Below are 55,977 nucleotides of genomic sequence, written 5' to 3'. Positions count from 1 at the left end.
CGGGCCGTTCTCCGTCCGTGCCGGCCCGGTCGCCGTTACTCCGGAGCATGTGAAGCTCCAGGTGGCGTAGCGCGTCTTCGAGGTGACGGGCCAGGTCGAGCAGGCTCCCGGTCACGGAGGCGATTTCGCCGGGGCTTCCGTAGGCTTCGCGGGGGTCGGTGGTTGCTTCGGCGAGGTCGCGGATGAGTGCGGCGGCGGTGGCCGCGTGGGCCGGGTGATCGGTCATGGGGGTGAGCGTGCCCATCGGACGGCCCGCCGAAAGGCGTCGGCTGCCGGGACCGGGCGGCCGCCCCTCCCCGGTCACGCAGAACGAAACGTCCGACGTGGGGAAGCCCCAGGTCGGACGTTGTGCGGCAGACGAGCCGGCCTGTACGCCGGGTTCTGTCACCCGGTGACCTCGCGGTCGCCGGGGAGACGGCCATCCATCTAGGACCGGCGTTGCCGCCGGCCTCGTGCGGTCTACCCGCGAACTCGGGCGAGCAGCCCTCAAACGTCCGCGCAGACCCGTCCGAAGACGGATCCTCTTGACCTTGCTCCGGGTGGGGTTTACCTAGCCGCCTGAGTCACCTCAGGCGCTGGTGGTCTCTTACACCACCGTTTCACCCTTACCGAGGACCGAAGCCCCCGGCGGTCTGTTTTCTGTGGCACTGTCCCGCGGGTCACCCCGGGTGGGCGTTACCCACCACCCTGCCCTGTGGAGCCCGGACGTTCCTCGGCGGGATCCTCAGGATCCCGACGCGGCCGCCCGGCCGACTCGTCTGCCGTGGCGACCATGCTACCGGCTGTACCGTCACGGCTTGACCTTGATGCAGCGGCAGGGTTTCGACGCACCCGCGTACGCAGGCTCACCGCGCCTGGGCTGGGCCTCGGGGTACCTCCCGGCGGTAGCCGGGGCAGAGGCGCGCGGCATCTTCGCGGACGACGCCTGGCGCGTGCGGGGCGGGTCAGGCCGGGGCGAACAGGGCCTTCGCCGTGCCCGGGTCCGCCTCCGCGAGGAGGACCCGCAGGTGCTCGCCCAGTGGCAGCTCCCGCGAGGCGGACACGATGCGGCCGACCACCGCGGGGTCCGTCAGGTGGACCGTGCCGATCTTCGGCTCCCGGTCGTCGACGTCGATCACCATCGCCTCGAAGACCTCCCCGACGCGGTCCTTGAGCAGCGCGGCCCCGACCAGGTCCACGCACTCCCGCTCGGCCGTGTTGGCCAGACGCCCGCCGCCCGCCATCTCCTCCGGGAGCGAGTCCAGCGCCGCCACCGCCCACCGCGGGGGTTCGGCCCCCGCCACCGCCGCCAGGCACAGCTCGCCCGCGTACCGGTCGACCAGCCGGCGCAACGGCGCCGTGCAGTGGGCGTACGGGGCCGCGACCGCCGCGTGGAGCGCCGGATCCGGGGCCGCGCCCCCGGTGAAGACGGTGTAGCCGGCGCCGCGCAGCAGGGCCGTGCACTCCTGGAGGAAGGCCGCGTGGGCGGGGCGGTGCGGATCGAGGGAGCGCACGAGTCCGGCGTACGGGACGTGGTGCGGCCAGTCGATTCGCAGGGCCTTCGCCGCCCGCCGGAGCCTGCCGACGGCGCCGTCGGGCGCGGTGGGCAGCGTGCGCAGGATGCCGGTCCCGGCGGCCAGCATCAGGTCGGCGGCGGCGATGCCGGTCATGAGCGAGACCTGGGCGTTCCAGCCGTGCGCGGGGAGCGGGGCGCGGTAGGCCAGGGTGTACGAGCCCCCGTGCTCGGCGATCTCCTGTTCGGGCACGTTCAGCGAGATGCCGCCGCGCTCCGCTTCGAGGGCCTCGCGGAGCAGGCCGATGTCCTTCAGGAGGGCGAGGGGCTCCTCCGCCGTGCCGGTGTCGATGGCCTTCTGGGCACCGTCGTAGTCGAGCTCGGCCCGGCTGCGTACGAGGGCACGGCGCACGTCGGTGGTCTCCACCCGGCCCTCGGCGTCGAGGTCGAGCACCCACAGCAGCGCGGGGCGGGTCCGGCCGGGCAGCAGACCGGCCGCGTCCCGCGAGAGCACGGGCGGATGCAGCGGGACCTCCCCGTCGGGGAAGCAGAGGGTGGTGGCGCGGCGGTGGGCCTCGGCGTCCAGCGGGCCGCCCGGGGTGACGAAGGCGGCGACGTCGGCGATGGCGCAGTGGACCCGGAAGCCGCCGGCGGGCCGCTTCGCCAGGTGCACGGCCCGGTCCCGGTCGGCGCAGGACGGGGGGCCGATCGTGAAGAAGGGGATGTCGGTGGCGTCGGCCTCGGGCAGGCGGGGCTCCCGGGCCGCCCGTCCGGCCTCGGCCAGCACCTCGGCCGGGAACTCCACCGGCACGTCCAGTTTCGTCCGCAGTTCACGCAGCGCCACCCGCAGGGCAGCCCCGTCTGCGCCGGTCATGTGCATGGGACGGCGTGGCATGGATCGAGCCTATGGGCGGCGGGCGTGGACGGCATGGCGAGCCGTCTACCCTGGCTGCGGGGCCGCATCCCCTGCGCCGTGTCGTACTGAAGGAGAACCACCGTGCTCGTGCTGCTGCCGCCGTCCGAAGGAAAGGCCGCGGGCGGTTCCGGCGCACCGCTGAAGCCGCAGACGCTGTCCCTGCCCGGTCTGGCCCCGGCCCGTGCGGAGGTCCTGGACGAGCTGGTCGAGCTGTGCGCCGGCGACGAGCCGCGGGCGCGCGAGGTGCTGGGCCTGAGCGAGGGCCTGCGCGGCGAGGTGGCGAAGAACGTGGAGCTGCGCTCGGCCGCGGCCCGGCCGGCCGGGGAGGTCTACACCGGTGTGCTGTACGACGCCCTGGCGCTGGCCGACCTGACCCCGGCCGCGCGGAAGCTCGCCGAGGACGCGCTGCTCGTCTTCTCGGGGCTGTGGGGCGCGGTGCGGATCACCGACCGGATTCCCTCGTACCGCTGCTCGATGGGCGTGAAGCTGCCCGGGTGCGGCGCGCTCGGCGCGTACTGGCGGGGGCCGATGGCGGAGGTGCTGCCGGCCCATGCCGGGGAGGGGCTGGTGCTGGACCTCCGGTCGGCGGCGTACGCGACGGCGTGGAAGCCGAAGGGGGAGACGGCGGGGAGGACGGCGACCGTGCGGGTGCTGCACTCTCAGGTGGTGGACGGGGTGGAGAAGCGGTCGGTGGTGAGCCACTTCAACAAGGCGACGAAGGGTCGTATGGTCCGGGACCTGCTGCTGGCCGGTGCGGTCCCCTCGTCGCCCGCCGAGCTGGTCACGGCCCTGCGGGACCTGGGCTACGTGGTCGAGGCCGAGGCCCCTGCGAAGGCGGGCAAGGCCTGGTCCCTGGACGTGGTCGTCACCCAGATCCACCACTGACCCGCCGTCGCCGGGGTCGCCGTTGCCGGGGTCGCTGCCCCCGGCACCCGGCACCCGGCACCCGGGCTCAGCCCAGCCCCAGCCCAGCTCAGCTCAGCGAACCCAGTTCCGCCGGAGTGTGATGCGCGGGGGTCCGGGGCGCAGCGCCAGGAAGCCCGGGCGCGGCCCGGGGCCGATAACGCGCCTCAGCGGCCCAAGGGCCAGGCGACCGTCGCCGGGGTCTGGGGCGAGGTGCCGGCGTACGTGGCGCAGGCGTCCGTCAGGGTCTCCAGGAGGGTGAGGGGGTCCGGGAGGGGGTGTTCCATGCCGCGGATCCAGGTGACCGCCTGGTCACCGGGGAGCGCAGCCGGGGGGACCAGGACGTAGCTGCCCCGGCAGTGCCAGCGCAGGCCCGGGTGTTCGTCCATGGTCTCGGGGTGGCAGTCCAGTTCGCAGGGCCACCACTCGTCCTCGTCCTCCGGCGTGCCGCGGGTGGCGGTGAAGAAGAGCATCCGGGCCTGGTCGCCCGTGCCGCCCGACTCGGCGACCGGGCCGACCTCGATGCCCGCCTCCAGCAGGCGCGCGAGGGCGCCGGTGCCGGCTTCCAGCGGGACGTCGAGCACGTCGTGGACCATGCCGGTCGCGGTGATGAAGTTGGCCTGGGGCTGGTTGCGCGCCCACCGTTCGACCTGCGCGCGGTCCGTGGTCGACTGGGTCTGCCAGGCGAAGGAGAGAGGGTGCCGTGCGGGCGTCGGACAGCCGATCCGGTCGCACGAACACCGGTAACCGGCGGGATGGGCGGCGGGGGCGAGCGGCAGACCGGCCGCGGCGACGGCCAGGAGCAGCGCCTCGCGTTCTCGGCCGGGGTCCTCGGCGATGGGTTTCGGCCGCCGGCGCAGCCACTGGGAAATCCTGCTCTGCTCGCCGCGTTTGACGCGGCCGGACTCAGACCCCATCTATCCCCTCACCTCACCGTATCCCCGGCGGACCTTCACATGGTCCCACCATCCTGAGCCCCGGATGACCGGTCTCGGTGACCGGGGGGTTGGGGACGGGTAATCGGCCACCCCTGCATAAGCGTAGAATTCGGGCATATGTTCTCGATCGGCCCTCGGTTGCCGGGACGTTAACGGGCGGTGACGTTGGCCACCCCACCCATCACGCGGTCCACCAGCGCGTCGGTGTAGGCGTGCGTCAGCGGCGCCGTCCGCAGGAGCCAACGGTACGTCAGGGGGCCGAGCAGCATCTCCACCATCAGTCGCAGATCCGTGTCCGGCGCGAGCTGCCCGGCCTCCCGGGCCGTACGCAACCGCGCCTCGTACAGGGCGAGCTGCGGCTCCAGCAGCCGCTCGGTGAAGCGGGCGCCGAGCTCTGGATCGGTCGCCCCGGCCGCCGTCAGGGCGCGCGCGGGGGCCTCGTACTTCGCGTCGAGCAGCTCGTCCACCGTCGCCCGCAGGACGTACTTCAGGTCGGCCGCGAGGTCCCCGGTGTCGGGGAAGCCGGTCCAGTCGGCGGCCGCCTCCGCGTCCCCGGCGAGCGCCAGCGAGGCGTCCAGCAGCACGGCGGCCTTCGACGGCCACCAGCGGTAGATGGTCTGCTTGCCGACGCCCGCCCGGGCCGCGATGGCCTCGATGGTCAGCTTGTTGTAGCCGACCTCCCCGACCAGGGCGAGCGCCGCGTCGAGGATGGCCCGCCGGGAGCGGTCGCTGCGGCGGCTGGCGTCAGGGGTCTTGGTCATGTCCTGAAACTATCAACCGAGACGTCTCGTCTTCCTCTTGCCCGCTAAACCACCCAATCAGTTCACTGCGGTGTCCCGCTTGAGGAGAGACGATTCTCTCCACACTCGTCGTGCGACGTGCACGTCGCGTGCAAGTCGTGAGGAGCCTTCTTTGCGCAGAGACGCCACACCCCGGCGCTACCTGATGTGCCCACCCGCACACTTCAAGGTCACGTACTCCATCAATCCGTGGATGGACCCCACGAAACCGGTGGACCTGCCCCTCGCACACGCCCAATGGGAAGACCTGAGGGACCGCTACCGCGCCCTCGGCCACACCGTCGAGACCCTCGTACCCGACCCCGAACTGCCCGACATGGTCTTCGCGGCGAACGGCGCCCTCGTCGTCGACGGCCGGGTGCTCGGCGCCCGCTTCGCCCATCCGGAACGGGCCGCCGAGGCCGGGATCCACCTGGACTGGTTCCGCGGCCAGGGCTACCAGGACGTCCGCGAGCCGTCCCACGTCAACGAGGGCGAGGGCGACTTCGCCGTCACCGCCACCTACATCCTGGCCGGCCGGGGCTTCCGCTCCAGCCCGCTCTCGCACGACGAGGCCCAGGAGTTCTTCGGCCGGCCCGTCATCGGCCTGGACCTGGTGGATCCGCGCTACTACCACCTGGACACCGCGCTGTGCGTCCTGGACGGGGACGAGGTCATGTACTACCCGGCCGCGTTCTCGCCGGGCAGCCGGGCCGTGCTCAAACGCCTCTTCCCGGACGCGCTGCTCGCCGACGGCCACGACGCGGCCGCCCTCGGCCTCAACGCGGTCTCGGACGGCCGGCACGTCCTGCTGCCCCAGGCGGCGACCGGCCTGCTGGCGCCCCTTCGGGACCGGGGGTTCGAGCCGGTCCCGATGGACCTGGGGGAGCTGCTCAAGGGCGGCGGCAGCGTGAAGTGCTGCACGCAGGAGCTGCGGCCCTGACCCGCCCCTGACCCTCCCGGCGCGGCCCCGACCGCAGGCCTAGCGCCCCTGCGACGGCGGCCAGTCCTGGCCCCAGTCGGCGTCCCGCGCCGCCTTGTACAGGTCGCCGTGGCGCTTGGTCACGTTGACCCGGGTCAGGCCCGCCGAGTCACCGCTCTCCGGGCCGCACAGCTCCAACAGCACGAGCCCCTTCCGGATCTGCGGCTTCCGCGTGATCCGGAAGGCGGCGGGCCCGGTCGGGAAACGGGTCGCGGCGACGTAGCTGAACTTCTCGTCCTCGTACGGGAGGGAGCCGCCCTTGACCCGCCGGTGCAGCGAGGACCGGCTGACCCGCGCCGAGAAGTGGCACCAGTCCTGGCCGACCTCGATCGGGCAGGTCCCGTCGTGCGGGCAGGGCGCGGCGACCCGCAGCCCCGCCGCGATCAGCTGGTCGCGGGCCTCGCGGATGCGGAGGTAGCCCTCGGGCGTGCCCGGCTCGACGAGCACCACGGCCTGGCCGGCCCGCGCCGCCTCGGCGACGACGGCCGTCCGCGCCTGCGGGGTCAGCTCGCCCAGCACGTACGAGACGGTCACCAGGTCGGCGTCGGGCAGGGCCAGCCCGGAGCCGATGACGGCCCGCTGCCACGCCGCCCCGCGCAGGACCTCCGAGCCGGACGCCGCCAGCTCCTTGCCGAGGGCCAGCGCCGGCTCCGCCCAGTCGAGCACCGTGGTCTCCCGCGGGCCGTCCCAGGTGGCGTCCACCGCCCAGGTCGCCGCGCCGGTGCCGCCGCCCACGTCCACGTGGGAGCCCGGCGACCAGCCGGGCGCCGCCTCCGCGAGCCCGTCCAGGGCGGCCCGGACGGCCTCGAAGGTGGCGGGCATCCGGTACGCCGCGTACGCCGCCACGTCGGAGCGGTCGCGCAGCACGGGCGCGTCGGTCGGGGTCTGCCCCCGGTAGCTGGCGATGAGCCGCTCTACGGCGGCCGAGGCCTGCTTGGGCGGGAGCCCGTCGAGCAGCCTGCCGAGCGCGCTGCGGAGGGTGTCGGTGGTGGTGGGGGCGGAGGCGTTCACCCGCAGAGTTTACCGGCGCCGGGCGGCGTGGCCCCGTCCGGGGACGGACGGGAACGGCCAGGGCCGCCGGGGCCGGGGCCGAGCGGGCCTCCGGGGCCGAGGGCGTCCGAGCTGCGTCCGAGCGGCGGCGCCTTGGCCGCGCCCAAGCGGCGGACGGACGGGACGGCCGGGGCCGAGCGGGCCTCGGGCTTCCGGGGCCGAGCCGCGGCGCCTTGGCCGTCCTAAGCGGCGGACGGCAGCGGGTCGCGGTTCTGCCAGGGCCGGCACAGGCCCAGGAAGCAGCCCGCCGACACCAGCGCGCACACCAGCTGGACCAGCGCCATCGGCACCGCCGTGTCCTCGCCCGCGATCCCGACCAGCGGCGAGGCGACCGCACCGACCAGGAACGACGAGGTGCCGAGGAGCGCGGAGGCCGATCCCGCCGCGTGCGGGGTCCGCATCAGGGCCTGCGCGTTGGTGTTCGGCAGCACCACGCCCATCGCCGACATCAGCACGAACAGCGCGGCGGCGATCGGGGCCAGCCCCACCTCGCCGAACACCCCGGTCGACATCAGCAGCAGCGCCACCGCCGCCGCCGTGATGATCGCGAGCCCGACGCACAGGGCCTTGTCCAGGCTGACCCGGCCGACCAGCAGCTTGCCGTTGATCTGGCCGACGACGATCAGGCCGACGGAATTGGCGCCGAAGAGCAGGGCGAAGGCCTGGGGCGAAGCACCGTAGATCTCCTGCACTACGAAGGGCGAGGCGGAGATGTACGAGAAGAGCACCGCGAAGGCGAAGCCGCCGGTCAGCGTGTAGCCGGCGAAGACGCGGTCGCCGAGCAGCCCGCGCATGGTCCGCAGCGCGGCGCCCACGCCGCCCGTCTGCCGCCGCTCGGGCGGCAGGGTCTCGCCGAGGCTGCGCCAGACCGTCAGCGTGAGCACGAGGCCGACCCCGGTGAGGACGACGAAGACCCCGCGCCAGTCGGCGAAGCGGAGCACCTGGCCGCCGATGAGCGGGGCGATGATCGGGGCGGACCCGGATATGAGCATCAGGGTGGAGAAGAACCGGGCCATCTCGACCCCGTCGTACAGGTCGCGCACGACGGCCCGGGCGATGACGATCGCGGCCGCGCCGGCCAGCCCCTGGAGCAGGCGGAAGCCGATCAGCATCTCGGTGGTCGGCGCGAGGGCGCACAGCGCGGTGGCCAGCACGTACATGGTCATGCCGGTGAGCAGGGGCCGGCGACGGCCCCACTTGTCGCTCATCGGGCCGATGACGAGCTGGCCCAGCGCCATCCCGGCGAGGCAGGCGGTGAGGGTGAGCTGGACGGTCGCCGCCGGGCTGTGCAGGACGCTGGTGACCTGCGGCAGGGCCGGGAGGTACATGTCCATGGACAGCGGGGGCAGGGCGGTGAGCCCGCCGAGCACGAAGGTGACGAGCAGCCCCGTGCGGCGTGCGGCCGTCAGGGGTGCGGTTGCGGTGTGTGTGGAGGGCGATTCGGGTGACGGCTCGGGTGTGGGGGCCGCCGCGGGGGCTCTCTCCGACATGCGGGACTCCAGTCCTCTTATCTGCTCATGCACCCCTGACCGACCCATGTTCTCAGCTATCGGAACGTCCGGGAGCCGCAGCCCTGTGTGACGTAGCCTGCGGCCCCATGAGCGAAAGTGCCGAGAAGACCGCCGTGGTGACCGGGGCCGGCTCCGGGATCGGCCGTTCCGTGGCCCTGGCCCTGGCCGCGGCCGGCTGGGCCGTGACCGTGGCGGGCCGCCGGACCGGCCCCCTGGAGGAGACGGCCGCCGCCGCCGGGGCGGACGCCGACATCCTGTGCGTCCGGACGGACGTCAGCGATCCGGACGACGTCAATGCTCTGTTCGAGGCAGTTCGCGAGCGGTACGGGCGCCTCGACCTGCTCTTCAACAACGCGGGCACCTTCGGCCCGGGCGGTGTCCCGCTGGAGGACATCGGCTACGAGGCCTGGCGCTCGGTGGTGGACGTCAACCTGACCGGCGCGTTCCTGTGCGCCCAGGCCGCCTTCCGGCAGATGAAGCGGCAGGACCCGCAGGGCGGCCGCATCATCAACAACGGCTCCATCTCGGCGCACGTGCCGCGCCCGCACTCCGTCGCCTACACCGCGACCAAGCACGCGGTGACCGGCCTGACCAAGTCCCTGTCGCTGGACGGGCGCCCGTACCGGATCGCCTGCGGTCAGATCGACATCGGCAACGCGGCGACCGAGATGACCGAGCGGATGCAGAGCGGCATCCTCCAGGCCAACGGGCAGCTGGCCGTCGAACCGGTGATGGACGCCGCGGACGTGGCCAGCACGGTGCTGCACATGGCGGAGCTCCCGCTGGAGGCGAACGTGCAGTTCGCGACGGTGATGGCGACGGCCATGCCGTACATCGGGCGCGGCTGAGCAACCCCGTTGCCAGGGCGTGCCGACGGCGCCGATCATGACCGCATGACCGATACCGAAGTGCTGCGCTACACCGCCTTCTCCGAGGATCCGCAGGGCGGCAACCCCGCCGGCGTCGTGCTGGACGCCTCCGGGCTGGACGACGCCGCGATGCTGGAGATCGCCGCCGGGCTGGGGTACAGCGAGACGGCCTTCCTGACCGGCCCGGCGGGGCCGGTGTGGCCCGAGGAAGCGGCCCCGGAGGCCGGCCGCGGCTTCACCGTGCGCTACTTCAGCCCGAAGGCGGAGGTGCCGTTCTGCGGGCACGCCACCGTGGCCGCCGCCGTGGCGCTGGCCGAGCGGATCGGGCCCGGTGAGCTGCTGTTCACGACCCGCGCGGGAGACGTACCCGTGTCCGTCACCGCCGAAGAGGGGCACGTGCGCGCCACCCTGACGAGCGTCGTTCCGGAGGTCGACGACATCTCCCCGGCCGACCTCGCCGAGGCGCTGGCCGCGCTGGACTGGCCGGAGGCGGACCTGGACCCGGCGTTCCCGCCCAGGATCGCCTATGCCGGCGCCCGCCACCTGGTGCTCGGCGCCGGTACCCGGGCCCGGCTCGCGGACCTCGCGTACGACTTCGCCCGGCTGGAGGCCCTGATGCGGCGCCTCGACCTCACCACCGTGCAGCTGGTGCACCGGGCCGGCCCGGCGGAGTTCCACGTACGGGACCCCTTCCCGGTCGGCGGAGTCGTGGAGGACCCCGCGACCGGGGCCGCCGCGGCCGCCTTCGGCGCGTACGCGCGCGAGCTCGGGCTGGTCCCCGAGGACGCGGTGCTCACCCTCCACCAGGGCGCGGACATGGGCCGGCCGGGGGTCCTCACGGTGGAACTGCGCGCCGGGGACCCGCGGGTCCGCGTCGGCGGCACGGGCGTGCGGATCCCCTGATGAAGGTGCTGGTGTACGAGGCCGCCGCGCTCCCGGCGGAGCTCGGCGGCCAGGTCGAGGCCCTGGAGGCGGCGGCCTGGCCCGGCGCCTCACCCGGGCACGATCCGGCCCTGGCGCCGCGCGCCCTGCTGCTCGTGGACGGTGACGGCACGGTGGCCGCCTCGCTGGCGCTGCTGTACAAGGAGATCGAGGTCGCGGGCCGCAGGTACCGGGCGGCCGGGCTGAGCGCGGTCGTGACGCGGGCCGCGCTGCGCGGCCGCGGGCTCGGGGGCCGGCTGGTGGCGGCGGCCCGCGCCGAACTGGCGGCGGACCCGGCCGTGGACGTGGCGCTCTTCAGTTGCGACCGGCCGTTGGCGCCGTTCTACGAGGCGGCCGGCTTCGCGCGGCTGCCGGGCACGGTCCTGGTCGGCGGCACCCCCGCCGAGCCGCTGGCCACCGACGGCCCGGGCTTCGAGAAGGAGGTGGTGGCGGCCTTCTTCACGGACACCCCGGAGCGGGACCGGGCCGCCTTCAGCGGCGTCCGCGTCCCGCTGTACCCCGGAAACACCGACAGGCTGTGGTGACCGGCGTGCGAGCCCGTCACCACAGCCTGTCGGCCGGTCACCCGGTCATCCGGTCATCCGGTCAGCCGGCCTGCGCGGTGTCCGAGGGCTGTGCCTTCGGAGCCGCCGGGCGGCCGCGGTCCGCGAAGAACAGCACCAGCACGGGGATCAGGTACAGCGCCCACACCGAGAGCTGAAGGACGGTGGGGTCCGGCTGGAAGTTGAAGACGCCCTTGAGCAGCGTCCCGTACCAGCTGTCCGGCGGGATGGTGGCGCTGATGTCGAAGGCCTTGTTCCCGAGCCCGCCCAGGAACCGGGCCTCCTGGAGGTCGTGGACCCCGTACGCGAGCACGCCCGCGGCCACGACGACCAGCATGGCGCCGGTCCACTTGAAGAACTTCGCCAGATTGATCTTCAGGGCGCCCCGGTAGAACAGGTAGCCCAGCACGATCGCCGTCGCGATGCCCAGCAGCACACCGATGAGCGGCGCCGAGGAGCCCTCGCCGCTGGCCCGTACCGACGCCCACACGAACAGCGCGGTCTCCAGGCCCTCGCGGCCGACGGCCAGGAAGGCGGTGGCGACCAGCGCGCCGGTGCCCATGGCGAGTGCCGTGTCGAGCTTGCCGTGCAGCTCGGCCTTCAGATGCCGCGCGGTGCGCTTCATCCAGAAGACCATCCACGTCACCAGGCCCACCGAGATGATGGAAAGGGTGCCGCCGAGCAGCTCCTGCGCCTCGAAGGTCAGCTCCTGGGTGCCGAATTCGAGCATCGCGCCGAAGGTGAGCGAGAGCGCGCAGGCGATCCCGATGCCGAGCCACACGGGACGCAGGGCGTCCCGGCGGTCGGTCTTCACCAGGTACGCGACGAGGATGCAGACGACCAGGCTGGCCTCCAGCCCCTCGCGCAGGCCGATCAGATAATTGCCGAACACGGCGGTTCCTTCTCTCCGACTGGCTTACGCGAACAGCGTCCGGCCCCACCAGTCGTCCTTGTCGCGGACGCCCGGCGGGACGGCGAAGATCGCCGAACCCACGTGCTGGATGTATTCGTTGAGGACGTCGGCCTTCGCCAGCTGGCGCTGGATCGGGATGAAGCCCTTGCGGACGTCGCGCTGGAAGGCGAGGAAGAACAGGCCCGCGTCGAGGCGGCCCAGACCGTCCGTGCCGTCGGTGAAGGAGTAGCCGCGGCGCAGGATCGTCGCACCGTTGTTGGTGTCCGGGTGCGCGAGGCGGACGTGCGCCTCCGGCTTCATCGCCTTCAGGAACGGCTCGTCGCGCTCCTTGGACTTGCCGACCGGGGCGCCCTCGCCCTTGTCGCGGCCGAAGATGTCCTCCTGCTCCTGCAGGGGGGTGCGGTCCCAGATCTCGATGTTCATCCGGATCCGGCGGGCCACCAGGTACGAGCCGCCGGTCATCCACTCGCTGCCGTCGCTCGCGCCCACCCACACGTGCTTGTCCAGGGCCGCCTTGTCGGTGCCCGAGATGTTCCGGGTGCCGTCCTTGAAGCCCATCATGTTGCGCGGGGTCTGCTCTTCGGGCGTGGTCGACGAGGTCTTGCCGAAGCCCAGCTGCGACCAGCGCACCGCCGTCTTGCCGAAGCCGATGCGGGCCAGCTGACGGATCGCGTGCACGGCGACCTGCGGGTCGTCGGCGCAGGCCTGGACGCAGAGGTCGCCGCCGGAGCGGGCCGGGTCCAGGTTGTCGCCCGGGAACAGCTCCAGGTCGACCAGGGCTCCGGGCCGCTTGTCCTCCAGGCCGAACCGGTCCTTGGCGAACAGGCCCGGCCCGAAACCGATGGTCAGGGTCAGACGGGAGGCCTTCAGGCCGAGCGCCTCGCCGGTGTCGTCCGGGGGCGCCTCGGGGAGACCGCCGAAACCGCCCTCGCCGACCGGCAGGCCGGCCGTCATGCGGCGGGCCGCCTCGGTCCACTCCTTGAGGAGCTTGATCAGCTCCTCGCGGCTCTTCGTCTTCACGTCGAAGGCCGCGAAGTGCAGACGGTCCTGCACGGCGCTGGCGATACCGGCCTGGTGCTCACCGTGGAACGGCACGGCCGCTCCGGCGGCGGACGCCGAGACCATGTCCGACCCGCCGCCGAAGGCGGCCACCGCTCCGCCGGCCGCGGCCGCGCCGAGCGCGAGCCCGGCACCGCCCCAGCCCAGTACGGCCCGCCGCGAGGGCGCGGCCGCGGACTCGCCGCCGTCCTGCTGATCTGCCTGCGGCTGCGCCGCCGATTCCGACTCGGACATCGTGTTCTCCCGCCTCCTTCGTCGCTGACCGTTACTTCGTGACCGCGGCGGCGAGCTTGGAGAGCGGCTCGCCGAGGGCGCTGACGCCGTCCGAGAGCTCCTTGCGCTCCGCCTCGGCGACCTTGTCGTACGAGGTGAAGTCGTAGGAGGTCTTGTCGGCGCGGTACTTGTCCAGCAGCGTGTTCATCGCGGCGAACTGGGTGTCCAGCTGCTTGACGAGCTCCGGGTCGTTCGCTGCGGCGATCGTCTTCAGGACCTCGTACGCCTTCTCCGCGCCCTCGACGTTGGCCTTGAAGTCGACCAGGTCGGTGTGGGAGTAGCGCTCTTCCTCGCCCGTGACCTTGCCGCTGGCGACCTCGTCGAGGAGCTCCTTGGCGCCGTTGGCGATCGAGGAGGGGGTGATCTCCGCCTGGCCGACCTTCTTCTGCCAGTCGGTCAGGTCCGCCATCAGGGTGTCGGCGAGCTTCTTGTCAGCGTCGTCGATCTTGTTGTCGGCCCACAGGGACTTCTCCAGGCGGTGCCAGCCCGTCCAGTCCTTCGCCGGGTCCTGGCCGGCCTCCAGGCCGTCCTCGCGGACGTCGACCTTCGGGTCGATGTCACCGAAGGACTCGGCGACCGGCTCGGTGCGCTCCCAGCCGATGCGGGAGGGCGCGTATGCCTTCTTCGCCGCCTCGACGTCGCCGGCCTTGACCGCGTCCGCGAAGGCCTGCGCCTTGGGGAGGGTCTCCTCGGCCTGCGCGACCACGTACGCGCGGTAGGCGGCGACCGCGGCGTCGGCCTCGGGGCTGCGCTTCTCCGCGGCGGCGCCCTTGCCGGTGGCCTTGACCTTCTTGCTGATGCCGTCGCCCTTCATGCCGGGCTTGCAGACGATCTCGTATTCGCCCGGCTTGATCTCAGCGGTGATGGAGGCCTTGGTGCCGGGGCCGATGTTCTCGCGCTCGGTCACGATGCGGGCGTCCGGGAAGAGGACGTACACCTCGGTGACCTTGGAGCCCTTGTTCTCGACGTCGATCTGGACCTTGCCCGCCGGGAACTCCGTCTTCGACACCTCGCAGGCGCTGTCGGAGGCCGCCACCTTGATCGCGCCGTCGCCACCCGCGTCGCTCTTCTGGGAGCAGCCGGTGACGGCGGTCAGGGCTGCCGCCACGGAGGCGGCGGCGATGACGGTGAGGCGGGCGGGGCGCATAGGAGGCTCCTGGGCGTCGGACGTGTGGGCCGTCCCAAGGGGGAGAGGCCGGTGAGGCGGACCTAACTTAACCGAGGCTTACCTGACCCATACCCACTCGTGCAGTGATTCAGCTCTCACCTTCCGGCGGCGGACACGGGGCCGTCACGGACGCTTCACGGCAGCCCCAAGAGCGGGTCAAGCGGAGGTAAAAACGGAGTGGTCGTTCCGCGCTGCCGTGCGCTCTGCCGCCTCGCGTACGGGCACCACCGGCGGGATCCCGGTGCGCGGAAGCGGAAGGATCTCCGCCGGCTGCTGAGGGGGGTGCGGCCGAGCGGTCCGCCCTCGAAGCCGTGCGGGACGGCGGCCCGGTCCGCGCCGACGGCGGCCGGTCACGGGTCGCGCGGTGCGCCGAGCGCGCGCCCCGGCGGCGGCCCGCTCCCGGCGGATCTGCGGTTCGGGATCCGGGTGGCGCGGGCCGAGGGCCACGGCCGGTTCGCCGAGCGGCTGCAGCGGGGCGTGCTGGGCCGGTACGCGGGGCGGCGCGAAGCCTCGGTGACCTCGGCTTCTCTGTGGCTGTGGCTGTGGCCGTGGCGTCGTGGCCGTGGCTGTGGTCGTGGCGTCGCGGCCGTGGGCAAGGAAGCCGCGCTCCCTGTGGCGGCGCCGGTGGCGCCGGCGGTCCGGGCGCTCCGGGCGGTCCGGGCCTCACGCGCCGCCACCGTCGGCGGCAGCCTCGCCGCCTCCGGCGCGGAGATCCCGGCCCCGGCCCCGGCTCCCGCCTGGTGCCTCCGGCGCGGCGGGCGCGGTCCACCCGCGCTCAGATGGCGTACGGACCTGCAGCGAGCCGTGCTTGAATGCCCGCGTGAACGATCTCGACGTGTTGAAGGTCTTCTGCGCGGGTGACGGCCGGCACGGCAACCTGCTCGGTGTCGTCAGGGACGGCCGGGCCTGCCCCGACGACGCGTCGCGGCAGGCGCTGGCCGCCGAACTCGGCTACAGCGAGACGGTGTTCGTCGACGACCCCGAGCGCGGCGTCGTCGACATCCGCACCCCCGGCACGCGGATGTCCTTCGCGGGCCATCCCCTGGTCGGCGTCGCGTGGCTGCTGGACATCGAGGAGCTCCAGCCGCCGGCCGGATCCGTATGGGCGCGTGATGACGGGGAGTTCACCTGGATCACGGCCCGCCCCGAGTGGGTCGAGGGCAAGCGCACCGAGCAGTACGCCAGCCCCGCCGAGGTCGACGCGCTGCCGGCGCCACCGCCGGGCGAGGGCTGGCTGTACGCGTGGGCCTGGGAGGACGAGTCCGCGGGACGGGTACGGGCCCGCGGCTTTCCGCGCCGGGCCGACGGGGTCATCACCGAGGACGAGGCCACCGGCTCGGCGGCGATCCTGCTGACGGCCCAGCTGAACCGCGCCCTGAACATCACCCAGGGCGCCGGCTCCCAGATCCTCACCGCCCCCGGTCCCGACGGAACGGTCGAGATCGGCGGCCGCGTCCGCTTCGCCCCGGGCGGCATCGGCGGCAGCGGTGGTGGCTTCGGCAGCGGCGACGCCTAGTGCGGTGACCGGCAGGGTCCACCGGGTCGCGGCCCCTGGCACGGCACCTCGCCGCGTTGCCGGACCGCGCCGGTACGTCCCGTACGGCCGCGGCCCTCCGCCTTGCGGTGCACCGCACCTGGGGGCCCCTCCCCGCGGTAGCCGGGGGGACGCCGCGACCCGGCAGACCTCCCGGCCGCAGCACTAGGCCGAGATCGGGAACCGCTCGCCCAGCTCGCGGAAGACCGCGCCGTTGAAGTCGAAGGCGCGCCTGCACTCGTCGACGATGCGCTGCTTCTCCAGGTCGTCCGCGGCGATCGCGTCCAGCAGCTCGCGGTAGGTCCGCTTGAAGGCCGCCGGGTTGGAGATGTCCGCGAAGACGTAGAAGCGGACGCCGTCCCCCTTGCGCGTGAAGCCCCAGGTGCGCTCCGCCTTGTCGCGGATGATCTGGCCGCCGGAGAGGTCGCCGAGATAGCGGGTGTAGTGGTGGGCGACGTAGCCGCCCGGCCAGTCGGCCGCGCACTCGGTCACCCGGGCGGCGTACGCCTCGGTCGCGGGCAGCGCCGCAACGCTCTCCCGCCAGCCGGGCCCCAGGAGGTGCGCGAGGTCGCGTTCGATCTCGGCGACGCGCATCAGCTCGGGCCGGATGAAGGGGCCGGCCACCGGGTCGTCCCGGAGGGAGTCGGCCGCGTCCTCCAGGGCCCGGTACACGAACCACAGCTGCTCGGTGTACCGCGTGTACGCGTCCACCCCGAGCCGCCCGCCCAGCAGGTCACTCATGAAGGCCGACGTCTCGGCCTCGGTGTGCTGCTCGTGCGAAGCGACGCGGATGACCGTAGAGAAGGCGTCCAAGGCGGACCTCCAGGGAAGGAAAAAGACGTGACGGCACGGCCGCCACGTCCGATCCTGCTACTTAGGTATGCCTAAGTCAATGGGTTCCCGACGCCCTGTCGGTAAAAAGTCACCTGCCCCAGCGCCACGACGGGACTCACGGCAGGGTGAGGATCTCCGTGCCGGTGTCGGTCACCACCAGCGTGTGCTCGAACTGCGCGGTGCGCTTGCGGTCCTTCGTGACGACCGTCCAGCCGTCCTCCCACATGTCGTACTCGTGGGTGCCCAGGGTCAGCATCGGCTCGATGGTGAAGGTCATCCCGGGCTCGATGACGGTGGTCGCGTGCGGGCTGTCGTAGTGCGGGATGATCAGGCCGGAGTGGAAGGACGAGTTGATGCCGTGGCCGGTGAAGTCCCGGACCACGCCGTAGCCGAAGCGCTTCGCGTACGACTCGATGACCCGGCCGATGACGTTGATCTGGCGGCCCGGCTTGACGGCCTTGATGGCCCGGTTCAGGGCCTCGCGGGTGCGCTCCACCAGCAGCCGCGACTCCTCGTCCACCTCCCCGCACAGGTAGGTGGCGTTGTTGTCGCCGTGCACCCCGCCGATGTACGCGGTGACGTCGAGGTTCACGATGTCGCCGTCGCGCAGGACGGTGGAGTCGGGGATGCCGTGGCAGATGACCTCGTTGACCGAGGAACACAGCGACTTCGGGAAGCCCCGGTAGCCGAGCGTCGAGGGGTAGGCGCCGTGGTCGCACATGTACGCGTGGGCGACCCGGTCGAGCTCGTCGGTGGTCACCCCCGGGGCGATCAGCTTGGCGGCCTCTTCCATCGCCTGGGCGGCGATCCGGCCGGCGATGCGCATGGCCTCGATGGTCTCGGCCGACTGCACCTCCGGTCCGGTGTACGGAGTGGGCGCGGGCCTGCCCACGTACTCGGGCCGGCGGATGTTTCCGGGAACGGAACGGACGGGGGAAAGCTCGCCTGGTACGAGCAGCGACTGGCCGGACATGCAAGCGAGTGTATCCAGCGGGGATGGGGCAGCATGGCGGCAGAGAGCGGCATCGAGAGGAGCCCGACAGCGATGGCCCTGTTCAAGAAGCGCCAGGTGGGCAAACCGGGCGAGTGGTACTACTGCCTGGTCCACAAGAAGGTCGAAGAAGGCCCCGAGTGCCCCGCCAAGGACCGGTTCGGTCCGTACGGGACCCCCGAGGAGGCGGCCCACGCCATGGAGACGGCCGAGGAACGCAACCTCGAATGGCAGACGGACCCCAAGTGGAACGACAAGACCCGCGAGGACGACGAGGGCACGACCGCGTAGGCCACGTCCGCCACCACGGGCCTCGGGGCTCCTACCAGCGGCTGGGCGGCGGGGCGGTCAGCTGATCGGCCAGCCGCGCCAGCCGGTCCCGCAAGCGCCGCGGCCGGCGCTGCTGAGGCGGGCCGTTCTCCCCGGCCGCCGCGCTGACCAGGTGCTGCACGGTGTCCAGATCGAGCTCCGCGGAGCCCTCCGTCACCGAGAGGGCGTCGTGCGCGAGCGTGCCCAGCTCCGGGTCCCCGCCGTCCAGGGACAGTACGGTCGCCCCCGCGCGCCGGGCGTCGTGCACCCGCTCCAGCAGCTCCTCGCCCGGCTCCTCCGGCGCCACCACCAGCAGCGTGTGCCCGCGCCGGGCCGCCTCCAGCCGGCTCAGACCCACCGACAGGTGCGCCGGCTGCCCGGCAGGCACACGGTGGCGCACGAGGGTGGGCGCCAGCTCGGGCAGCCCGGACCAGGCGGCCTCGTCCACCAGGTGCGCCGCCAGGTGCCAGGGCTCGTACTGCTCGGTCCCCACCAGCAGCAGGTTCCCGGCGCCCGGTACGACCGAGCGCCGCAGCGAGCCGGCGAAGCGGCGCGCGGCGCCCGGCCACTGCGTACCGGCGAGGACCTCGCGCAGCAGCGCGACTCTCACGGCATCCATGACGGGCATCCTGCACCACGCACGGGACACGGGGGAGCACTTCACTCTCCTTCGGCTCTGCGGTACTCGGCAGTACGCTCGCCCCCATGACTTCCTCAGACAGCACGCAGAAGCCGCCGGCCAAGGACCCCTGGGACCTCCCGGACGTCTCCGGCCTCGTCGTCGGCGTCCTCGGCGGCACCGGCGACCAGGGCCGGGGCCTGGCCTACCGGCTCGCCCGGGCCGGCCAGAAGGTGATCATCGGCTCCCGCGCTGCCGAGCGCGCGCACACCGCCGCGGAGGAACTGGGCCTCGGCGTGGAGGGCGCGGACAACGCCGAGTGCGCGCGGCGCAGCGACATCGTGATCATCGCCGTGCCGTGGGAGGGTCACGCCAAGACCCTCGAAGCACTCCGCGAGGACCTCGCGGGCAAGCTCGTGGTGGACTGCGTCAACCCGCTGGGCTTCGACAAGCAGGGCGCCTACGCCCTCCAGGTCGAGGAGGGCAGCGCGGCCCAGCAGGCCGCGGCCCTGCTCCCGGACTCCCGCGTCACGGCCGCGTTCCACCACCTCTCGGCGGTCCTCCTCCAGGACGAGTCGATCGACGAGATCGACACCGACGTGATGGTCCTCGGCGAATCCCGCGCCGACACGGACACCGTCCAGGCCCTGGCCGCCCGCATCCCGGGCATGCGGGGCGTCTTCGCGGGCCGACTGCGGGGCGCCCACCAGGTCGAATCCCTGGTGGCCAACCTGATCTCGACCAACCGCCGCTACAAGGCCCACGCGGGCCTGCGCGTCACGGACGTCTGAGCGGCGACGTCCGGCCGTCCTTACGGGACCACTGCGGGGCATGGGGGACACTGGAGGGGCTCGACCCCGTTCAGTGTCCCCGAGGAGCCCTTCCCATGCCCCGCCTTGCCGTCTTCGCCGTTGTCGTCTGCGTCCTTGCGGTGGCCGCGGCCGTCGTCGCCTTCGTGGAGGGCAGCTACCTCGGGATCGTCTGGGTGCTGCTGGCCGGCCTCACGTCCAACATGGCCTGGTACTACATCCGCAAGGCGAAGGCCGAGAAGGCCGCCGCCGCGCGCAGCGCGAACTAGCGGGAACCAGCGCGAACTAGGAGGGGACCTCGCAGAAGCCGTCGGTCTCCACCCAGAAGCGGTAGAGGTCGCGGCCGCAGTACGTGTCCAGGTCCGACACGCCGAGCCCCGACAGCACACCGCTCACCGTGTCGAAGAAGAACGCGTTGACCTCCGGGATCCACAGCAGCGCGAAGACCGCGATCAGGCCGAACGGCGCCAGCGGCGCCGCCTCGCGGCGCACCCGGTACGACAGCCACGGCTCGATCACCCCGTAGCCGTCGAGGCCCGGCACCGGCAGGAAGTTCAGGATCGCCGCCGACACCTGGAGCAGGGCGAGGAAGGCGAGCGCGAAGCGGAAGGCCGGCGGGACGCCGTCGAGGGCGTCCAGCCAGAACGGGGCCGTGCACACCACGGCGAAGGCCACGTTGGTCAGCGGGCCCGCCGCCGAGATCAGGCTGTGCTTCCAGCGCCCCTGGATGCGGTCGCGCTCGATGTACACCGCGCCGCCGGGCAGGCCCAGACCGCCCAGGATCACGAAGAGCACCGGCAGGACGATGCTGAGCAGCGCGTGCGTGTACTTCAGGGGGTTCAGCGTCAGGTAGCCCTTGGCGCCCACCGTCAGGTCGCCGCCGTGCAGCGCGGTCCGGGCGTGCGCGTACTCGTGCAGGCACAGGGAGACCACCCACGCCGAGGTCACGAAGAGGAACACGGCGAGCCCGGTGCTCGTCGAGTACCCCGTCCACACGGCCCAGCCCGTGACCGCCATGACGGCGGCGATGCCGAGGAAAACCGAACTGATGCGCCGCTCGCCGCGGCTGCCCTGATGACCCATGCGGCGAAACCTATCCCGGGGCCCGGACCGAAATAGGGTCGGGGCCGGGCAAGGATCCGGCGACAATGGGCCGGTGCGTTACGCGATTCTCGGCACGACCCAGGCCATACGCGACGACGGGACCCCCGTCGCGGTCGGAGGCGCGCGCCTGCGGGCGCTGCTGACCGGGCTCGCACTGCGCCCCGGGCGGGCGGTCCCGGCGCACCTGCTGGTCGCCGAGGTGTGGGACGGCGATCCGCCGGCCGACGCGGTGGCCGCCCTGCAGGCGCTGGTCGCGCGGCTGCGGCGGGCGCTGGGGCACGAGGCCGTGCGTTCCGCCGGGGGCGGCTACCTGCTCGTCGCCGACCGCGAGGACATCGACCTGTACCGCTTCGAGCGGCTGGCCCGCGCCGGGCGCGAGGCCCTGGAGGGAGGCGAGGCGGCCAAGGCCGCGGCCCTGTACGACGAGGCCCTCGCCCTGTGGCGCGGACCCGCCCTGGCGGACCTCCCCGACCCGGCCGCGGAGTCCGCGCGCTGGGACGCCGTACGGGGCGACGCGCGCCGGGGCCGGCTCGCCGCGGCCCTGGCCCTGGGCGGGGCGGAGCAGGCGCTGCCGGAGCTGACCGCGCTGTGCGCCCGGCAGCCACTGGACGAGCCGCTGCAGGCCCTGCGCATCCGGGCACTGCGCGACGCGGGCCGCCCGGCGGAGGCCCTGGCCGCGTACGACACCGTCCGCCGGGATCTCGCCGCCCGCCTGGGCACCGGCCCGGGCCCGGCCCTGCGCGCCCTGCACGCCGAGCTCCTGAACCCCGCACCCGGAGCCGGATCCGGAACAGCGCACGCACCCGGAGCCGGAGCCTCAGCCGAGGCCGAGGCCGAGGCCCGACCCGGACCCGCAGCCGCGGCCGGAACAGCGCCCGGACCCGCGCCCGCACCCGCGGCCGCGCTCGGACCCGCCGCCTCCCGGCCGGATGCACGGCCCCGGCCCGCGGCTCCGGCGCAGCCCGGGCAGGGCAACCTGCGGGCCCGGCTCACCACCTTCGTCGGGCGCGAGGACGACATCCGCGCCATCGGCGCCGACCTCGTCCGGGCCCGGCTCGTCACGCTGCTCGGCCCCGGCGGAGCCGGCAAGACCCGGCTGTCCCAGGAGGCCGCCGAGGCCGAGGACGCGGGCGACTGGCCCGACGGCGTGTGGCTCGTCGAACTCGCCCCCGTCGACGACCCCGAGGACGTCGCCGAGGCCGCGCTCGCCGCGCTCGGCGCGCGCGAGACCAAGCTGCGCGGCGCCGCCGCCGAGGAAATGCGGGCGCTGACCGACCGCCACGGCGACGACCCCCTCGACCGCCTCGCCGAACACTGCGCCCGGCGCAGGCTGTTGCTGCTGCTCGACAACTGCGAGCACGTCATCGGCGCCGCGGCCGAACTCGCCGAACGGCTCCTCACCCACTGCCCCGGCATCCGGATCCTGGCCACCAGCCGCGAACCCCTGGGCGTACCGGGGGAGACGCTGCGCCCGGTGGAGCCGCTGCCCGACCCGGTCGCGCTGCGGCTGCTCGACGACCGCGGCGCGGCCGCGCGCGCCGGTTTCACCGTGGCCGAGGACCCGGCGGCGGCCGCCGAGATCTGCCGCCGCCTGGACGGGATGCCGCTGGCCATCGAGCTGGCCGCCGCCCGCCTGCGCCTCCTCACCCCGCGTCAGATCGCCGATCGCCTCGACGACCGCTTTCGCCTCCTGACCAGCGGAAGCCGCACCCTGCTGCCCCGCCAGCAGACCCTGCGGGCCGTCGTCGACTGGTCCTGGGACCTGCTCGACGAGCCCGAACGCGCCGTCCTGCGCCGGCTGTCCGTCTTCGCGGGCGGCTGCGACCTCGCCGCCGCCGAGACGGTGTGCGCCGAAGGCGGCCTCGACGTCGCCGACACGCTCGGCTCCCTCGTCGACAAGTCCCTCGTCGTGGCCGCCCCCGGACCCGACGGCTCCGGCATGCGCTACCGCCTCCTGGAGACGGTCGGCGAGTACGCCGCCGAGCGCCTCTCCGAGGCCGGCGGCGACCGGGAGGCCACCGAGCGCCGCCACCTGGTCCACTACCGCGAACTCGCCCGCACCACGGAGCCGCTGCTCCGCGGCCACGGCCAGCGCGCCGCCGCCGACCGGCTCGCCACCGAGTACGAGAACCTCCGGACCGCCCTGCGCCACGCGGTGGCCGCCCGCGACGTCGACGAACTGCTGTGCCTGATCCACTCCCTGGGCTGGTACTGGCACATGCACGACCAGCGCGCCGAGTCCCGGCACTGGGCCGACGCGGCCGCGGCCCTCGGGCCCCATCCCTTCCTGCCGCCCCTGGTCCCCGCGGAACCGGTGTACGAGCAGCTCGTCGGCTCGCCCCCGCCGTACTCCGGCGAGGTGCTCGCCGAGGCCTGGCGCGCGGTCCACCTGGTCCAGCTGGCCTCCCGGGACCAGACCAGCGAGACCTGGAACACCCCGGAGGTCCGTGCTCTGATCGACGGGGTGCTCGCCACCTACCGGCCCGGTCTTCCGCAGACCTGCCGGACCCCCGCCTCCTTGTGGATCTACGCCGTCATGATCGCGGGCGACCCCGGACTGCTCCAGCAGGTCATCGACGCGACCGTCGACACCGCCCGCGCGCTGAGCTACCGCTGGGAACTGGCCTCCGCGCTCCAGCTGCGCGCCAACATCCTCGCCAACCGTGCCGACTGGGCGGGGGACGCCTCCCGCGACGCCGACGAGAGCCTGGCCCTCTTCCGCGAGCTCGGCGACGCCTGGGGCTGCGCCGAGGCGCTCTCCGCCCGCGCCGAGTCCCGCGAGAAGCGCGGCGAGTACGGCCCGGCGGCCCGGGACTACCGTGAGGCCATCGCGTACGCCGAACGCCTCGGCGCCAAGGCCCAGGTGACGGTCCTGCGGGTACGGATGGCCGGGACGCTCGCCGAGGACGGCCGGATGGAGGAGGCCGAGCAGATCCTCACCGAGGTCGCCGCCGCGGCGCACCGGTTCGGCAACGAGGCCATGCCCGCCGCCCGGATGTTCCTCGCGGGAATCCTCGGCCGCACCGGCCGGATCCTCGAGGCGCGCGACCAGCTCCAGCTCCTGCGTGACGAGTTCGCCTTCGGCGCGTTCGCCGTCTTCGACGGGTTCCTGCTCGGCACGATGGCCTGGCTGGACAACCAGGAGGGCGCGTACGAGGAGGCCCGCGCACGGCTGCGCCAGGCCATGGGCGCCGTCCAGGACCCGGTGGCGCGGATCATGGCCCCGCAGATGCCGGCGGTCTACCTGATGACCGCGGCCCTCTCGCTGGTCTCCCTCGGCGGCCCGCGGCGGGCGTACGACGCCGCCCGGCTGCTCGGCGCCTACCGCGCCCACCTGCCGCCCGGCCATTTCCCCGTCTCCACGGAACGCGAGGACCACGCCCGCGCCGAGGAGCTGGCGCGGGCGGCGCTCGGCGACGCCGCGTACGGGGCGGCGTACGCCGAGGGCGGCGGCCTCACCCTGGAGGAGGCCACCGCCCTCATCTGACCCGGCCCCCGGCCGGAGCCCGTCCGGGACGCGATCCGGAACGGACCGGTCCGCGGGTCAGGCCTTCTGGCGGAACTTGCGCACCGCGAGGGGCATGGTGACCGCCGTGATGGCGAGCGACCAGGCCAGGGTCATCCACACCGAGTCGCCGAGCGGCATCCCGTTGATCAGGGCGCGTGCCGCGTCGGCCAGGTTGGACAGCGGGTTGTAGTCGGTGAAGGTCTGCAGCCAGCCCGGCATCGTGGACGTCGGGGCGAAGATCGAGCTGCCGAACTGCAGCGGCATCAGGACCATCATCGCCATGCCCTGGACGGCCTGCGCGGTCGGCAGCGTGAGGCCGAGCAGGATGAAGATCCACATCAGCGAGGCGCCGAAGACCGCGGACAGCCCGATGGCGAGGAACAGGTCCAGCACCGAGCCCTTGATCGACAGGCCCAGCAGGAAGCCCATGCCGAGCAGGAGCGCGATGGCGACCATCATGCGGCCGAGCTCGACGACGATCTTGGCGATGAGCACCGAGGACCGGGCGATCGGCATGGACCGGAAGCGGTCCATCACGCCTTTCTTGAAGTCGTCGTTGACCCCGGTGCCCACCCCCATCGAGATGTTCATGCCCATCATGGCCATCAGGCCGGGGACGACGTAGTTGACGTAGTCACCCTGGTTGCCCTTGCCGGAGATCGCGCCGCCGAAGACGAACACGAACAGCAGCACGAAGATGATCGGCATGAACACGACGTCGAACATCGACTCGGGGTCCTGCTTGATCTGCAGGGCGTTGCGGCGCACCAGGGCGCCGATGTGCCGCAGGTTGGCCCGCAGGCCGATCCTGCCCTCGCCGGCCGGGGCGGCTGCGGCGGCCGGGGCGGACGCGGTGGGGGAGGGCTTCGTCGTGGTTACGGTGCTCATGCCGCGACCTCCTCGGTCTTCTCGGTGGGGACGGAGTCCTCGATGACGGTGGGCTTCTGGCCGGTGATGGACAGGAACACCTCGTCGAGGCTGGGCAGGTAGGTGCCGAGGTCGGCGATCGCGTACCCGCGGGCGGCCAGCAGGCCGACCACGGCGGTCAGCTGCTCGTCGGTCAGGATCGGGACCAGCAGCACACCCTCGTCGGGCACGGCCTGGGAGCCGGCCACGCCGTCCAGCCCGGCCTCCGACAGCGCACGGGCCATGCCCGGCAGGTCCGAGGGGTCCACGGGGCGGATCTTCAGGGTGCGGCCGCCGACGCGGGCCTTCAGCTCGTCGACCTTGCCGTTGGCGATGACCTTGCCGCGGTCGATGACCGTCAGCTCGTTGGCGAGCTGCTCGGCCTCCTCCATGTACTGGGTGGTGAGCAGGACGGTGGCCCCCTCGGCGACCAGCCGCTGGACCTCGTCCCACACCTCGTTGCGGGTACGGGGGTCCAGGCCGGTCGTCGGCTCGTCCAGGTAGAGCACGGCCGGGTTGCCGATCAGCGAGGCGGCGAGGTCGAGCCGGCGCCGCATGCCGCCGGAGTAGTTCATGGCGGCCTTCTTCGCCGCGTCGGTCAGGGAGAACCGTTCCAGCATCTCGTCCGCGCGGCGGCGGGCGTCCTTGCGGGACAGGTCGAGCAGCCGCCCGATCATGTAGAGGTTTTCCCAGCCGGAGAGCTTCTCGTCGACCGAGGCGTACTGGCCGGTCAGCCCGATGGTGCGGCGCAGCTGGCGCGGCTGGCGGACCACGTCGTAGCCCGCGACGACCGCGGTCCCGGAGTCCGGGACGATCAGGGTGGAGAGGCAGCGCACCAGGGTGGTCTTGCCGGCGCCGTTGGGCCCGAGGACCCCGAGGACGGTGCCCTCGCGGACGTCCAGGTCGACACCGTCGAGGGCCTTGGTCTCGCCGTAGTGCTTGACCAGCCCCCGTACTTCCACGGCGTGAGGGTTGTTGTCGTTTCGCGTCATGCCCACCATGGGACCAGCCGCCACTGACAAACCACCGACAGCCGACCGACAGACAGCCGACAGCCCGCCGGCATCGTGTCGGCGGGCTGTCGGAACTGCTGATCACCTACGTGCCGGCGGCCTCAGTGGAACGCGTGCTCCGGCTGCGGGAAGGCTCCGCCGACCACGTCCTCGGCGAAGGCCTTCGCCGCGTCGTTCATGGTCTGGCGCAGGTTCGCGTACTGCTTCACGAACTTGGGCATCTTCCCGCCGGTCAGCCCCATCATGTCGGTCCACACCAGCACCTGCGCGTCGCACTCCGCGCCCGCGCCGATGCCGACCGTCGGGATGTGCAGGGACCGGGTGACCTCGGCCGCCAGCTCGGCCGGGACCAGCTCCAGCACCACCGCGAAGGCGCCGGCGTCCTGCGCGGCCTTGGCGTCGCGGAGCAGCTGGTGCGCGGCCTCGTCGCCGCGGCCCTGCACCCGGTAGCCCATGGCGTTGACGGACTGCGGGGTCAGGCCCAGGTGGGACATGACCGGGATGCCGGACTGGACGATCAGCTCGGTCTGGTGCAGCGAGCGCTCGCCGCCTTCCAGCTTCACCGCTCCCACGCCGGCTTCCTTGACGAGGCGGGTGGCGCTGCGCAGGGCCTGCACGGCGCCTTCCTGGTACGACCCGAACGGCATGTCGCCGATGACGAGCGCCCGGCTGGTGCCCCGCACGACGGCCGCCGACAGCATGGTCATCTGGTCCATCGTCACGGGGACGGTGGAGTCGTAGCCGAGGTGGCAGTTGCCCATCGAGTCGCCGACGAGGATGACCGGGATGCCGGCCTCGTCGAAGACGGACGCGGTCATCGCGTCGTAGGCGGTGAGCATGGGCCACTTCTCGCCGCGTTCCTTGGCGAGGGTCAGGTCGCGGACGGTGATGCGCCGGGTGCCCGTGCCTCCGTACAGGGTGGGGGAGGCCGATGCGGGTTCGCGGGCAGGCGAAACGGCATGCGTCATTGCAACTGCTCCTTGTGTCATCTCGAGGCGCCCTCACGGCGTCCCCGGACTCACCCACCATGGTGGCATCCACGTGGCCCGCGACGGAAGTGCCGGGGAGAGCGCGCCCGGCGCGCGCGGCCGAATGTGCGCGTTTCGTGACAAGCGGAACCCGTGGCGCACGGCCGTTCGTCCTCCCGGACGTACGACCGCAACAGGAGACGGTCGGTGACGCAGGACACGTAAGGCTTCGGACATCGCCTAGGGTCAAGGGGCGGAGACGGAGCGCGAGCACGGCAGTGAGGGCAGGGGCATGGCACAGGCGTACATGACGGAAAAGGGGAACGGCGGCTCGGAGCCCGAGCCCTCCCGGTCCCGCTTCCGGCGCCGGCTGGCCGAACTGCGCGGGGACCGGGGCATCTGGCGGCGCGGGCTGGTACTGACCGGGATCGCCGTCCTGATCTCGCTGATCATGATCTTCCACGCGGAGCTGCCCAACGACGTGGGCAACCTCGGCAGCCTCACGGAGACCTTCCTGCCCTGGCTGGGCCTGGCCGTCCCGGTCCTGCTGGCAGTCGCCGTGTACCGCCGCTCCGCGACCGCACTCATCGCGGTACTGCTTACCGCCGGGGTCTGGGTGAACCTGTTCGGCGGCCTGGTCACCGACAAATCCGGCGCCGGCGGCAACCTCACGGTCGCCACCCACAACGTGGACGCCGACAACCCCGACCCGCGGGGGACCGCCGAGTCCGTGGCGAAGTCCGGCGCCGACGTGCTGGCCCTGACCGAGCTCAAGGGGAGCGCCGTCCCCGTCTACCAGAAGGCCCTGGCGGGCACCTACAAGTACCACTCGGTCGAGGGCACGGTCGGCGTGTGGAGCAAGTTCCCGCTGAGCGCCAGCCGGGCGGTCGACATCAGGATGGGCTGGACCCGGGCCATGCGCGCCACGGTGGACACCCCGTACGGGCCGGTCGCCGCGTACGTCGCCCACCTTCCCTCGGTCCGGGTCAAGCTGAACGCCGGCTTCACCGCCAACCAGCGCGACAACAGCGCCGACGCGCTGGGCGCCGCCCTCGCCGGCGAACCCCTGAAGAAGGTCATCCTGCTCGGCGACCTCAACGGCACCATGAACGACCGCGCCCTGTCCGAGGTCACCTCGCAGATGCGCTCCACGCAGGGCGCGGCGGGCGACGGCTTCGGCTTCAGCTGGCCGGCCCAGTTCCCGATGGCCCGGATCGACCAGATCATGGTCCGCGGGATCACCCCGGAGGCCTCCTGGACCCTCCCGCGCACCAGCAGCGACCACCTCCCGGTCGCGGCCCGGGTCACGGTCAAGCCGTAGGCCGCGCGGGTCGCGCGGGATTCCGGTGCGTACACCAGGGCCGAGGCCCCGGCGTACGCACCGGCGGCGGGCCGGGCGTACGCACCGGCCGCCTCCCCGGCGTACGCACCGGCGCGTTACGCCTGCTCGCGCCAGCCGTTGGTGATGGGCAGCCGGCGGTCCTTGCCGAAGCCCTTCGCGGAGATCTTCGTGCCCGGCGGGTACTGGCGGCGCTTGTACTCCGCCGTGTCCACCATCCGCAGGGTCCTGGCCACCAGTTCGCGGTCGAAGCCGGTTTCGACGATCGCCTCCATGCCCTGGTCGCGGTCCACGTACAGCGCGAGGATCGCGTCGAGCACCGGGTAGTCCGGCAGCGAGTCCGTGTCCACCTGGCCGGGGCGCAGCTCGGCGCTCGGCGGCTTGAGAATCGAGTTCTCCGGGATCGGCGGGACCTCGCCGCGCTCGGCCGCCGCCCGGTTGCGGTACCGGGCGAGGCGGAAGACGTCCGTCTTGTAGACGTCCTTGATCGGGCCGTACGCGCCCACCGAGTCGCCGTACAGGGTGGAGTAGCCGACGGCCAGCTCCGACTTGTTCCCCGGGGCCAGCACGATGTGGCCCTCCTGGTTGGAGACCGCCATCAGCATGGTGCCGCGCAGCCGGGACTGGAGGTTCTCCTCGGCGAGCCCGGTGAGGCCCAGCGATCCCATGTACGCGTCGAACATCGGCTCGATCGGCACGGTCCGGAAGTTCAGGCCGGTCCGCTCGGCGAGATCGGCCGCGTCGCCCTTGGAGTGGTCCGAGGAGTACTTCGAGGGCATCGCGATGCCGTGGACGTTCTGCGCGCCGACCGCGTCGCAGGCGATCGCGGCGACCAGTGCGGAGTCGATGCCGCCGGAGAGCCCGATCAGGACGGAGCGGAAACCGTTCTTCCTGACGTACGCGCGCAGGCCCACGACCAGCGCGTCGTAGATCTCCTCGTCGTCGTCGAGGCGTTCGGCGTAGCCGCCGGTGACGACCGGGTCGTACGGCTCGACGGGGTCCTCGGAGAGGATCACGCGGTCGATGCGCAGCCCGTCGTCCACGACGCCCTCCGGCGCGTCGGCCCGTGCGGCCGGCAGGTCGAGGTCCACGAGGACACAGCCCTCGGAGAACTGCGGGGCGCGGGCGATGACCTCGCCGTCGGCGCCGACGACGATCGAGTCGCCGTCGAAGACCAGCTCGTCCTGGCCGCCGATCATGGCCAGGTAGGCGAGGGTGCAGCCGGCCTCCTGGGCCCGCTTGCGCACCAGTTCGAGGCGCAGGTCGTCCTTGTTGCGCTCGTACGGGGAGGCGTTGATCGAGATCAGCAGTCCGGCCCCGGCGGAGCGGGTCGCCGGGACCCGGCCTCCCTCCTGCCAGAGGTCCTCGCAGATGGCCAGGGCCACGTCGACGCCGCGCACCCGGATCACCGGCTGGGTGTTGCCCGGCACGAAGTACCGGAACTCGTCGAACACGCCGTAGTTGGGGAGGTGGTGCTTGGCGAAGCGCAGCACGACCTCGCCCCGGTGCAGCACGGCGGCCGCGTTCTCCGGGGAGCCGGCCGGACGGCCGAGCCGGGGCGCCGCCTTCTCGGTGCGGTCGAGGTAGCCGACGACGACCGGCAGCTCGCCGAAGCCCTCGGCCGCCAGCCGCTGCGCGAGCTCGCGCAGCGCGGTGCGGGAGGCCTCGACGAAGGAGCCGCGCAGGGCGAGGTCCTCGACGGGGTAGCCGGTCAGCACCATCTCCGGGAACGCCACCAGGTGGGCGCCCTGCTCGGCGGAGTGCCGGGTCCAGTGGACGACCGAGTCGGCGTTGGCGGCGATGTTGCCGACGTGCGAGTCGATCTGATTCAGAGCGAGACGAAGTTGAGGCACGGGCTCAGTCTAATCGTCTTTCTGACGCGATGTCCTGGGTCCGGCCTGTTTCCGGGCCTTCCGGGCCCACCAGGGCCCCTAGAGCTGGTACCCGATGACCGTCATCATCCCGGACTCCGAGTGGTAGACGTTGTGGCAGTGCGTCATCCACAGGCCGGGGTTGTCCGCGTCGAAATCGGCCGTCAGCGTCCCGCCGGGCAGCAGGATCGCGGTGTCCTTGCGGGCCCCGCCCGCCGCACCGCCGAGGGCGAAGGTGTGCCCGTGCAGGTGCAGCGGATGCCACATCGGCGTCGCGTTCCTGAACTCCAGCCGGACCCGCTCGCCCGCCTTCACCGGGTGGCGCTGGCCGGGTGTGTAGGGCGTGCCGTCGAAGGCCCAGTTGTAGCGGGTCATGGAGCCGGTCAGCCTGATCCGGACCGTGCGGTCCGGCTCGCGGGCTGCCAGTGCGGCCGATTCGGCGGGCCTGAGCGCGTCCGCCGTCAGCGGGGGCCCGTCCAGCTCGGCCGGCCGCGTCGCGGCGGTGGGCGCCGTACCGCTGCCGGTGCGCAGTACCGCGAGCGCCGACTGCCCCTTGCCCTCGGCCAGCACGGTGAGCGGGAACACCCCGTCCCCGGCGGTGACCAGGACGTCGTACCGCTCGCCCATGGCCAGCAGCAGCGAGCCCGTCGTCGCGTGTTCGACCGGGAAGCCGTCCGCGTGGGTGACCGTCAGCTCGTGGCCGCCGAGGGCGAGCCGGAAGGCGGTGTCCCCGCCGGCGTTGATGATGCGCAGCCGGATCCGGTCGCCGGGGCGGGCGGTGAAGACCGACGGGTCGTCCGCGACCCTGCCGTTGACCAGGTAGTACGGATAGGCGACGTCGCCCGCTTCCTTGCCGAGGATGTCGCTGTCGGCGCCCACGAGAAGGTGCGGCGGCCCGCCGGTGGCACTCGGTCCGGCCGCCGGGGCGGCGGAACCGCCGGGGCCGCCCGGGGTACCGGGGGCGCCGGGGCCGGCGGGGGTGCCGGGGCCGCCCGGGGTACCGGGGGCGCCGGGGTCGGCGGGGGTGCCGGGGCCGGGGGCCCTGCCGTGGGCGTGGCCGCCGCCGGTCCGGCCCTTGCGGAGCTCGCCGAGGACGGTGTCCGGGGTGGCGCCGTCGACCCCGTCGATCCAGTCGTCCAGCACCACCACCCACTCCTTGTCGTAGGCGAGGGGCTCCTTCGGGTCCTCGACGATGAGCGGGGCGTACAGCCCGCGGTCCTGCTGCACACCGGAGTGGGGATGGAACCAGTACGTCCCCGGGTGCGTGACCGCGAAGCGGTACGCGAACGAGCCGCCCGGGGCGATGTCCCGCTGGGTCAGCCCGGGGACCCCGTCCATGTCGTTGCGCAGCGCGAGCCCGTGCCAGTGCAGGGAGGTGGCCTCGGGGAGGTTGTTGGCCAGCGTGAGGGCGAGGGTGCCGCCCGCGGTGACCCGCACCTCCTTGCCCGGCAGCCGGTCCCCGTACGCCCAGGAGCGGACGGTGCGGCCGCCGCCGAGGTCGAGCGTGCCGGCGGTGGCCGTGAGCCTGACCTCGGTGACCGGACCGCCGGCCTTGCGTGCGGCCTCGGCGGCCCGGACCTCGGGCCCGGCCGGATCCACGTACCCCTCGGGCCCGTCGGCGGCGGAGCCGTGGTGCGCGGACCCGTGGCCGCGGCCCGTACCGGTGCCGGGGCCGGGGCGCGGGCCCCGTCCGGAGGAACCCGCGCAGCCGGCGAGCAGCCCCGGACCGGCGGCGGCGACGGCGGCGGACGCGCCGAGCACGGCGCGACGGGTGGGAAGAGGACGCATGGCAGCACCTAACGGGTGGGGGAGGGCACGCGAGGGCCAGGGTCAGGGGCGGCCGGGCCAGCCGGGAGCAGTCGGGGGGAGCCGGGGGAGGCCCCGGTGCAGGGCCCGGTGCAGGGCCCGGTGCGGGCCAGGGCCGGCGCCGGGTCGCGGCCGGGCCGCTGCAGGCCCGCCTTCCGCGCCGGCTCCGGCCGGCACGGGTGCCGCACCCCCGAGCGGCGCGGCTCGCCGGTCACTGCCCGTCATGGCCGGGACGCTACCCGGGGCGGGTATCCGAGCGGGGGAACGACTCCGCGTCTGTCTAGGATTAGTCACACCATGTCCACCAATGGCCTCTCTCTGCGTTCCCCGCGGACCGCCTGGCCGGTCGCCGTCCTCATCGGCCTGGGCGCCGCCGCCTACACGGCGTGGGTGCTCGAAGTCGTCCTCTCCACCGGTCTCAACCCCATCGAGACGTACGTCAGCGAGCTCGCCGCCCAGAACCAGCCGCTGGGCGGGCTCTTCCGGGCCACCGACTTCACCGCCGGGCTGCTCGCCTTCACCGGCGGCCTGCTGGCCCTGCTCCGGCTGGTGCGGCACGCGGAGTCCCGCCGCCCCTGGGCGGTCACCGGCTGGGCCGGGGTCACCCTGTTCGGCGCGGCCACCGCGGCCGACGCCTGGCTGCCGCTGAGCTGCGCGCCCACCGTGGACCCCGTGTGCGCCGCCCGCGAGACCGCCGGGCTGGTTCCCGCCACCCATCAGGCCCATGCCGTCAGCAGCAGCCTCGCCATGACGGGCGCCCTCGTCGGTCTGGTGGCCCTCACGGTCGCCGCCCGCCGCTACGGATGGTTCGCCCCGCTCGCCCGCTACGGCCCCGCGCTCGTCGCCCTCGAACTGCTCGCCACGATCTGGACCCTGTCGGCCATCGCACTGTTCACCGCAGGCCACGGGACCTGGGCCCTGGGGGCCGGGCAGCGGCTGCAGGTCCTCATCGTGGCGCTGTGGCTGGGCCTGCTCGCGTACTCCGTCCACCGGGAGGGCCGTACATGAGCGCGCGGCGTACGGGAGAGGCGGGCGCGCGGCGTACGGGAGAGGCGGGCGCGCGGCGTACGGGAGAGGCGGGCGCGCGTCGTACGGGAGAGGCGGGCGCGCGTCGTACGGGGGACGCCGGCACGTTCGTCCGGGTGGACGGGGTCCCGCTGCACGTGACCGTCGAGGGCCGGGGCCCCGTGGCCGTGCTCGACGCCGGACTCGCCATGGCCTGGTTCGACTGGGATCCGGTCGCCGCCCTGCTGGTGGCCCAGGGCCGCACCGTCGTCCGCTTCGACCGGCCCGGACACGGCCTCAGCGGCCCGGCCGCCGCGCCGCCGACCACCGCCGGGGAGGCCCACCGGATCGCCGCAGTGCTGGACGCCGTCGGTCTCGGCGGCCCGGCCGCCGGACCCGTCACCGTCGTCGGGCACTCGATCGCCGGATTCCACGCCGAGGCCTTCGCCCGGCTCTACCCGGAGCGCACCGCGGCCCTGGTGCTCCTCGACTCCAGCGTGGAGGAGGCACCCCGTACGGTGCTGCCCGCCGCGCTGCGCACCGGCGCCGCCCGTGCGCTGGGCCGTGCGCTGACCGCCGCCGGACTGCCCGCCGCGCTGGGGCCGCTCGCCCGGCGGACGGCCGTACGGGCCTCACGCACGGGCGGCGGCGACCCGGCCGCGCGGGACCTCGTACGGCGCTGCTACCGCACCGGCCGCGTCTGGCGCGGCGTCCTGCTGGAGAACTCCCGTTATCCGGACATGGCCGCGGAGGTCCTGGCCCTGCGCCGGACGCACCCGCTGACCGCGCCCGCCACCGTCCTCGCGGGTCACGACGGCTCGTCCGGGCGTGGCGCCCTGCGCTGGCTCGCCCGCCAGGCGGACCTCGCGGACCGGCTCGGCGCCCGCTTCGAGGTCGCCGAGCCCGCCGGGCACCTGGTCATGCTGGACCGCCCGGACCAGGTGGCCCGGGCGGTCCGCACCGCGGCAGGTCAGCTCCGTGCGTAGACCATTTCCGCCCAGCCGGCTATCTGCTCCTCCGAGAGGTGCTTCGCGAGGTCGGACTCGCTGATCATGCCGACGAGCCTCTTGTTCCGGATGACCGGAAGCCGGCGGATCTGGTGGCTCTGCATCTCCTCCAGCACCTCGGAGACGTCCGCACCCGCGTCGATCCAGCGCGGCGTGCCCTTGGCCATGTCGCCGGCCGTCACCTTCGACGGGTTGTGCCCCTTGGCCACGCAGCCCACCACGATGTCGCGGTCGGTGAGGATGCCGCAGAGACGTTCCGTCTTGTCGCTGATGGGCAGCGCGCCCACATTGAGCCGGGCCATCAGCTGGGCGGCCCGGTCGAGGGTCTCGGTGGCGGGGATCCACTGGGCCCCGGCGTGCATGATCTCTCCAGCGGTGGTCATCGCGTAAACCTCCTGAGCGCCGTCCTCGGCGGACGCGGATGCGCCCGCCTCGGCGTCCTCGTCCTCATCCGGACGTTCGGCCCGGCGCGACAACAGACGCGGGGGGCGTACACGCCCGTACGGGTGAGAGGGCGTCCTCCCCCCACCGTACGAGCGTGTCGCGTCACCCGCGCGGTGCGGCTCCGCGCTTGCCCAGCATGTCCGCCATCAGGGTGAGCTCGGAACGCTGCGCGTCGACCATGCCCTGCGCCAGATCCCGCTCGACCGGGGTCCGGCACTGGCGCGCACAGCCCTCGGCCATCTCCACGCCGCCCTTGTGGTGGTCGGTCATCAGCTGGAGGTAGAGCACCTCCGCGTCCCGGCCGCTCGCCGAGGCCAGCTGCGCGAGCTCCTCCTTGGTGGCCATGCCGGACATCAGCGCGCCCGGCCCGGCCGCCGCGCCGTGGCCGGAGTGGCCGGAGTCTCCGGAGGTGCTGCTGTGGCTGCTGTGGCCGCTCTGGCCGCTCTGGCCGCTGTGGCCGCCGTGCTCGCCGCCCTCCTCGGCGGTGCCCATCCAGGACATCGGCGGCTCGCCGGCCACCACCTTCGGCAGCCCCCACAGGTCCAGCCAGCCGAGCATCATGCCCCGCTGGTTGGCCTGGGTGTTCGCGATGTCGTAGGCGAGACTGCGCACCGCCTCGTCCTGGGTGCGGTCCCGCACGATGAACGACATCTCCACCGCCTGCTGGTGGTGCACCGCCATGTCGCGCGCGAAGCCCGCGTCCGGCGAATGCAGCCCCGGCGTTCCGGCCGGAGTTCCGGAGTCGCCGGGCGCGGCGGCCACCGTGGCGGCCGCCGCGAAGAGCAGCGCCAGCAGCACGGCCGAGCCGGCGGCCCAGTACGTACGAGGGGTGCGGCTCACTTGCCCGCCACCCCGTTCGTGCAGGCAGCGCCCGGCTCGGGGGTCTGCGGGCCCTGCACGTACCGGGTGAAGAACTGCGCCACGCGCGGGTCGTCCGCCTTCTCCACCGTCAGCTGCTTGCCCCAGGCGCTGAGCATGATCGAGCCGGCCTGCTCGTTGACCGGGCTCATCAGCGTGTAGGGCGTCTTGCCCACCGTCTCGGCGAGCTTGTCCAGGTCGCCCTTGCCGGCCTTCTCGTTGTACGTCACCCAGACCGCGCCGTGCTCCAGCGAGTGCACGGCGTTCACCTCGGGCACCGGGCTCTTGTAGATGTCGCCGTTGCAGTTCATCCAGCGGGGGTGGTGGTCACCGCCGACGGGCGGATTCATCTCGTACTTCACCGGGGTCTCGACGTGGTTGCGGCCGAACTTCGCCGCGTCCCAGCTCTGCTCGCCGTCGACCGGCGTCTTGCGGGCCAGTTCCGCGGCGTCCCTCTTGCGCTGCTCGGTCTGCTTCTGGTCGATCATCACCCACGCGCCGAAACCGACCAGACCGGCGACGACGACCGCGGAGGTCGTGATCGCGATGGCCTTGTTGCGGCGGTCGCGCGCCTTGTCGGCCCGGCGCATCTGGGCTATGCGCGCCTGGCGGGAGTGCTGGTCTGTGGTGTTTCCGGACTTGCTGGCCATGGTGCCCTGGTTCCTTCTGCTGAGGGGGGTGGATGGACGCGAAACCGGACCCGTCAGGTCCGCAGCACCTGGAGGGCATGCAGGTCGGGGGCGCGCGCGAGCGGCGCGGGAGGCCGGATCCGCGTCACTCCGCCGGTCACGGCGGCGGGCGGCGGATCCCCGCCGGCGACGGTCACGGCGGGCGGCGGTACAGGCAGCACACCCGGGATCACGTGCGCGAGCGGAGAGCAGCCGGGCAGGTCGTCGGGGGACACGCAGACGGCGTGCGCCGCGCCGCGCGCCGCCGTGTACTCCGTCTGGGCCTGGTGTTCACCTGGCCGCGCACACAGGAGGAGCACCCCGGCCAGCACCCCGAAGGCCGTCAGGAGCACGGCGCGCAGCAGCGCGGGACGTGTGTGACGCCCCCGTCGCGTGTACTGCCGGCCCCCCATGGGCGCAGATGGTAATGCTCATGACGGGTCCGAGGTCAGTGCGGGGGTGCCGCGAGCTTTGCCGGGTGCGTAATCTGGCGGAAACCACCGCTGGCGATACTGGGCCGGCCCGACTGTGCCCAGGCCCTCGCGGTGGTGGTGCACAGGCCGTCTGAACTGCGAGGATGAAGGCATGGACAAGCAGCAGGAATTCGTCCTCCGGACGCTTGAGGAGCGCGACATCCGCTTCGTGCGCCTCTGGTTCACCGACGTACTGGGCTTCCTCAAGTCCGTCGCGGTCGCCCCCGCGGAGCTGGAGCAGGCCTTCGACGAGGGCATCGGCTTCGACGGCTCCGCGATCGAGGGCTTCGCACGGGTCTACGAGTCCGACATGATCGCCCGGCCGGACCCGAGCACCTTCCAGATACTGCCGTGGCGCGCCGAGGCCCCCGGGACCGCTCGGATGTTCTGCGACATCCTGATGCCGGACGGCTCCCCGTCCTTCGCGGACCCGCGCTACGTCCTCAAGCGCATCCTGGCCAAGACCTCCGACCTGGGCTTCACCTTCTACACCCACCCGGAGATCGAGTTCTTCCTGCTGAAGGACAAGCCGCTCGACGGCACCCGGCCCACGCCCGCGGACAACTCCGGCTACTTCGACCACACTCCGCAGAACGTGGGCATGGACTTCCGCCGCCAGGCGATCACCATGCTCGAATCGATGGGCATCTCGGTCGAGTTCAGCCACCACGAGGGGGCCCCGGGCCAGCAGGAGATCGACCTCCGCTACGCCGACGCGCTCTCCACGGCCGACAACATCATGACCTTCCGCCTGGTGATGAAGCAGGTCGCCCTGGAGCAGGGCGTGCAGGCCACCTTCATGCCGAAGCCCTTCTCGGAGTTCCCCGGCTCGGGCATGCACACCCACCTCTCCCTCTTCGAGGGCGACCGCAACGCCTTCTACGAGTCGGGTGCCGAGTACCAGCTCTCCAAGGTCGGCCGCTCCTTCATCGCGGGCCTGCTCAAGCACGCGGCGGAGACCGCGGCCGTCACCAACCAGTGGGTCAACTCCTACAAGCGCATCTGGGGCGGTTCCTCCCGCACCGCCGGCTCCGGCGGCGAGGCCCCCTCGTACATCTGCTGGGGCCACAACAACCGGTCGGCCCTGATCCGCGTCCCGATGTACAAGCCGGGCAAGACCGGCTCCTCGCGCGTCGAGGTCCGCTCGATCGACTCGGGCGCCAACCCGTACCTGACGTACGCCGTCCTCCTGGCCGCCGGCCTGAAGGGCATCGAGGAGGGCTACGAACTCCCGGCGGGCGCCGACGACGACGTCTGGGCCCTCTCCGACGCCGAACGCCGCGCGATGGGCATCGAGCCCCTCCCGCAGAACCTCGGCGAGGCCATCTCCCTGATGGAACGCAGCGAACTGGTCGCCGAAACCCTCGGCGAGCACGTCTTCGACTTCTTCCTCCGCAACAAGAAGCAGGAGTGGGAGGAGTACCGGAGCGAGGTCACCGCCTTCGAGCTCCGCAAGAACCTGCCGGTGCTGTAACCGCAGTTCAGCGCCCCTACGGGCCGTGCACGGCACTCCGGGCCGGTGGTCATCGACCACCGGCCCGGAGTCGTCTCACTGCCCCTGGGCCGACTGGGGGGCCTCCGCCGCGGAACCCGAGGCTTCGTAGACCACGTCCACACAGGGCTCTCGGCGATGCCTTCCAAGACGGTCATGGCGTCCGCCAGCGCGGACTGACGGGCCACGTCGCCCTCGATGCTGCTGGGTCCAGCACGGCTCTTCTCTCCCGGCCGGAGGCTGGGAGGGACGGGAAGGAGCGGCCATGCCGCCCTCGCCACCGTTGGCTGGCACGCGGCTCGGGCGGCATGTGGGCGGGTTGAGTCGCGCTATGACTGCCCGTGCGCCAGTGGGTAGGGCAGCGCCGAGAGACCGCGCTCTCCCCGGAAGGCGGAGATGGTCGACCAAGCCATCCTCGGATTGACCGCAAAGTCGGAGCGGACCTGTGCCAGCCGGGCGAGACAGCCACCGCCGGCACTGAGGCGTTCCACCTCGGCCCGCAGGAGGGAATTGTCGAACGTCTCGATCAGCGTCGCGCAGAAATACATGTAGGCACCCATCTCCATGCGAAGCCGGCTCAGGGTGTCATGAGCAGACCGCGCGTGATCCGGGACGCTCGCCGACGTGGTCATACCCGAGGTCATCTCGTTCACCGCCGACAGCAGGGGCCGGGAGTCCGCCAGGACGTCGCGCAGCGTGCACACGAACTCCCCGACGTTCGGCTCAAGATCGACCTGCTGGGCGACGATCTCGGCCGCCCGTGCCTTGCGCAACAGGTCCGCGTGCACCATGGCCCGTGTGAGCGCGCCAAGCATGCGTTCGGCGCCCGTCTTTCCGCGTGCGAGCGAAACCAGTTCCCGTGCCGTGCGAATGAGGTCGCGGGGCAGACCGCCGGAGACCGCGTGACAGAGGCAGAGGAAGGATTCGGGCATACCGATGACCCGCCGTCGCATCAGTATTTTCGACATGGACAGGTCGGCCGGATGTAGGGCCACCACCGTGTCGAGGGAGGAGTCGAAGGCATCACGGATGGGCAGCCCGCGCCGCTCGAAGGAACTCATCGCATTGTCCGAGATGGATATCAGGTAGAAGCAGTCCTCTCTGCCGAAGAGGCCCTTGATGTCATTGATGAACTGATGGACCTTTTCGTCCGAGTCGATCTTGTCGAGTTCGTCGATGCCGATGAAAACGCGCCTGCTGACTGACAGCTTCCGCAGGAAGTCATTGAGGTTTCCTACGAGTTCGGGGAATCCCAGAGGCCGCTCAGTCATCGTGATGTTGGAGGAGGCTGATCCTTCGACGCCGACCGGGGTCTTCACGCCTGCCGACCAGGCTCGTGAGACCGACTGTTGATAGGCCAGCCCTCGGAGCAGCACGGAAGCTTCTGCCGCGTCCTGGCCGAACTGCGATTCCATCTCGCGAAACTCATCCCACCCGCGGGCGCCCGGCGGTCTCCTTCGGTGCAACCGCCAGGCGAGTAGCGCGATCCAGGGGATACAGATAAAGCTGACTGCCAGCCCCAGGTTCGGCGGAAGAGTCCACTCGTTCAGCCCACTCACCAGCAGGAATATTCCCCAGCCCATAGCCAGGACCAGGCCGCAGGTAACCGTGAGGTCAACTGTCCAGGCCTTACGTCCTTCTTCCAGTTCCCGGGGTCGGCCAACGCTCTCGTGCGCCACGGCGCCGCACACCTTGGAGAACAGCAACAGGACGAACTCCCGTGCGTCGTACTTCACGGGCGCGGAGAGCATGACGCGCAACGGAGGTTTCTCTTCGGCGAACTCCCCAGGCGGCGCATGCTCCTTTGAACAGAAGTGCCGCAGCAGGGTGGTCTTCCCGACCCCGCGCGGTCCGGAGATTCCGATGCTCCCACCCGGCATTGTGGAGATCAACTGTTCGATCTCGGATTCGGCTGGTACGGCGACGAGGAACTGGGGGTCCTCCAGTTCCGCCAGCCCCTTGGGCTCTCCTATGTGGAGGCTCACGGAGTACGACGGCAGCCGCCGATTGATCTCCTCGCGCATCAGCCCGGCGACCGCCCGTGTGCGGAGCGCCCATCGCCACTCCTCCCGGGCCGCACCGAGCCGGCCTTCCAGGACCGGCGAGTCGACGCCGTAGGCCAGCCAGCCGCGGTAGGGTTCGCGGCGATTTTGAGCCGCTGTCACAGCCGCGGCGGTGACGAACAGGAAGGCGAATCCGCCCAGTATCCATGCGCCGAAAGTCGCGAAGGTGGACAAGTAGGTAACGCTGACTGTGAAGCCGCCGACGAGTAGTCCCGCACCAAGGAGATACTGCGAGATCCTGCGTCTCCTGGCTTTGGCGTAATCGCGCAGCATGGAATAGTTGTATTCGAGATTTCGGAAGTGGGTGAACTCGGACGAGACTGCGGCATCCATGTCCGCCTTGCGCCTTTCGAGCTCCCTTTTCAGGTCTTCGGCCGACATTCCGGCTTCGCTCATACCTGAGATGATCTCCGGATCCTCAAGGACATCCGATATCGCACTATCGATCTCTGTTATGACTGGCTTCGATTCGAATACCATCGCCTGCCTCCCCCCGCACTAAGGGGCGTTCGGCGCTGCTCGCCACACCTCCAGCCTGGCCCCAGCGGAGGTGTCACGCCACCGGCAGGAGCGAGGCCAGGCGTGCACCGCGCCCCGGGCAGCAGTGAGACGGGTGATGAGCCGCTCGCCCCGTAACCTGATTCGCTCCGACTCTGATCCGGACGGTCCAGCAACTGATCCGCGTCAGGCGTCCACAGTCAGGACGGCGTGTTCGGAATCCGGGCGTAGCCGATCTGCATGGCGCCGCCGGTGGAGACCGGGGCCGTGAACTGGTAACCATCGGGCGTCCACGTGGTGATGTTCGGCGGCGACCCCCGGGGGGAAGATGACCTCCACCTTGAACTCGGCAGAATCCGCTTGATTGTTGAGGTCCGCCACAGCGAAGAGGTATTCATCCCCGCACGGCATGAAAATCAAAATGCTTTGGTACGGGGGGATGCAACCCTCATTCTGGAGGTAGACCACACGCCACATCCATCGAGACATGTCAGCTGGAGCGCGTTCTGTGTCAGATTGGTGAAGGTGAGGTTCCGAGAGCCGCAGTCACGGACGCCCGCTCCTGGCCCCGCCGTTTTCCACGCAGCGCCGGGGGAAGGCCTCAGCACGGTCCGGGACGAGCCCGGGACCTCGGTCCACCACACCTGGTCGACCGAGCCGCTGCCGAAGGACGAGACGGTACGGGCCCCGGCACGCGTGCAGGCGTACTTCCGGAGCGTGGGTCGAGGACCGCCGCCACGGAGGGAGGTCCGGTGCGTCAGGTGCCGGGGAGTTGCTCCTGCAGCCAGTCGAAGACGACGTCGCAGTGCTGCTGCGGGGCCATCGGGGAGCAGTGCAGCTGGGCGCCGGTGGCCGCGGTGAGCTTCAGGAAGTCCTTGTCGGGAGCCGTCAGTTTGTCGAACATCAGGCGCGGCTGGCCGGGATAGAACTGCTCGTAGTCGTAGTCGAGGACCAGCGTGGGCATCTTGATGCGGCCGACGACGTTCGTGATGTCCAGCGACTCGATGAGTCTGGCGGGGGTCCAGAAGTCGGTGAACATCTTGCCCTTGCGGGCGTCCAGCATCGCCGGGACCGAGAAGGGCTCGATGCGCTTCTTGATCGTCGCGGCCGCGTCCGGGGGCAGCCGGGGGACGACCTCCTTGTTCCAGATGGTGTTCGTCTCCTCCTTGTCCGGGGTCATGATCTTCCGGAGCTCCGGGGGAAAGCCGAGCCACGGCGACAGGCAGCCGGGCATCGCCACCAGAGCGGCGATCCTGTTCTCGAAGGCCGCGGCCCGGGGCGCCAGGTTCCCGCCCATGCTCAGCCCGGTCAGGGCGATCCTGTCCGTGTCCACGTCCGAGCGGGCGACCAGCCAGTCGACGAGCGGCGTCACGACGGTCTCCCAGCGCGGCGTGAAGACCACCTGGTCGACGAAGAGCAGCTGCCCCTGGCCCGGCCCGTCGTACACCAGGGCGTTCCAGCCGCGCGTCAGAGCGGCCGAGACGCCGTAGGTCCACATGTCGACGTCCTGCCCGTCGCTGCCGTTCGTGAGGATCACGGTGGGGCGCCGCTCACCCGAGGCGTCCGGCCGGAAGAACCACACCGGCAGCGGCGTCTTCTGGTACGGGACCTTCGCCGTCACCGGCGCCGGGTCGCACAGCCGGCAGAACGTGTCCCAGGCGCCGCGCCCCGCCCCGTACAGCTGCTCCTCGCTGCCCGGGTCGCCGGAGCCGAGGACGAAGAACAGCGCCTGTCCGTAGTACTGCGCGGCCCGCAGGGCGCGGAAGCGCGTGGTCTGCCGGTCGGACTTGCTGCCCTGGGGCTGCTCCATCAGCTGATCGCCGAGCTTCCTGAAGGTCTCGGTGTACGTCTGGGCCGAGAGGCCGGCCTTGTTGATCGCGTTCACGGCGGTGAGGACCTCGCCCACCTCGGCGGCGCCGAAACCGGACCCGCCGAGCGCCAGGAGCCCGCTGAAGTTGAAGGCCGGGTCCTTGAAGAGGTTCATCACCCCGGGCGTGGGTCCGCCCGCGGGGGCGGAGGCCGACTCCGACGGAGCGGGTGCGGGCGCGTTCGCGGGCGAAGCGCCCGACGGCGCGCACCCCGCGGCCAGCACGGCCCCGGCCCCACCGACGAGCCCGGCAAGCGTGGTGCGACGGGTGGGGCCGGATGTGCGGTCACTCGGTGCGTACGTCATGGCAGCCGAACGTAGGAGCCGCACCCGCGGCCCTCCTGTGCGCGACACCCGTTGTTCCCCCGAATGGCGCTTCACGCGGTGCCTGGATGCCTCACCGTGGCACCCGGGGCGCGGCACCGCCCCGGGTGCCACGGTGACGGCAGAAGCTAGCTGGCCGCGCGCAGGCGCTTGCCCCGCCGGCCGAGCACCGCTTTGACCGGGACCAGGACCGCCCACCACAGCTGCGCGCCCACGGGGGAGACGAAGGCGAGCGGCACGGCGACAGCGAACACCAGCACCATCGACGCCAGATCGAGCACGTCGTTGAGCGCCACGGGATCGGGCATCGCCGTGCTGCTCAGCCACGGGCGCTTCCACAGCACGACCGTCAGCGCGAGCTGTGCGGCCCCGATGGCCGCGACGGCGGCGGAGTAGACCGCCACCGACTGCGCCCGGTCCCCGTACTCGGCCAGCAGGGTGGTGGGGAAGGGCATCAGGGCGATCAGCCCCAGGTTCAGCAGGCCGAGCTTGATGACGGTGCCGTCCACCTCCCGTACGTACCGGAAGACCTGATGGTGGCCCCGCCAGAACGCCGCGATGACCACGAAGCTGAGGGCGTACGCCCACAGGTTGGGCACCACTTCCCCCAGGGCCTCGTCGAAACCGGCCGGGTCCAGCCCGGCGGGCAGCGCGATGTCCAGCGCCAGCAGCGTCATCGCGATGGCGAAGACGCCGTCCGACAGAGCGAGGACCCGGTCCGCGCTCCCCTCGTCGTCCCGCACCCGCTGGTGACCGTTCACCACGCCACCATAGGGTTGAACGTCCAGGAATGTCTTGATATCTGCGTGCGTTACGCGAAGTTCGCCCAGCCCGGCGGCCATTCTGAAAGCCCTTCACGTTCCGCGGGCCGTGTCACGGCTTCAGCGGACCGCGCGGTGCCAGGCCGGGGCCGTCGAGGGGCGTGGGGTCGACGTGATGTGGAGCTGTGCGTCCAGGCCGAGGACCGCCGTGGTGGCGCCGGAGAGTTCGAGGACGGCCGCCGGGGCGCCCGCGTAGAGCATCGCGGACTCCGTCCAGGCGGGCGGGCCGCCCAGTCCCGTCGTACCGATGGTGCCGCTGTCCGCGCGGCCCGAGATCAGGCGGCCCGCGGCGGCGACCGCGCCGTAGCCGGCCCGGCCGCCCGCCTCCGCGACGCTGGAGACCTGGGGCTTGCCCGGGCCCGCCGTGACCAGGGCGGTGCGGACGACCCCCGAGTCGGGGCGGCGGAAGTACAGGCGGACGCCCGCGCCGTCCGGGGCCGCCGAGAGGGGGACCGTCGTGGCGGGCAGGCCCGTCTCCGTCGGCCCGGCCAGCGGGGAGCCCGGGCCGGCCTGGGTCCAGGCCAGGACCGACTTCGTGGTGGTGGCGTACACGTGGCGGCGCCCGGCCGAGTCGACCGCCGTCACCGGGTCGCCCTGCAGGTCCTCGCCGCCCAGGCGCCGCCAGGCGGAGAAGCCGCCGCCCGGCAGCTGGGTGGTGGCGCGCAGCATACGGCGGGCGTCGCGGAGGTACACGGTGAGCCGGCCGTCCGCGTCCACACCCGCCGAGGGGGCGCTGATCGCCGACGTGCCGTCCTCGTCGGCCACTTCGGGGGTGCCGAGCGACTGCCACGGGCCGAACGGGCCGTCGGGCGCGGACTGGGCGGCGTACACGACCTCGCGCAGGTAGCCCGTCGGCACCGGGCCGAACGCCGTGCGGGTGGCGAGGACCGCGATCCGCCCGTCCGGGAAGCGGACGGTGGTCGCCCCCGGGTCGATGCCCGTGCCCGGGAGGAGGGCCGGGCCCGTCCAGTCGCCGCCGGGGGCCCGGGTCCAGTACGCGGTCTGCCCGTCCAGCGTGGCGAACGCCCAGAGCCGCCCCGGCGTGCCCTCGGCCAGCCAGGAGCTGTGGTCGCCGCGGCTGTAGCGCAGTGACTGGGCCCAGTTGCGCCCGGTCGGGTTGCCCGCGACCTTCCGGTCGCCGCAGCCCGAGGGGGAGCCGCAGTAGTCCTGGTGGTCGTGCCAGGCGTACGTCTTCAGGAAGCCGGTCTTCGTGTCGGCCGTCTGCGGGTCCAGCGCGTGCGGGAGGGTGCTGTTGTGGTAGCCGAGGTAGTTCTGGACCGAGAAGTGCGGGCGGTCCGTGACCTGGGCGGCGTACGCGGTGGTGGCGGCCTGCACGAACCGCGCGCCGTACATGTGGTCCTGGTGGTCGGTGTACTTGCCGGTGCCGGGGTCCCCGTACCGGCCCGGCGTCGGGTCCTGCATCCGTATCGTCGTCGGCCGGTACCGTGCCAGGACCCCGGCTATCGCCTGTATCAGCTGGTCCTTGGTGTACGTGAACTGCTGCTTGACCGGGGTGCCGGAGGTCAGCTGGGCGCCCAGCGCGGCTGTCCTGCCGTTCCACAGGCCGCGCAGGCTGTCGGGGGTGTCCCCGCCGGTGCTGCGGGCCTCGCGCAGCTGCAGCCACACCAGGTTGACCTGCGGCTTCGCTATGAGGACGTCGAGCTCGGCCTGGCCGCCGCCCGCGGTGGGTATGACGGTGCGCTTCCACGCGCTGGTCCGGTCGCCGGTCGCCATCTGGGCGTAGGCGCTGCGGATGCCGTTCTGCCGGGCCTCCGCGTAGTGGGCGCGGTCGGCGGGCTGCTCCGGGTCCTTCAGGGTCGCGCCGTTCGCCTCGTTGCGGCCGTCGGCCTCGCCGGAGGTGAGGTAGGCGGTGGTGACCGGGACGCCGGCGAGCAGGGACCGGCTGAGGTCCGGGTTCATGAAGAACAGGTCGTCGTCGGGGTGGGCGACGACCTGGACGACCGACCCGGCGGTGACGCTCGCGGGCAGGGCCGCGACCGGACCCGTCTCCGGCTTGGCCTCGGCGGGCGTCTGCTGGCCCGAGGCCACGGCGAGCACGCCGGTGGCACCGGCCGTCAGCACGGTGAGCAGGGCCGCGAAGCGGCGACGGGTCAAGGGCATCGGTTACGCCTTGGGTTCGTTCCGGGCGGGAAAAACCGCTGAGCAGTCAAAGAGAGGAGAAAACAGGGAACTTGGTTCGCCGATTTCGCCGATTGCTGCCGCTTTCCGGAGACGGCCGGGTGCGCTGGTGCCTTGTGGAGCTTTTGGTCCGGATATGTGACAGAGATGTGGACGCTGTCCGTCCGCACCGGGGGCCGGCCGCCGTGCCGGTACGGGGTGTTGGTCCGGGGTGCGGGGCTCCCGCTACGGAGCCGTGTTGCGCGGCCCCACCGGCTGCCAGGGCGCCAGGTGCGCGTCCGGCGCGTCCGCCGACGAGGTCACGTACAGCCGTGCGTCCAGACCCATCACTGCGAGGCTGACCAGGTTCTTCCCGGTCATCGTCGAGGACGGCGCGCCGACGAACATCAGCGGCGACCGCTCCCACGGCCGCCCCCGCCCGACGTCCGAGCCCAACTGCCCGCCCGCCGTGCGTCCCGCCAGCACGTGCCCGCTCGCCGTCACCGAGCCGAAGCCCTGCAGGCCGCCGAGGTCGGTGAGGTGGTTCACCTTGAGTCCGCCGTCACCCGTCAGCAGGGCGGTGCGGACGTTGCCGGATCCGGGCTTGCGGAACCACAGCCGTACGCCGCCCTCGCGGCCCTCGGCGGTGAGCGGGAGCGTGGTGTCGGGCAGTCCGGTGGCGGTGGCCGGGCCGAGCGCGGCGCCCGGCTTCGGCTGCACCCAGCCCACCACCGTCTTGGAGGTCGAGGAGAACACCATCCGCCGCCCGGCGCCGTCGGTCGCGGTGGCCGGGGTGCCGTGCAGATCGGCGCCGCCGTACTTCTCCCACGGACCCCAGCCGCCGCCCGCCTGCTGCACCCGCCCGCGCAGGGTGGACGCGCCGTCGCGGACGTACGCCGCCAGCTGCCCGGTGCCGTCGACCGAGACGGCGGGCGCGCTGATGTCGGAGGTCCAGTTCTCGTCCGCGGTCTCCGGGGTGCCCAGCGACTGCCACTCCCCGAACTCCTCGGAGCCCGGGCGCTGCTGGACCGCGTAGACGACCTCGCGTCTGTAGTCCGCGGGCTTCGTGCCGAAGGAGGTGCGGGTGCCGAAGGCGGCTATCCGGCCGTCCTTCAGGGTGACGGTGGACATGCCCGGGTCCATGCCGGTGCCGGGGAGCAGGACCGGCCCGCTCCAGCGGCCGATCAGGCCCTTCCGGTGCCAGAGGGCGACCTGGCCGTCGAGCACCTTGAAGGCCCACAGCCCGTACTCCGCATCGGAGGTCAGCCAGGAAGTGCTGGTGCCGCGGGCGTAGTTGATGGAGTCCGACCAGCGGTTGCCCGCCGGGTGGTCGGAGATCTTGAGGTCGCCGCAGCCGGCGTCGCTGCCGCAGTGGTTCTGCCTGTCGAGCCAGGCGTACGTGTCCAGGATGTCCAGCTTCGCCTTGGCCTCGTCCGGGTCCAGGGCGCTGGGCAGGGAGCCGTTGAAGTAGCCGAGGTAGTTCTGCACGGCGAAGTGCGGGCGGTCCTTGACGTCCTTCGCGTACGCGGCGGTGGCCAGCTGCGCGAAGCGGGCGCCGTAGAAGTGGTCCTGGTGGTCGGTGTACCGCTTGGTGTCGGGGTGCCGTCCGGGGGTCGGGTCCTGGGAGCGGACGGTGGTCGGACGGTACTGCTCCAGGACGCCGACAAGGGTCTGGACGACCTGGTCCTTCGTGTACGCGAACCTCTGCTTGACCGGGGTGCCGGAGGCGAGCATCGACTCCAGGCGGGGGACCTTGCCGTCCCACAGGCCGTGCAGGCTGTCCGGGACGTCGTCGTACACGGTGCCGGCCTCGCGGAGCTGCAGCCACACGAGGTTCACCTGGGGCTTGGCGACGAGCACGTCGACCTCGGCGTGGCCGCCGCCCTTGGTCGGGACGACGGTGCGCTTCCAGGCGCTGCTGCGGTCGCCGGTGGCCATCTTGGCGTAGGCGGCGCGGATGCCGTTCTGGCGGGCCTCGGCGTACGCGGGCTTGTTGGCCGGGGTGGTGGCCTGCTTGGCGGAGCCGGCGTTGATGCCGTCGGCCTCGCCGGAGGTCAGGTAGACCGAGGTGACCGGGTGGCCGGCGGATATGGAATAGCGCAGGTCCGGATTCATGAAGTAGAGGTCGTCGTCCGGATGCGCGACGATCTGGAGCACGCGGCCGGGGTCGGGCGCGTCGGCGACGGCCGCGGGGGCTTTGGCCTTGCCGTCTGGGGCGGCGGGGGACTCCAGGCGGGCGAGGGCGTCGTTGCCCCGCAGCAGGAGCATGCTGCCGGCGGCGGTGGCCGCGCAGAAGGCGACGACCTTGACGACTCCGGCCCAGCGGTGCCCTTTCGCCTGCGGCGCGGTGCGTGATCCGGTGGCGGCCGGGGCCGGGGCCGGGGCCGCTGCGCGGCGGCCGCGCTTCGCCCCCTCCGGCGCGGTGGGTGATCCGCCGGTGGCGGGGGCCTTGGCCCGCCGACCGCGCTTCGCCCCTTCCGGCAGGCTCGTCGGTCCGGCCGGGGAAGCGGCCGCTGCGCGGCGGCGCCCGTGCTTCGCCTCCGGTGCGGCGGTGGTCTTCGCACGTCCGCGCCGCCCGCCGGTGCCTTCGGCCTCGCGGGCCCGCCGCGTGGCCTTGCGCCCGGCCGGGAGCCGCGGCTCCGGGACCTCGCCCGCGCCGTCCCGCCGCCACGCCGCCGGCGGTGCTGCCTGTTCCCGGGCGGGGTGGGCCGACGGGTCCTGCGGGTGCCGGGCCTGGGCCGGGCTCGGCGGTGCTGCCTGTGGCTGCGGGGCCCAGGCCCCGGCCGGATTCGGCGGTGCTGCCTGTTCCCGGGCGGCGGCCGACGGGTCCTGCGGGTGCCAGGCCCCGGCCGGATTCGGCGGTGCTGCCTGTTCCCGGGCGGCGGCCGACGGGTCCTGCGGGTGCCGGGCCCCGGCCGGGCTCGGCGGTGCTGCCTGTGACTGCGGGGCCCAGGCTCCGGCCGGGGCGGAGTGCCGGTCCGCCGCGGGCGGGGTCGCCTGCCCCCAGCCGCGGTGGCCCGACGGACCCTGCGGTTCCCAGGCTCCGGCCTCGGGGTCCTGTCGAGCCGCACCGGGACCAGGGCCGGGGCCAGGGCCGGGGCGTGCGTCGGACATGGGGCTCCTCGTCACCGGTCTGCGGGGAGCGGGCCCCATCACGTCATAAATCTTCGGATAATCGGATAACCGTGATCATGATACGTCCCGGTGAGTCGAACGCCTGCTCCGGATAGGCTCACTCCAGGCACGCCAGGGCAGTGGCAGCGACAACCGCGGGAGGCGGCGGGATGACAGTCCCGGGACGCAGGAGCAGCACCTTCATCCGGCTGCTGCGCAGCGGCTTCACCGATCCCTCCGCCGCCGCCAGGCTGCTCGACGCCGACGCGCTGGCCGCCGTACGCACCGATCCGGTGCTCCTCGACGCCCTCGGGGCGACGGCCGACCCCGACCTCGCCCTCCTCGGACTCGTCCGGCTCGCCGAGGCGCAGCCGGCCGACGAACTGCCCGGACTGCTCGACACCCTCGTCAGCGCCAAACCGCTCCGCGACCGCCTCCTCGGCGTGCTCGGCGCCTCCGAGGCACTCGGCGACCACCTCGCCCGCCACCCCCGCGACTGGCAGGCCCTCGTCACCTACGAGGCCGCCGACCTGCACCCGGGGCTCCCCGAGTTCGAGCGCGGCCTCGCCGACGCCCACGACCCCGTCGCGCTCCGCGTCGCCTACCGCCGCTGCCTGCTGTCCATCGCCGCCCGCGACGTCTGCGGCACCATCGACCTCGCCCAGACCGCCGCCGAGCTCGCCGACCTCGCCACCGCCACCCTCCGCGCGGCCCTGCGCATCGCCTCCGCCGCCGCCCCCGACGACGCCGCCCAGTGCCGCCTCGCCGTCATCGCGATGGGCAAGTGCGGCGGCAACGAGCTGAACTACGTCTCCGACGTCGACGTCATCTTCGTCGGGGAGGCCACCGTGGGGTCTCCCCACGGCGGAGCCGTAGGGGACGGCATCGACGAGGGCAAGGGCATCCAGGCCGCCACCCGCCTCGCCTCCCACCTCATGCGGATCTGCTCCGAGACCACCGTCGAGGGCACCATCTGGCCCGTCGACGCCAACCTCCGCCCCGAGGGCCGCAACGGACCCCTCGTCCGGACCCTCGCCTCCCACCTCGCCTACTACCAACGCTGGGCCAAGACCTGGGAGTTCCAGGCCCTCCTCAAGGCCCGCGCCGTCGCCGGGGACGAAGCCCTCGGCGCCGAGTACGTCGCCGCCATAAGCCCCCTGGTCTGGCAGGCCGCCGAGCGCGAGAACTTCGTCCCCGACGTGCAGAAGATGCGCCGCCGCGTCGTCGACAACATCCCCGCCGCCCAGGTCGACCGCGAACTCAAACTCGGCCCCGGCGGCCTGCGCGACGTCGAGTTCGCCGTCCAGCTGCTCCAGCTCGTGCACGGCCGCCACGACGCCACCCTGCACTCCGGCACCACCCTCGACGCCCTCCACGCCCTCGCCGCCGGCGGATACGTCGGCCGCGCCGACGCCGCCCAGCTGCACGACGCGTACCGCTTCCTGCGCGCCATGGAGCACCGCATCCAGCTCTACCGGCTGCGCCGCACCCACCTCGTCCCCGAGGACGAGAGCGACCTGCGGCGCCTGGGCCGCTCACTGGGCCTGCGCACCGAACCCGTCGCCGAGCTCAACAAGGCCTGGCGCCGGCACGCCTCCGTCGTCCGCCGCCTGCACGAGAAGCTCTTCTACCGGCCGCTCCTCGACGCCGTCGCCCAGCTCACCCCCGGCGAGACCCGCCTCTCCCCGCGCGCCGCCGGCCAGCGCCTCGAAGCCCTCGGGTACGCCGACCCGGCGTCGGCCCTGCGCCACCTCGAAGCCCTCGCCTCCGGCGTCACCCGCAAGGCCGCCATCCAGCGCACCCTGCTGCCCGTCCTCCTCGGCTGGTTCGCCGACTCCGCCGACCCGGACGCCGGCCTGCTGAACTTCCGCAAGGTCTCCGACGCCCTCGGCAAGACGCCCTGGTACCTGCGGCTGCTGCGCGACGAGGGCGCCGCCGCCGAGAACCTCGCCCGCGTCCTGTCCGCCGGCCGCCTCGCCCCCGACCTCCTCATGCGCGCCCCCGAGGCCGTCGCCCTGCTCGGCGACCCCGAAGGCCTCCAGCCGCGCACCCACGAGGCCCTGGTGCAGGAGGTCCTCGCCGCCGTCGGCCGCGCCGACAGCGCCGAGGCCGGCGTCGCCGCCGCCCGCGGGGTCCGCCGCCGCGAGCTCTTCCGCACCACCGCCGCCGACATCATCCGCTCGTACGGCACGGAGGACAGCCCCGCCGAGGAAGACCACGGTGCCCTCGTCGACCTGGTCGGCGGCGCCGTCTCCGACCTCACCGCCGCCACCGTCGCCGGGGCCCTGCGCGCCGCCGTTCACAGCCACTACGGCGACACGCTCCCCACCCGCTTCGCCGTGATCGGCGTCGGCCGCTTCGGCGGACACGAACTGGGCTACGGTTCCGACGCCGACGTCCTGTTCGTCCACGAACCCCGCGAAGGCGTCGACGAACAGGAGGCCGCGAAGGCCGCCCAGGCCGTCATCGCCGAGATGCGCCGACTGCTCCAGCTGCCCACCGCGGACCCGCCGTTGCTCATCGACGCCGACCTGCGCCCCGAAGGACGCTCCGGCCCCCTGGTGCGCACTCTGGCCTCGTACGCCGCGTACTACCGGCGCTGGTCCCTGACCTGGGAGAGCCAGGCCCTGCTGCGCGCCGAACCCGTCGCGGGCGACGAGGACCTCGGCCGCCGCTTCATCGACCTGATCGACCCGCTGCGCTACCCCATGGAGGGCCTCGGCGAGGACGCCGTACGGGAGATCCGCAGGCTCAAGGCCCGCATGGAGTCCGAGCGGCTGCCCCGCGGCGCCGACCCGACCCTGCACACCAAACTGGGCCGCGGCGGCCTCAGCGACGTCGAGTGGACCGTCCAGCTGATCCAGATGCGGCACGCCTGGGCCGAACCGGGCCTGCGCACCACCCGCACCCGCGAGGCCCTGGCAGCCGCCCACGCGGCCGGGCTGATCCCGACGGAGGAGGCGCAGATCCTGGACGAGGCCTGGGTACTGGCCACCCGGGTCCGCAACGCCGTGATGCTCGTCCGCGGCCGCGCCGGGGACACGTTCCCCTCCGAGGCCCGCGAGCTGGCGGCGGTGGGCCGCTACCTCGGCTACGCCGAGGGCACGGTCGGCGAGATGCTGGACGACTACCGGCGCATCACCCGCCGGGCCCGGGCCGTGGTGGACGAACTGTTCTACGGGGCGTAGGCCCTCGCCGCCGACCCCCGTACGGTGGCGAGGGCCCACGTCCCTTCATCCCGCTACGGGATGGTCTTGTCGTAGGACTTGTCCTGGTCGGAGTCGTAGATCTGCGTGCCCCGGGCGTCGTAGCCCTTGATCCGGGGAGTCCTGGTGACGGGCCGGTCCAGCACGCCGGTGGCGGCGAACCATCCGTGGTCGAGCACGGCCTCGACGACGGCGCCGCCGTAGCCGACGGTGACCCGGGCGACCCGGGGGTCGACGACGGTACCGATGCTGCCCCAGCGGTAGGGCAGCTTCCAGGGGCCTTCGCCGCCCAGCCGCTGGAGGTAGAGCTTGCCCGCGTTGATATCGGGGACGACGGCCCCGCTCTCGAGGTTCGAGTCGCCGCCGGCCGAGAGGTTGACGCCGCTCGTCCGGCCGTTCTTGCTGGTGCAGATGAGCCGGATCTGCGCCGGGCCGTCCTTGACGGCGACGATGAACTGGCCGTCGCCCGGGCTGTTGTCGTTGCCCGTACTGCGCAGTGCGAGCAGGATCCGGTAGTCGGAGGCCTCGCCCAGGTCCTGCGGCTCGGTTCCCGCCCCGCCGGGGTGCTCTCGGCTGAACTCGAGGCAGTCGATCAGCCTGATGCCGGCCTCCTCGAAACCGATGCCGTCGGCGAGCTGCCCGGGAGTCGCGGGAAACTGCGGCAGGCGAGTCCGCTGGGGCGGCTGGAACACCCCGCCCGGTGTCGGGCCGGCGTCCGCCACGGACACCCGGTCGGACGGCCCGCCGCCATCGCCGCCGCCGGTGACGGCGATCGCCGTGGCCGGTACGACGGCCAGCGCGACCAGTGCCGCCCCCGCCACCGCCAGCCTGCGCCGCCGCTCCCCGCGGCCCTGCCGCACGATCGCCTGGTACGGCACGGCGGCGGGCCGCAGGGCCTCCGCGTCCTGGGCCATCCACTCCCGCAGGTCCAGCTCGAAGCCGCCCTGCCCGTCGTCGCCTCGCCCGCTCACAGGACCGCCCTCTCACTCATCTCGTTCGCCGCCGTGATCCGGCCCAGTCCGGGCCAGGCACGCAGCTTGGCCAGCGCCTTGGACGCCTGGCTCTTGACGGTGCCCTGGGAACACCCCAGGACGTCGGCGGTCTCGGCTTCGGAGAGGTCCTCCCAGTACCGCATGACCACGACGGCCCGCTGCCGGGCGGGAAGCTGGGCCAGCGCGGCCATCAGCACATTGCGTTCATCGGCCCACGCCACGGCGTTGTCGCGCACCGAGGTGTCCGGCACGGCATCCGTCAACCGCTCCCGTACCCGGCGCTTGCGGAACCGGTCGTTGTTGCAACTGACCAGCATCCGGCGGACGTACGCCTCCGGACTGTCGCTGCGCGACACGCGCCGCCACGAGCGGTACGCCTTGGCGAGCGCCGTCTGGGTCACGTCCTCCGCGTCATGCGGATCGCCGGTCAACAGGTAAGCCGTCCGCACCAGATGAGACCAGCGCGCGGCCACGAACGACTGGAACTGAGCTTCTTGCTCGGCGTGCATCGCCACCCCCTTCGCCCCCCTTGACCACCTCCGGCTCGGATTCGGTTGCCCGGCGGCGAGAACAAATTCCGGCAGCTGCAGAAGGCCATCCAGGAGATCGTCGATTCCGGTTTCGCCGGGGTGCAACTGCGTGTGTACGACGAGCGCGGCGAGTGGGTCGGCAGCGCCGGAGTGCGCGAGGACCTCCACACCTTCATCTCCGCGCTGGTGGGCGGCAAGCTCCTGCCCGCTCCGCTGCTCGCCGAGATGTGCACGCCGCATCCCAAGGCCGGCTACGGCCTGGGGGTGTTCGTACAGGACGCGGGTCCGAACGGCGGCACCGTCATCACCCACAACGGCGGCATCGCCGGCCACGCGGGGCTGATGTACAGCACGCCCGACGGCAGCAGGACCCTGACCGCCTCGCTGAACTATGTGGCTGAGTACCTCGGACCCTCACCCGAGGTCACGCGGCCTTGGGCGCGGTGCAGGAGGAGGAGTGCCCCGGGGCGGGAGAGCGGAAGGCGCGGTCGCAGCCGTCGCAGGTCTGGAAGGGCTGGACCCGCTGGTCGGTGGGCAGGGCGAGGGGCGGTCGATCGGGGAGGAGGGGAGGGCGGTACGCCGTGAGGCGGTGGGCCAGGAGGCCCGCCGGGGAGCGGATCGGCTCCGCCGGGAGGCAGCCCGCCAGGGTGCCGCTGACGGCGGCCGGGCTCAGGCCGCGCTCCAGCCACGTGGTGACGCCGGGAGCCAGCCGCGCCACGTCGCGCTCCGAGAGCAGCAGCCGGGGGTCGCGCAGCCGCAGGCGGGCGAGCAGCTCGGCGGCCTCACGGTGTTCCCCGGGGACCAGGACCGGCCTGGCGGGGGCGGGCCGGGGCGGAGCCTCGGCGCGGGCGGTCACCGGTTCGGCCGGTCCGGCGGCCGGGTCCGGTCCCAGGTCCAGGTCCAGGTCCGGATCCGGTTCGGGGTCCGGGTCGGGGTCCGGAGCCTGGGCCTGGCGTGGTGCCGGGGCTGGCGCGGGGGCTCGGCCGACGGGTTCCGCCGCCTTCAGGCGCTTGGAGAGCGGGATGTTGTACGACACCGTACGGGTGAAGATCTGCCCGACGGAAGTCGCTCCCGGGTCCGGGGCAGGTAGCCGTGGGCTTCCAGTTCGCGCAGGGCCGAGGCGATGCGGGCCTCGCCCTCGGTGAACCGCTGCGCCAGGGCCTTGATCGACACATCGGCGCCGGTGGGCAGGGACTGGATGTGCGTGGACAGACCGATCGCCGTCAAGCTCAACTCGCCGTGCTGGGCGAGGTTGTTGTCGATCTTGACGTAGCGCTCGGCTTGGGAGTCTTTCTCGTGCATGAAACCAGGCCTCAGAATGCGGTACGGAGCGCGCGGAGGCGCGCTAAGGTGCTGCTCAGCCACGGGAAGCTCACTTCTTCCTGAGCGGTGAGGCCCTCGGCCGGGATGCCAGTCCCGTCGGGGGCCGTTCGCATGTTTGGGGTTGCCGAAGCTGAGCCTGCACCTTGAATTGGCATATCCGCCAGCCAGGTTGGCCGCATTCACCCGACCGAGTGAGCGGTCCTGGTTTGGTTTGGTGAGGTTATTTCCCTGGGTCCTTAAAGCGGTTTACGTCGTGCGGAACCGCCCAGCGGGCAACCGGAACGTGGAAACCCGGATCCGGTGATTCGGGTGCCGGTAGAGCGATTTCCGCCCAGACCGTTTTCAGTGGTGTGGGGCCGAGGGTGGTTCCCCATTTGTTCGCCAGAGCCGCGACGAGTACCGGACCCCGGCCGGACTCCGCCTCGACGGAGGGCAGTTCGGTGGCGGACGGTGGCGGGCGCTCGCCGCGGGTGTCGGTCACCTCGATACGGAGGGTGGTGTCCGTGGCCGCCATCTGGAGCCGGAACCTCCGTCCGGGTACGCGACCGTGGGTGACGGCGTTGCCGGCGAGCTCGGCGACGACGTGAACCGCGGCCCTGAACGGAAGCCCCCAGTGCGCCAGTTGGTGAGCGGCGAGCGCGCGTGCGGCGCGGGCGCCGCGCGGGGTGGCGGGGAAGAGGGCGTCTAAGGCGATTTCCTGATTCACGTGACTCAGCGTGGCGAGGCGTGCGTAACCTGAACAGGAGAGAGGCCGCTGTGTACGGCGGTTGTCCCAGGGTGTCCCACCCTGTCCAGCCTGTCCCCCGGGGGTGGAAGTGAACGCAGACAGCGCCGATGAGTCGAGTGAGTCGAGTGAGTCGAGTTGGGAACTCGATCCGGAGGATGAATCGGGAGCGGTAATCGCCACCGTCGGCCGCCAGTTGAAAATGTGGCGGGAGGCGGCCGGTCTTGACCGTGCGCAGTTCGGTACGCGCATGGGATACGGGCCGAACCTGATCTACAAGATCGAGCGCGGCGCCAGAATTCCGCGCCCGGAGTACTTGGACAAGGCGGACGAGATCCTGAGCGCGGGCGGAAAACTCGCCGCGATGAAGGCCGATGTGGAGGGCGCCCGCTATCCCAAGAAGGTCCGGGATCTGGCCAAGTTGGAGTCCCAGGCGGTTGAGATCGGCGCCTACGCCAACGTCGTCGTGCACGGCCTGCTGCAGACGGAGGAGTACGCCCGT

General features: G+C 72.5%; 48 protein-coding genes and 1 other RNA gene (1 of these 49 only partly in view). 16 read left to right on the top strand and 33 right to left on the bottom strand.

Features of this window, described 5'->3' with window-relative positions; translation table 11 throughout:
* From ACFCZ1_RS27330 to ACFCZ1_RS27320, 3 genes are all read right to left on the bottom strand, one after another.
* Window positions 1-226, bottom strand: partial view of a hypothetical protein gene (locus ACFCZ1_RS27330; protein ID WP_376680924.1) — the 5' portion only. Its footprint begins 119 nt before the window's first position; the window shows 226 of its 345 coding nt (coding positions 1-226); the start codon lies at window positions 224-226; its stop codon lies off the left edge, out of view.
* 128 nt (window positions 227-354) lie between these two features.
* Window positions 355-757: RNase P RNA component class A (gene rnpB / locus ACFCZ1_RS27325), an RNA gene on the bottom strand.
* 187 nt (window positions 758-944) lie between these two features.
* Window positions 945-2,387: an RNB domain-containing ribonuclease gene (locus ACFCZ1_RS27320; protein ID WP_376680923.1), complete on the bottom strand. Its 1,443-nt coding sequence runs from the start codon at window positions 2,385-2,387 to the stop codon at window positions 945-947.
* A 102-nt stretch (window positions 2,388-2,489) separates the two neighbouring features.
* On the opposite strand from ACFCZ1_RS27320, the gene yaaA reads away from it, so the two are divergent.
* Window positions 2,490-3,293, top strand: coding sequence for a peroxide stress protein YaaA (gene yaaA / locus ACFCZ1_RS27315; RefSeq protein ID WP_376680922.1), 804 nt, complete (start codon window positions 2,490-2,492; stop codon window positions 3,291-3,293).
* A gap of 185 nt (window positions 3,294-3,478) precedes the next feature.
* Here yaaA and ACFCZ1_RS27310 read toward each other — a convergent pair whose 3' ends face one another.
* Window positions 3,479-4,228: a bifunctional DNA primase/polymerase gene (locus ACFCZ1_RS27310; protein WP_376680921.1), complete on the bottom strand. Its 750-nt coding sequence runs from the start codon at window positions 4,226-4,228 to the stop codon at window positions 3,479-3,481.
* A 170-nt stretch (window positions 4,229-4,398) separates the two neighbouring features.
* Window positions 4,399-5,010 (bottom strand): TetR/AcrR family transcriptional regulator, encoded by a 612-nt coding sequence (locus ACFCZ1_RS27305; RefSeq protein WP_376680920.1) that lies wholly within the window; start codon window positions 5,008-5,010, stop codon window positions 4,399-4,401.
* A 79-nt stretch (window positions 5,011-5,089) separates the two neighbouring features.
* Between ACFCZ1_RS27305 and ddaH the strand changes: the two genes are divergently transcribed.
* Window positions 5,090-5,971, top strand: coding sequence for a dimethylargininase (gene ddaH, locus ACFCZ1_RS27300; RefSeq protein ID WP_376680919.1), 882 nt, complete (start codon window positions 5,090-5,092; stop codon window positions 5,969-5,971).
* A gap of 39 nt (window positions 5,972-6,010) precedes the next feature.
* On the opposite strand, the gene ACFCZ1_RS27295 is transcribed toward ddaH, so the two are convergent.
* Both ACFCZ1_RS27295 and ACFCZ1_RS27290 read right to left on the bottom strand, forming a co-directional pair.
* Window positions 6,011-7,021 carry a small ribosomal subunit Rsm22 family protein gene (locus tag ACFCZ1_RS27295; protein WP_376680918.1) on the bottom strand — a complete coding sequence of 337 codons (1,011 nt, stop codon included), beginning with the start codon at window positions 7,019-7,021 and terminating at the stop codon, window positions 6,011-6,013.
* 221 nt (window positions 7,022-7,242) lie between these two features.
* Window positions 7,243-8,550, bottom strand: a complete 1,308-nt coding sequence (locus tag ACFCZ1_RS27290; protein ID WP_376680917.1) for a multidrug effflux MFS transporter — start codon at window positions 8,548-8,550, stop codon at window positions 7,243-7,245.
* A gap of 107 nt (window positions 8,551-8,657) precedes the next feature.
* On the opposite strand from ACFCZ1_RS27290, the gene ACFCZ1_RS27285 reads away from it, so the two are divergent.
* The 3 genes from ACFCZ1_RS27285 to ACFCZ1_RS27275 are packed head-to-tail and all read left to right on the top strand — an operon-like array spanning window position 8,658 to window position 10,906.
* Window positions 8,658-9,419, top strand: a complete 762-nt coding sequence (locus ACFCZ1_RS27285) for an SDR family oxidoreductase (protein ID WP_376680916.1) — start codon at window positions 8,658-8,660, stop codon at window positions 9,417-9,419.
* Between the two features lie 45 nt (window positions 9,420-9,464).
* On the top strand, window positions 9,465-10,343 hold the full coding sequence (locus ACFCZ1_RS27280; protein WP_376680915.1) for a PhzF family phenazine biosynthesis protein: 879 nt from the start codon (window positions 9,465-9,467) through the stop codon (window positions 10,341-10,343).
* Window positions 10,343-10,906: a GNAT family N-acetyltransferase gene (locus ACFCZ1_RS27275; protein ID WP_376680914.1), complete on the top strand. Its 564-nt coding sequence runs from the start codon at window positions 10,343-10,345 to the stop codon at window positions 10,904-10,906. The genes ACFCZ1_RS27280 and ACFCZ1_RS27275 overlap by 1 nt, the downstream gene beginning before the upstream one ends.
* A gap of 61 nt (window positions 10,907-10,967) precedes the next feature.
* Here the strand turns inward: ACFCZ1_RS27275 and efeU are convergent, their stop codons facing one another.
* From efeU to efeO, 3 genes are read right to left on the bottom strand one after another with little or no spacing between them, the layout of a single operon-like run.
* A complete protein-coding gene (efeU, locus tag ACFCZ1_RS27270; protein ID WP_376680913.1) occupies window positions 10,968-11,816 on the bottom strand; it encodes an iron uptake transporter permease EfeU in 849 nt (282 codons plus the stop codon).
* Window positions 11,817-11,840: 24 nt separating this feature from the next.
* The gene (efeB, locus tag ACFCZ1_RS27265; RefSeq protein ID WP_376680912.1) at window positions 11,841-13,130 is read right to left on the bottom strand and encodes an iron uptake transporter deferrochelatase/peroxidase subunit; all 1,290 of its coding nucleotides are present in this window, start codon (window positions 13,128-13,130) and stop codon (window positions 11,841-11,843) included.
* 31 nt (window positions 13,131-13,161) lie between these two features.
* Window positions 13,162-14,316 (bottom strand): iron uptake system protein EfeO, encoded by a 1,155-nt coding sequence (efeO, locus tag ACFCZ1_RS27260; RefSeq protein WP_376680911.1) that lies wholly within the window; start codon window positions 14,314-14,316, stop codon window positions 13,162-13,164.
* 841 nt (window positions 14,317-15,157) lie between these two features.
* On the opposite strand from efeO, the gene ACFCZ1_RS27255 reads away from it, so the two are divergent.
* A complete protein-coding gene (locus ACFCZ1_RS27255) occupies window positions 15,158-15,853 on the top strand; it encodes a PhzF family phenazine biosynthesis protein (protein WP_376680910.1) in 696 nt (231 codons plus the stop codon).
* A gap of 183 nt (window positions 15,854-16,036) precedes the next feature.
* Here the strand turns inward: ACFCZ1_RS27255 and ACFCZ1_RS27250 are convergent, their stop codons facing one another.
* Together ACFCZ1_RS27250 and map are read right to left on the bottom strand one after the other, a co-directional pair.
* The gene (locus tag ACFCZ1_RS27250; RefSeq protein WP_376680909.1) at window positions 16,037-16,684 is read right to left on the bottom strand and encodes a heme oxygenase (biliverdin-producing); all 648 of its coding nucleotides are present in this window, start codon (window positions 16,682-16,684) and stop codon (window positions 16,037-16,039) included.
* Window positions 16,685-16,820: 136 nt separating this feature from the next.
* Complete coding sequence (gene map / locus ACFCZ1_RS27245) at window positions 16,821-17,678, bottom strand: type I methionyl aminopeptidase (RefSeq protein WP_376680908.1); 858 nt, start codon at window positions 17,676-17,678, stop codon at window positions 16,821-16,823.
* Window positions 17,679-17,750: 72 nt separating this feature from the next.
* Between map and ACFCZ1_RS27240 the strand changes: the two genes are divergently transcribed.
* Entirely contained in the window at window positions 17,751-17,987 is a 237-nt protein-coding gene (locus ACFCZ1_RS27240; RefSeq protein WP_376680955.1) for a hypothetical protein, read from the top strand.
* Between the two features lie 31 nt (window positions 17,988-18,018).
* Here ACFCZ1_RS27240 and ACFCZ1_RS27235 read toward each other — a convergent pair whose 3' ends face one another.
* Entirely contained in the window at window positions 18,019-18,624 is a 606-nt protein-coding gene (locus ACFCZ1_RS27235) for a hypothetical protein (RefSeq protein WP_376680907.1), read from the bottom strand.
* 86 nt (window positions 18,625-18,710) lie between these two features.
* Here ACFCZ1_RS27235 and npdG point away from each other — a divergent pair, with 86 nt between their 5' ends.
* Together npdG and ACFCZ1_RS27225 are read left to right on the top strand one after the other, a co-directional pair.
* The gene (npdG, locus tag ACFCZ1_RS27230) at window positions 18,711-19,415 is read left to right on the top strand and encodes an NADPH-dependent F420 reductase (protein ID WP_376680906.1); all 705 of its coding nucleotides are present in this window, start codon (window positions 18,711-18,713) and stop codon (window positions 19,413-19,415) included.
* A gap of 95 nt (window positions 19,416-19,510) precedes the next feature.
* Complete coding sequence (locus ACFCZ1_RS27225; RefSeq protein ID WP_376680905.1) at window positions 19,511-19,702, top strand: hypothetical protein; 192 nt, start codon at window positions 19,511-19,513, stop codon at window positions 19,700-19,702.
* Window positions 19,703-19,718: 16 nt separating this feature from the next.
* On the opposite strand, the gene ACFCZ1_RS27220 is transcribed toward ACFCZ1_RS27225, so the two are convergent.
* Window positions 19,719-20,516, bottom strand: coding sequence for a site-2 protease family protein (locus tag ACFCZ1_RS27220; protein ID WP_376680904.1), 798 nt, complete (start codon window positions 20,514-20,516; stop codon window positions 19,719-19,721).
* A 73-nt stretch (window positions 20,517-20,589) separates the two neighbouring features.
* Here ACFCZ1_RS27220 and ACFCZ1_RS27215 point away from each other — a divergent pair, with 73 nt between their 5' ends.
* Complete coding sequence (locus tag ACFCZ1_RS27215) at window positions 20,590-24,024, top strand: BTAD domain-containing putative transcriptional regulator (protein ID WP_376680903.1); 3,435 nt, start codon at window positions 20,590-20,592, stop codon at window positions 24,022-24,024.
* A gap of 57 nt (window positions 24,025-24,081) precedes the next feature.
* On the opposite strand, the gene ACFCZ1_RS27210 is transcribed toward ACFCZ1_RS27215, so the two are convergent.
* From ACFCZ1_RS27210 to panB, 3 genes are all read right to left on the bottom strand, one after another.
* Window positions 24,082-24,933: an ABC transporter permease gene (locus ACFCZ1_RS27210; protein ID WP_376680902.1), complete on the bottom strand. Its 852-nt coding sequence runs from the start codon at window positions 24,931-24,933 to the stop codon at window positions 24,082-24,084.
* Window positions 24,930-25,952, bottom strand: a complete 1,023-nt coding sequence (locus ACFCZ1_RS27205; protein ID WP_376680901.1) for an ATP-binding cassette domain-containing protein — start codon at window positions 25,950-25,952, stop codon at window positions 24,930-24,932. The genes ACFCZ1_RS27210 and ACFCZ1_RS27205 overlap by 4 nt, the downstream gene beginning before the upstream one ends.
* A gap of 113 nt (window positions 25,953-26,065) precedes the next feature.
* Complete coding sequence (panB, locus tag ACFCZ1_RS27200) at window positions 26,066-26,932, bottom strand: 3-methyl-2-oxobutanoate hydroxymethyltransferase (RefSeq protein ID WP_376680900.1); 867 nt, start codon at window positions 26,930-26,932, stop codon at window positions 26,066-26,068.
* Between the two features lie 292 nt (window positions 26,933-27,224).
* On the opposite strand from panB, the gene ACFCZ1_RS27195 reads away from it, so the two are divergent.
* Entirely contained in the window at window positions 27,225-28,253 is a 1,029-nt protein-coding gene (locus ACFCZ1_RS27195) for an endonuclease/exonuclease/phosphatase family protein (RefSeq protein WP_376680899.1), read from the top strand.
* Window positions 28,254-28,369: 116 nt separating this feature from the next.
* Here the strand turns inward: ACFCZ1_RS27195 and ACFCZ1_RS27190 are convergent, their stop codons facing one another.
* Window positions 28,370-30,124 carry an NAD+ synthase gene (locus ACFCZ1_RS27190; protein WP_376680898.1) on the bottom strand — a complete coding sequence of 585 codons (1,755 nt, stop codon included), beginning with the start codon at window positions 30,122-30,124 and terminating at the stop codon, window positions 28,370-28,372.
* A 78-nt stretch (window positions 30,125-30,202) separates the two neighbouring features.
* Entirely contained in the window at window positions 30,203-31,930 is a 1,728-nt protein-coding gene (locus ACFCZ1_RS27185) for a multicopper oxidase family protein (protein WP_376680897.1), read from the bottom strand.
* Between the two features lie 315 nt (window positions 31,931-32,245).
* Between ACFCZ1_RS27185 and ACFCZ1_RS27180 the strand changes: the two genes are divergently transcribed.
* Both ACFCZ1_RS27180 and ACFCZ1_RS27175 read left to right on the top strand, forming a co-directional pair.
* Window positions 32,246-32,956 (top strand): DUF998 domain-containing protein, encoded by a 711-nt coding sequence (locus ACFCZ1_RS27180; RefSeq protein WP_376680896.1) that lies wholly within the window; start codon window positions 32,246-32,248, stop codon window positions 32,954-32,956.
* Window positions 32,953-33,939, top strand: coding sequence for an alpha/beta fold hydrolase (locus tag ACFCZ1_RS27175; RefSeq protein WP_376680895.1), 987 nt, complete (start codon window positions 32,953-32,955; stop codon window positions 33,937-33,939). The genes ACFCZ1_RS27180 and ACFCZ1_RS27175 overlap by 4 nt, the downstream gene beginning before the upstream one ends.
* Here the strand turns inward: ACFCZ1_RS27175 and ACFCZ1_RS27170 are convergent.
* From ACFCZ1_RS27170 to ACFCZ1_RS27155, 4 genes are all read right to left on the bottom strand, one after another.
* Window positions 33,924-34,343, bottom strand: a complete 420-nt coding sequence (locus ACFCZ1_RS27170; protein ID WP_376680894.1) for a CBS domain-containing protein — start codon at window positions 34,341-34,343, stop codon at window positions 33,924-33,926. The genes ACFCZ1_RS27175 and ACFCZ1_RS27170 overlap by 16 nt on opposite strands.
* Window positions 34,344-34,506: 163 nt before the next feature.
* Window positions 34,507-35,244 carry a DUF305 domain-containing protein gene (locus tag ACFCZ1_RS27165; protein ID WP_376680893.1) on the bottom strand — a complete coding sequence of 246 codons (738 nt, stop codon included), beginning with the start codon at window positions 35,242-35,244 and terminating at the stop codon, window positions 34,507-34,509.
* Window positions 35,241-35,912, bottom strand: a complete 672-nt coding sequence (locus tag ACFCZ1_RS27160; protein ID WP_376680892.1) for a DUF3105 domain-containing protein — start codon at window positions 35,910-35,912, stop codon at window positions 35,241-35,243. Before ACFCZ1_RS27160 ends, ACFCZ1_RS27165 begins: the two co-directional genes overlap by 4 nt.
* Before the next feature lie 53 nt (window positions 35,913-35,965).
* Window positions 35,966-36,343 (bottom strand): hypothetical protein, encoded by a 378-nt coding sequence (locus tag ACFCZ1_RS27155; RefSeq protein WP_376680891.1) that lies wholly within the window; start codon window positions 36,341-36,343, stop codon window positions 35,966-35,968.
* A 172-nt stretch (window positions 36,344-36,515) separates the two neighbouring features.
* Between ACFCZ1_RS27155 and ACFCZ1_RS27150 the strand changes: the two genes are divergently transcribed.
* Entirely contained in the window at window positions 36,516-37,877 is a 1,362-nt protein-coding gene (locus tag ACFCZ1_RS27150; protein WP_376680890.1) for a glutamine synthetase family protein, read from the top strand.
* Between the two features lie 347 nt (window positions 37,878-38,224).
* On the opposite strand, the gene ACFCZ1_RS27145 is transcribed toward ACFCZ1_RS27150, so the two are convergent.
* The 5 genes from ACFCZ1_RS27145 to ACFCZ1_RS27125 all read right to left on the bottom strand — a co-directional run bounded on the left by ACFCZ1_RS27145 (window position 38,225) and on the right by ACFCZ1_RS27125 (window position 48,700).
* Window positions 38,225-40,354 carry a hypothetical protein gene (locus tag ACFCZ1_RS27145; RefSeq protein WP_376680889.1) on the bottom strand — a complete coding sequence of 710 codons (2,130 nt, stop codon included), beginning with the start codon at window positions 40,352-40,354 and terminating at the stop codon, window positions 38,225-38,227.
* Between the two features lie 859 nt (window positions 40,355-41,213).
* The gene (locus tag ACFCZ1_RS27140; protein ID WP_376680888.1) at window positions 41,214-42,629 is read right to left on the bottom strand and encodes an alpha/beta hydrolase family protein; all 1,416 of its coding nucleotides are present in this window, start codon (window positions 42,627-42,629) and stop codon (window positions 41,214-41,216) included.
* A 146-nt stretch (window positions 42,630-42,775) separates the two neighbouring features.
* Window positions 42,776-43,411 (bottom strand): TMEM175 family protein, encoded by a 636-nt coding sequence (locus tag ACFCZ1_RS27135; RefSeq protein ID WP_376680887.1) that lies wholly within the window; start codon window positions 43,409-43,411, stop codon window positions 42,776-42,778.
* Window positions 43,412-43,528: 117 nt separating this feature from the next.
* Window positions 43,529-45,589 carry a PIG-L family deacetylase gene (locus ACFCZ1_RS27130; RefSeq protein WP_376680886.1) on the bottom strand — a complete coding sequence of 687 codons (2,061 nt, stop codon included), beginning with the start codon at window positions 45,587-45,589 and terminating at the stop codon, window positions 43,529-43,531.
* Between the two features lie 243 nt (window positions 45,590-45,832).
* The gene (locus ACFCZ1_RS27125) at window positions 45,833-48,700 is read right to left on the bottom strand and encodes a PIG-L family deacetylase (RefSeq protein ID WP_376680885.1); all 2,868 of its coding nucleotides are present in this window, start codon (window positions 48,698-48,700) and stop codon (window positions 45,833-45,835) included.
* 170 nt (window positions 48,701-48,870) lie between these two features.
* Between ACFCZ1_RS27125 and ACFCZ1_RS27120 the strand changes: the two genes are divergently transcribed.
* Window positions 48,871-51,888 (top strand): bifunctional [glutamine synthetase] adenylyltransferase/[glutamine synthetase]-adenylyl-L-tyrosine phosphorylase, encoded by a 3,018-nt coding sequence (locus ACFCZ1_RS27120; protein WP_376680884.1) that lies wholly within the window; start codon window positions 48,871-48,873, stop codon window positions 51,886-51,888.
* 53 nt (window positions 51,889-51,941) lie between these two features.
* Here the strand turns inward: ACFCZ1_RS27120 and ACFCZ1_RS27115 are convergent, their stop codons facing one another.
* The 5 genes from ACFCZ1_RS27115 to ACFCZ1_RS27095 form a co-directional block, all read right to left on the bottom strand.
* On the bottom strand, window positions 51,942-52,877 hold the full coding sequence (locus ACFCZ1_RS27115) for a hypothetical protein (protein WP_376680883.1): 936 nt from the start codon (window positions 52,875-52,877) through the stop codon (window positions 51,942-51,944).
* Window positions 52,874-53,407: a SigE family RNA polymerase sigma factor gene (locus tag ACFCZ1_RS27110; RefSeq protein WP_376680954.1), complete on the bottom strand. Its 534-nt coding sequence runs from the start codon at window positions 53,405-53,407 to the stop codon at window positions 52,874-52,876. Before ACFCZ1_RS27110 ends, ACFCZ1_RS27115 begins: the two co-directional genes overlap by 4 nt.
* Window positions 53,408-53,852: 445 nt before the next feature.
* A complete protein-coding gene (locus ACFCZ1_RS27105) occupies window positions 53,853-54,464 on the bottom strand; it encodes a hypothetical protein (protein ID WP_376680882.1) in 612 nt (203 codons plus the stop codon).
* Window positions 54,431-54,730 carry a hypothetical protein gene (locus tag ACFCZ1_RS27100; RefSeq protein ID WP_376680881.1) on the bottom strand — a complete coding sequence of 100 codons (300 nt, stop codon included), beginning with the start codon at window positions 54,728-54,730 and terminating at the stop codon, window positions 54,431-54,433. Before ACFCZ1_RS27100 ends, ACFCZ1_RS27105 begins: the two co-directional genes overlap by 34 nt.
* Before the next feature lie 241 nt (window positions 54,731-54,971).
* Window positions 54,972-55,457 (bottom strand): ATP-binding protein, encoded by a 486-nt coding sequence (locus tag ACFCZ1_RS27095; protein ID WP_376680880.1) that lies wholly within the window; start codon window positions 55,455-55,457, stop codon window positions 54,972-54,974.
* 109 nt (window positions 55,458-55,566) lie between these two features.
* On the opposite strand from ACFCZ1_RS27095, the gene ACFCZ1_RS27090 reads away from it, so the two are divergent.
* A partial coding sequence (locus ACFCZ1_RS27090; RefSeq protein ID WP_376680879.1) for a Scr1 family TA system antitoxin-like transcriptional regulator occupies window positions 55,567-55,977 on the top strand: 411 nt, incomplete at its 3' end.

Source organism: Streptomyces sp. NPDC056224 (assembly GCF_042267665.1).
In the GTDB taxonomy this organism is placed as follows: Bacteria; Actinomycetota; Actinomycetes; order Streptomycetales; family Streptomycetaceae; genus Streptomyces.
Note: the sequence above shows the minus strand (reverse complement) of the source record. Positions and strands in the feature narration are given on the sequence as shown.

Coding starts and splice junctions, on each gene's coding strand:
- ACFCZ1_RS27320 (WP_376680923.1), bottom strand. CDS start 2,387: ATGCCACGCCGTCCCATGCACATGACCGGCGCAGACGGGGCTGCCCTG.
- ACFCZ1_RS27310 (WP_376680921.1), bottom strand. CDS start 4,228: ATGGGGTCTGAGTCCGGCCGCGTCAAACGCGGCGAGCAGAGCAGGATT.
- ACFCZ1_RS27305 (WP_376680920.1), bottom strand. CDS start 5,010: ATGACCAAGACCCCTGACGCCAGCCGCCGCAGCGACCGCTCCCGGCGG.
- ACFCZ1_RS27290 (WP_376680917.1), bottom strand. CDS start 8,550: ATGTCGGAGAGAGCCCCCGCGGCGGCCCCCACACCCGAGCCGTCACCC.
- ACFCZ1_RS27285 (WP_376680916.1), top strand. CDS start 8,658: ATGAGCGAAAGTGCCGAGAAGACCGCCGTGGTGACCGGGGCCGGCTCC.
- ACFCZ1_RS27280 (WP_376680915.1), top strand. CDS start 9,465: ATGACCGATACCGAAGTGCTGCGCTACACCGCCTTCTCCGAGGATCCG.
- ACFCZ1_RS27275 (WP_376680914.1), top strand. CDS start 10,343: ATGAAGGTGCTGGTGTACGAGGCCGCCGCGCTCCCGGCGGAGCTCGGC.
- efeB (WP_376680912.1), bottom strand. CDS start 13,130: ATGTCCGAGTCGGAATCGGCGGCGCAGCCGCAGGCAGATCAGCAGGAC.
- efeO (WP_376680911.1), bottom strand. CDS start 14,316: ATGCGCCCCGCCCGCCTCACCGTCATCGCCGCCGCCTCCGTGGCGGCA.
- map (WP_376680908.1), bottom strand. CDS start 17,678: ATGTCCGGCCAGTCGCTGCTCGTACCAGGCGAGCTTTCCCCCGTCCGT.
- ACFCZ1_RS27240 (WP_376680955.1), top strand. CDS start 17,751: ATGGCCCTGTTCAAGAAGCGCCAGGTGGGCAAACCGGGCGAGTGGTAC.
- ACFCZ1_RS27235 (WP_376680907.1), bottom strand. CDS start 18,624: ATGGATGCCGTGAGAGTCGCGCTGCTGCGCGAGGTCCTCGCCGGTACG.
- npdG (WP_376680906.1), top strand. CDS start 18,711: ATGACTTCCTCAGACAGCACGCAGAAGCCGCCGGCCAAGGACCCCTGG.
- ACFCZ1_RS27225 (WP_376680905.1), top strand. CDS start 19,511: ATGCCCCGCCTTGCCGTCTTCGCCGTTGTCGTCTGCGTCCTTGCGGTG.
- ACFCZ1_RS27220 (WP_376680904.1), bottom strand. CDS start 20,516: ATGGGTCATCAGGGCAGCCGCGGCGAGCGGCGCATCAGTTCGGTTTTC.
- ACFCZ1_RS27210 (WP_376680902.1), bottom strand. CDS start 24,933: ATGAGCACCGTAACCACGACGAAGCCCTCCCCCACCGCGTCCGCCCCG.
- ACFCZ1_RS27205 (WP_376680901.1), bottom strand. CDS start 25,952: ATGGTGGGCATGACGCGAAACGACAACAACCCTCACGCCGTGGAAGTA.
- panB (WP_376680900.1), bottom strand. CDS start 26,932: ATGACGCATGCCGTTTCGCCTGCCCGCGAACCCGCATCGGCCTCCCCC.
- ACFCZ1_RS27195 (WP_376680899.1), top strand. CDS start 27,225: ATGGCACAGGCGTACATGACGGAAAAGGGGAACGGCGGCTCGGAGCCC.
- ACFCZ1_RS27185 (WP_376680897.1), bottom strand. CDS start 31,930: ATGCGTCCTCTTCCCACCCGTCGCGCCGTGCTCGGCGCGTCCGCCGCC.
- ACFCZ1_RS27180 (WP_376680896.1), top strand. CDS start 32,246: ATGTCCACCAATGGCCTCTCTCTGCGTTCCCCGCGGACCGCCTGGCCG.
- ACFCZ1_RS27175 (WP_376680895.1), top strand. CDS start 32,953: ATGAGCGCGCGGCGTACGGGAGAGGCGGGCGCGCGGCGTACGGGAGAG.
- ACFCZ1_RS27170 (WP_376680894.1), bottom strand. CDS start 34,343: ATGACCACCGCTGGAGAGATCATGCACGCCGGGGCCCAGTGGATCCCC.
- ACFCZ1_RS27160 (WP_376680892.1), bottom strand. CDS start 35,912: ATGGCCAGCAAGTCCGGAAACACCACAGACCAGCACTCCCGCCAGGCG.
- ACFCZ1_RS27155 (WP_376680891.1), bottom strand. CDS start 36,343: ATGGGGGGCCGGCAGTACACGCGACGGGGGCGTCACACACGTCCCGCG.
- ACFCZ1_RS27150 (WP_376680890.1), top strand. CDS start 36,516: ATGGACAAGCAGCAGGAATTCGTCCTCCGGACGCTTGAGGAGCGCGAC.
- ACFCZ1_RS27145 (WP_376680889.1), bottom strand. CDS start 40,354: ATGAGCGAAGCCGGAATGTCGGCCGAAGACCTGAAAAGGGAGCTCGAA.
- ACFCZ1_RS27140 (WP_376680888.1), bottom strand. CDS start 42,629: ATGACGTACGCACCGAGTGACCGCACATCCGGCCCCACCCGTCGCACC.
- ACFCZ1_RS27130 (WP_376680886.1), bottom strand. CDS start 45,589: ATGCCCTTGACCCGTCGCCGCTTCGCGGCCCTGCTCACCGTGCTGACG.
- ACFCZ1_RS27125 (WP_376680885.1), bottom strand. CDS start 48,700: ATGTCCGACGCACGCCCCGGCCCTGGCCCCGGCCCTGGTCCCGGTGCG.
- ACFCZ1_RS27120 (WP_376680884.1), top strand. CDS start 48,871: ATGACAGTCCCGGGACGCAGGAGCAGCACCTTCATCCGGCTGCTGCGC.
- ACFCZ1_RS27110 (WP_376680954.1), bottom strand. CDS start 53,407: ATGCACGCCGAGCAAGAAGCTCAGTTCCAGTCGTTCGTGGCCGCGCGC.
- ACFCZ1_RS27100 (WP_376680881.1), bottom strand. CDS start 54,730: ATGCACGAGAAAGACTCCCAAGCCGAGCGCTACGTCAAGATCGACAAC.